Raw genomic sequence first — 56514 nt, 5'->3', positions numbered from 1 at the left:
ATCACCGCACAGGGGAAGGCATGCGGTCTGTCTCGAACATACGTTCGCAGTCGAGTCTAGGGAAGGCGACCCCCGCGAGGCAAGGCGGGATCACCCCGGGCTTGATCCGCGAATACCCGCGAAAGCCCAGGTCAAACCGGCGATGCCGGACACGCCGGGGCGGCCGCGGAATGGGCGCGCGAGGTGCCGGGACGGCTCAGCCGAGCAGCCGGGCGAGCCGGTCGGCGACGGCCGCGACCTCGCCCACGTCGGCGATCCCGCCCCCCGTCCACAGGTAGCTCCAGCCGTCCCCGGCAGGGGTGGCCACGACCATGGCCCGGCGGCGGGTCCGCGGACCCAGCACGGTCAGCACCGACTCCTCGGGGCCGGCCAGCCGCCACAGCAGGCCGCGGGCCTCGACCTCGTACGCGAGCGCCGCGAGGTGATGGCGCCGGACCTCGGCGAACTCCTGTGCACCGACTACAGCCACGATCATCCGCCTCTGGTGTGAAGCCCGGGCCGTCCGGCGACGTGGGGTATCCGGACGGCGACAACCGGCGACCACCTCCAGCATGCCCGAGACGGGAGATCGCCTCGGGTGTTCCGGGAAGGTGGGCGCACCCACTTCCTGCCCTCACTTTCTGTGATCTGCTCGTTACAAAGGGTCATGACATGCTTACGCCCACCCCCACCTGGCGCCCCACCAGGCACTCCGGCCCGCGGGAGGATGCGCCCGCGTGATACACAACCCCCTATGCGGCGCGAGCTGAAGAAGCGGCGGACCAGGACGGCGCTGGTGGACGCGGCTCTCGACCTCTTCCTCGAACGGGGCTACGAGGCCACCACGATCGACGAGATCGTGGCGGCCGTCGAGGTGTCGCAACGCACCTTCTTCCGCTACTTCGCGACGAAGGAGGACGTGGTCACCGGCTTCCTGGCCGGTTACGACAAGCTCATGGCGGACGCGCTGGCCGCCCGTCCGCCCGACGAGCGGCCCCTCATCGCGCTGTACGAGTCGCTGCGCGCGGTGCTGGCGGCCGTCCACGCCGGCGACCCGGCCGCCGCCGTCCGGTTCCGCAAGGTCCACAAGGTGATCGAGGCCAACCCGCCGCTGATGGCGGCGCAGATGGCGCGGCACTCCGCGGCGGAGGGCCAGTTGGTGAAGCTGATCGCGGAACGGCAGGGCGTCGATCCGGACGCCGACATCCGGCCGCGGCTGCTGGTGGCGTTCCACGTCGCCGCGGCCCGGGTGGCGTTCGAGGACTGCGCGCGCCGCGGCCTCCAGGACGCGGCCGAGATCTCCGCCCGGGTGGAGCGGATCGTGGCGATGGCCCGCGAGGACCTGCCGGGCTGGCTCTGAGCTCACCCATACAAGCACGACATACCAGGACTGCCGCTAAGGTTTGTGGACGATGACCACGCATCTGGGCGAGAACTCCGGGGCCCTGGGGCCGGAGGATCCGCGCGAACTCGGTGACTACCGGCTACTGGCCCGGCTCGGCCGCGGCGGCATGGGCACGGTCTTCCTGGCCGACGACACCTCCGGGAACCACGTCGCCGTCAAGGTGATCAACCCCGAGCTGGCCAGCGAGGACGCCTTCCGGCAGCGGTTCCGGCGCGAGGTGACCGCGGCCCGGCTGGTGCGCCGCTTCTGCACCGCCCCGGTACTGGACGCCGAACTCGACCGCGAACCGCTGTACGTCGTCACCGAGTACATCGAGGGCCCGAGCCTGGAGAGCGCGGTGGCCGAGCGCGGCGCGCTGCGCGGCTCCGACCTGGAGGGCCTGGCGGTCGGGGTGGCGACGGCGCTGGCGGCGATCCACGGCGCGGGGATCGTGCACCGCGACCTCAAGCCCGCCAACGTGCTGCTGTCCGCGACCGGCCCGCGGGTGATCGACTTCGGGATCGCGCGGGCGCTGGACGCCTCCGACGGCCCCACCCGCACCGGGCAGTTCGTCGGCACCCCCAACTACCTGCCGCCCGAACTGCTGCGCGGCGAGGCCGTGACGCCCGCCTCGGACGTGTTCTCGTGGGGCTGCGTGGTGGCCTACGCGGGCACCGGCCACGCCCCGTTCACGGGCAGCACCGTCCCAGAGATCTTCTACCGGGTGGCGCACGACCCGCCCAAGCTGGACGGCCTCGATCCCGCGCTGAAGGACGTGGTCGCCGCCGCGCTCGACAAGGACCCGCGCAACCGCCCCTCGGTGCAGGAGCTGCTGGCCCGGCTGGTCGGGCACGCGCAGGCCGACCCGGAGCGGCTGGCCGAGACCGTCCAGTCGAGCTGGCACGGTCCGGCCGCGGACCCGCCGGGCGCCGGGCCCACCCGCGACGACGTGGTGCAGACTCCGTTGTGGCAGCAGCCGCCCGCGCCGCCGGCCGCGCCGGCCGCGCCGCCGCCCTCGTCCCGGCACGGCCTGCACTGGCGCCTCCCGCACAAGCGCCTGACCATCGGCGGGGCGGCGGTCATGGCCGTGGTGGCGGCCGTCGTGCTCCTGGTCACGGTCCTCGGCTCGGACCCGCCGCCCGAGAAGGTGGCCACCGAGTTCGCCGACGAGTTCTCCGACTCCGACTCGGGCTGGGGCGGCGGCTCCACGTTCACCGGCCAGTACGGGTATAAGGACGGCAAGTACCGCCTGGACACCAACAGCGTCGACCAGTCGCGCGTGCGCTTGGTCCCCAGGGAGCGGGCCGACTCGATGCCGCAGCGGATGCTGGTCACCGCCACCGCCACGGTCGTGCAGGGCGGTCCCGACAGCCGGTACGGCCTGCTGTGCCGGGGCAACGAGAACAGCAGCGCCAAGTGGATGTACGCCTTCCTGGTCCGCAAGGACGGCAAGGGCGCGATGCTGCGCAAGCAGGCCGGTGCGCAGGGCACCAAGGAACTCTCCAACGTCGATGAGGTGCCCGGCTTCAAGGAGAAGGGCCCCAACCGGCTGCAGATCGCGTGCGAGCCCGGCAAGGACCACAAGGAGATCAAGCTGCGGTTCTGGGTGAACGGCGAGCTGGTGCTCGACCACACCGACACCGACCGTCCGCTGTCGCACGGCTGGGCCGGGTTGATCATCGAGCGGGGCGGCAACGCGGCCCAGCAGAACGTGACCGACTTCGACGACTTCGACCTGTCGAAGATCCTCGACTGATCAGCCGAGGTAGCCGGTCATCCAGCGGTCGAGCTCGGCGAAGACCCGCTCCCTGACGGGCTCGGCCGACAGCACCAGGTCGTGCAGCCCGCCCTCGATCCGCACCAGCGTCACATGGCCGCCCAGGCGCGGCGCCCAGCGCGCCATGTGCTCCACGTCCAGGACCGCGTCCGCACTGGACAGGTCGGCGACGCCCGGCTTGGGCTTGACGCTGCGCTCCGACGCCATCACCAGCACCGGCACGTCGATGCCGAGCCCGGCGTGCAGGCGCAGCTGCCCGCGCCGCACGGCGGCCAGCCACCCGGCCCGCACCGGGAAGCCCAGCAGCGGCTTCCACTCCAGATCGAACTCCCACTCGCCGTCGTGGTCGCGGTGGATGCTGCGCGGGTAGAGCTCGGACACCCCGGCGGGCAGCTTGACCTTCGGGAACCGCCGCCCCAGTGCCCTGGCCAGGCCCGCGCCCAGCTTCCGCATCACCAGCGGCTCGTTGAGTTCCACGAAGGGGCTGTTGAGGAACACCCCGTCGACCAGCCCGCGCCCCTTCACCCGGTCCGCCCACAGCGCCGCCACAAGGCCGCCTGTGGAATGGCCGTTGAGCAGCAGGACGTCGTGCCCGTCCTCCTCCCGGACGATCCGCACCGCCTCATCGATCTCCGGAAAGTAGTCACTGAGGCTCTGCACGACGTTGGGCGTCTGGTGGGGCCGCAGCGACCGCCCGTACTTGCGCAGGTCAAGGGCGTAGAAGTCGAAGCCCCGCTCGACGTAGAAGTCGGCCAGGTGCTTCTGAAAGAAGTAGTCGACGAAGCCGTGCACGTACAGCACGGCGCGGCGGGAGGGATCGGTGCGGCGGCGCCGCACGAGCGTGGCGACGACGTCTCCCTCGGCGTCCTCGCCGAGCGGCAACTCGATCGCCTCGTACCCCGGCCCGAGCACGTCCGTCGTCACGTCCATGGCCCCTCATCTAACCACCTGCTAACGTGCCGAGATCACATGATCGTCCCGGGACCAGGGAGGTTGATGAATATGGCCGCCGCCGGCCGTCATCGGCATGCCCTTTCCCGGCCCGTGCGAGACTGACGCGGCCCGGGTCGTTCCGGAACGACCAGGAGATCATGTGTCCTCCCAACCCTTGACCACCGCCCGTCTCGTCCTGCGAGCCTGGCCCGCCGAGGACATCACCGCCGTCCTCGAAAACGTCCGGCTGCCGCACTGGGCGACGGACTTCCCCGCCGAAGGCGACCGCGTCATCGCCGGGGTCGTCGCCGAGCACCCCGACGGGCAGCACCAGATCGTCGAACGGGACACCGGCCTGGTGGTCGGCTCCATCGGGCTGTTCTGGCCGCCCCGCGACGGCACCCTGGAGATCGGGTACGGCGTCGTCCCGTCCCGGCGGGGCCTCGGCTACGCCCCCGAGGCCGCCCGCGCCCTGGCCGGGCACGCTCTGACCGTCCCGGGCGTCCACACGGTGTACGCCGATGTGGAACTCGCGAACCCGCCGTCGATCCGGGTCCTGGAGAAGGCGGGATTCGATCGGTTGAACGCAAACGAGGAAACCGCCCGCTACCACCTCAGGTAACGCCGAGGGGGCGGCGGCCCGCCGCCGCCCCCGCACGGTCAGCGCCGGTAGCGCAGCAGCACGACACCGGACCGGAACGGCCGGGCCTCCACCATCCGCAGCTCCGGAATCCCCTCGCCTTCGAACAACCGCGCGCCACGTCCCAGCACCACCGGATGCACAAAGAGCCGGAACTCGTCGACCAGCCCGGCGGCGATCAACGAGTGGACCAGCGTGATGCTGCCGGTCGTGACGATGTCCTTGCCCGGCCGCTCCTTGAGCGCCCGGATCTCCTCCTCCAGCGGCCCGCTCAGCACGGTGGAGTTCTCCCACCCCGGGTCGCCCATCGTGCTGGAGACCACGTACTTGGACACCCTGTTCAGGTAGTCGCTGACGCCCGTGGTGTCGTCGGCCTGCTCGGGCCAGTAGCCCCGCATGTCCTCGAACGTCACCCGCCCGGTCAGGAAGGCATCGGCCCCGTTCGACTGCTCGGCCAGCGCCTCCACGATGTCGGACTGATCGACACCCTCCTCACCGGCGACGCTGAACCAGCCCCCTGCAGCGTCGATGACCCCGTCCAGCGTGATGTTCTCGGTGACCACCAGGTCCCGCATCTCTACCCCTCAGCAACGTTGTACGCGTTCAGCGAAGAGGACCGGGGCAACAACCGAAACTCATCGGTCCCGGTAGAGGAGCGTGCGGGATGTTGCTGATCGCCCACCGACTCGGAAACAGCGGTGGTGCAAACCCCGCCCGGACCTCTTAGCGGGGTGTGACCGCACGAGGGAAGTATGTCAACCAAGGTTGACAGCCCCATGGTGTCAACTTACATTGACACCATGGGGTTCCAGTCACGGACGTTGCTGTTGTGCGGAGCGATCGCCGGCCCGCTGTTCACGCTCATCTATCTCGCCGAAGGCGCCACTCGCGCGGACTACGACCCGCTACGCCATCCGGTGAGCTCGCTGGCCCTGGGAGAACGCGGCTGGCTACAGATCCTCAACTTCCTCCTCGCCGCCGCGCTGACGATGGCGTTCGCCGTCGGCGTGCACCGTTCGTCGCAGCGCTCGGCCTGGGGACCGCTCCTCATCGGCCTGTGGGCGACCGGCCTGCTCGGCGCCGGCATCTTCGTGGCCGATCCGATCGGCGGCTACCCGCTCGGAACCCCCGACCGGCTCCCCCAACCCACTACGCATGGTGTGCTGCACGACTACCTCTCGCTGGCCGGCTTTATCGCACTCACTGCCGCCTGCTTCGTGTCCGCACGCTCGGGCCCGCCTCTTTGGCGGCTCTGCTGCGGTCTCAGCGCCCTTGGCTTCGCGACGGCCATGGTGGTCTCCAGCGTCACCTTCGGTCAGGCGGGAGACCAAGGTGATCTCGCGGGGCTGTTTCAGCGCATCGCCATCACGATCGCTTGGTCCTGGCAGGCCCTCCTCGCATTCCGCTTCCTCCGGCAGGGACAGCATGGCGGAGCGGAACGAGCCGTCCTTCACGCCTAGTCGTCTCTCGCGCGGTGGTCGGCGAGCTGGACGGACGCGGCTGATGAGCAGTCTGTGTCACGCCCTTCAGCCTGGGACGGCAGCGGCGCTGAAGGGGGCTGAGCCCGGTAGCCGAGCCCACGCCTGTGGGGGTGATCTGCCTCACGCATGTCACAAACGATCGGTCATGCGGTGTCTTGTGCCTGAACCCCCTGGAACGGAGTAGACACCATGACCGGGAACACCAAGGTGGTCGTGATCGGCGGCGGGTACGCCGGCGTCATGGCCGCCGATCGCCTGACGCAGCGCGACGACGTGACCGTGACGCTGGTCAACCCGCGCCCGACCTTCGTCGAGCGGGTCCGCCTGCACCAGCTGGTGGGCGGCTCCGACGACGCGGTGGTCGACTACCGAGAGATCCTGGCCGAGGGCGTCCGGCTGGTGGTCGACACCGTGACGCGGATCGACGCGGCCGGGCGCAGCGTCACGCTGGAGACCGGCGACCCCCTCGAATACGACTATCTGATCTACGCGGTGGGCAGTGTCAGTGCTGACCCGGGCGTGCCCGGAGTGGCCGAGTTCGCTTATCCGCTCGCCGGCTTGGAAGAGGCGCGGCGACTGCGGTCCGTCGTCGACGGCGCACCCGCTACCGCCTCGGTGACGGTGGTCGGTGGCGGTCCGCTCGGTATCGAGACCGCTGCCGAGCTCGCGGAGCTGGGCCGCACCGTGACGCTGGTGTGCGGCGAGCAGCTCGGCCCGTACCTGCATCCGCGGGGGCGGCGCTCGGTGGCCAAGGGGTTGTCCGAGCTCGGTGTGACCGTGCTCGACGGCCCCGGCGCGAAGGTGACCACTGTGACACGCGATGCCGTGCGGCTCAGTGACGGCCGCGAGCTGCCGAGCACGGTGACGATCTGGACCGCAGGCTTCGGCGTTCCGGCCCTGGCCGGCCGCAGCGGGCTGAGCACCGACGTTTTGGGGCGCCTGCTCACCGACGAGACGTTGACGAGCGTGGACGATGAGCGGATCGTCGCGACCGGGGATGCGGCGGCCCCATCAGGCCTGCCGTTGCGGATGAGCTGCCAGGCCGCGCTTCCTCTGGGCTCGCACGCCGCCGACACGGTCCTGAGCCGGATAGCGGGGGAGCGACCCGCGGATTTCAGCAAGGGGATCGCCGCCATGTGCGTCAGCCTGGGCCGCCGGGCTGGCATCTTTCAACTCGCCCACAGGAACGACACCGCGACGAGGCTTCACCTGAGCGGCCGACTCGGCGCCAAGCTCAAGGAATCCACTTGCAAGAGCACCATCAAGCAGCTGGCGGACGAGGCACGCAAGCCCGGTTCCCACACCTGGCCGGTCAAGGATGCCAAGCGCCGGCAACTGCTGCAGGGCAAGCGCGGCGAGGCGCCGGCCACCCGCTGAACGGGCCCTAGCCGGTCCCGTCCGGACTGCATGTCGTGCGGCGGCGCCCGCGGCAGGGGCGGCGCCACACGACATCCGGTCATCGGCTCGATCTGTCACAGCCGCGCACCGGGTGGTGTCTCACTCTCGACCGCTCCAATCGGATCGAATGGCTACCAACGAAAGAGGACCCTGCTGTGGATGCGGCGGCTACTGAGGAGAGGGCACGAGATGTGAGCGAGCACGGCACCGACCCGGCGACCGAGACCTTCGTCGCCCACCGCAATCTGCTGTTCACCGTCGCCTACGAGATCCTCGGATCGGCCACCGACGCCGAAGACGTCCTGCAGGAAACCTGGCTGCGGTGGGTCAAGGTCGACCTGGCGCAGGTGCACGACCAGCGCGCCTACTTGGTCCGGATCACGACCCGCCAATCGCTCAACCGGCTGCGCACCCTGAAGCGCCGCAAGGAGGCATATATCGGGCAGTGGCTGCCCGAGCCGCTGCTCACCACGCCGGACGTGGCCGAGGATGTCGAGCTCGCCGAGAGCGTGTCGATGGCGATGATGCTCGTCCTGGAGAGGCTCTCGCCGACCGAGCGGGTGGTGTTCGTGCTGCGCGAGGTGTTCGACGTCGGCTACGGCGAGATCGCCGAGGCCGTCGGCAAGAGCCCCGCGGCCGTCCGCCAGATCGCGCACCGCGCCCGCCGGCACGTCGAGGCCCGCCGCCCTCGCCAGGTGGTCTCCCCAAGCCAGACCCGGGCGGCCGTGGAGGCCTTCCAGCGCGCGTTCGAAACCGGGGACCCGCAGGGCCTGCTCGACGTGCTCGCCCCGGAGGTCGTCCTGATGAGCGATGGCGGCGGCGTCAAGCGGGCCGCGCTGAAGCCGGTCATCGGCGCCGAGAAGGTGGTCCGCTTCTACCTCGGCGGCACCGGCAAGACCGAGGGCACGATCACCTGTGATTCCACCGTGGTCAACGGCAACCCGGCACTCCTGGTCCGCCTGGACGGCGAGCTCGAGGGCGTCCTGGCGATCCGTGTCGAAGGCGCCCGCATCACCGGCCTCTACTTCGTCCGCAACCCCGAGAAGCTGACCCACCTTGAATCCGAGACCCCGCTCACCCTGCGATGAAGCGGCAGCGCATCGATGCGGTCGCCGCCGTCGGCATCTTCAGCCATGCTTCATTGTGCAAGCGCCCGGCTGGATGGTCGACGCGTTTTCGCGCCGCGATCGGCCTCCATGCCCGGTCCAGGAAACCGTCGATGAGTGGGCCGATCTGCGGCAGGCGGGTCTCGAGGGCGAAATGGCCGGTGTCCAACAGGTGGAGTTCGGCGTCCGGGACATCGCGTAGGTGGGCATGGGCGCCGGGCTCCGGGAAGAACGCGATGAGCGCTGCGGCAGCCGCGTCCGCGTCGCGTGCCACTATCAACACCGCAAGCCGGCCTGAGCTAGGGGGGGTGTTTCATAAGCCTGCTGTCCTGCTGCGCGACGGACAAGACTTATGAAACACCCCCTGGCCCGGCGGTTACGTGCCGACGGGTATCACGCTTCGAAGGGTGATCGGGGACGTTCGGGTTTGCGGCGGTCGCCTTCGGGTGTAGGTGAAGGTCTCGCTGAACGGGCCGTCCCCGAAACGCACGGCGAGGATGACGGCTTCATCGCGCTCGGGCGGCCAGGTGCCGTTCCACAGGTGGAAGAAGACGATCGGGTCGTCCGGGTCCTCGGTCAGGTAGGCGAGCACTTTTCCGGCCTACGGCTTAAAATCAAGCGTTTTGGCAGGCCCCGGGATCACATCAGGAGTCGCGAGGACATGACCACGTCGGGCGGACTCGCGTCTGCGACCGAGATACGCGCCCACCTCATCGACGAGATGAACCTCGCTCTGCGGCGTCCTGGAATGTACGGCGGCGAACCGGCCCTGACGCTCAGGGACCAAGGGGTGCCCGCGAAGCCGGGCGGGACGCTGGCCGTCCTGCTGGAGGCCATGCGGGACGGGGCCGGGGACCACCTGAGCGACGGCGTGCGGCGCGCCATCGGCCGCGAGCCCCCGCCCGTTCGCCGACTACGTCGAACGGGCCGCCGCCTCCGGCGCCTGGGACTGAGTCGGACCTCGGTCACCGGCCGAGGGCCCGCCTGATCGCGGTCTCGACCGGCGACCCGCCGCCGTCGAGACGGAGCGGGCCGGACGGGTCCAGCTTCGGTTGGCCCAGGAAGCGCGGATGGCGTCCCAGGTGGGGCTGGCCGGCGTGCACCAGGAACGGGTGGCACAGGTAGACGTCTCCGGCACTGCCCGTGGCGTGCGCCGTCGGACGATGCCTGCTGGCGGCCTCCGCACGCCGGCCGAGTTCTATGGCGTCCAGGCCGTCCTCGCCTTCGGGTTCGAGGGCGCGTGCCACGTCCAGGTGGGAGCCGGTGCGCAGGCGGGTGGGCGCGTCGTCCTGGGCCACGTCCGAGAGCAGGAAGAGCATCAGCAGCGCACGGTCCCTGGACGCGACGTTCGCACGCCAGGTCAGGTAGTTGTACGGATCGGAGGCGGGGCCGGGGAAGCTCACGTCGACATGCCAGTTGTCGACGGCGGCCGGTTCGCCGCCGGGAAAGCGGATCACGAAGCCGCCCAGGCTGGCGGGCGGCGTCCAGCGGTCCTTTCCGACAAGGGTGTCGAACGCGGCGTGCAGGCGCGGGGTGTTGGCCGCGGCCAGGAACGGCGCCTGCGCGTAGCCGGGGCGCGCCGCCACGGGCCGCGGCCAGGTCGCCGGGTCGTCGGGGTCGGCGCTGAGGTCCCGCCAGATGATCTCGCGGCATTCGTCCGCGAGCCGGCGGGGGAACGCGTTCTCGATCCGGATGAAGCCGTCCTCGATGAAGGCGTGCGCCTGCGCGTCGTCGAGCATGGTCACAGGATGCCGGGCGGGGCGGCGGCACCACCAGTCGTTTTCCGGCCGCAACGAACAGGGGCGGCCGGCCAGGAGTTCCGGGAATGGGCCGAGGAGAACGCCGGCACGTTCGCTTGAGCCCTCCTCGCCGGTAAATCGCACCGGAAAGGGGTAATCCGACCGCTGTCACGTCGAGGAGAGGAGCGGGCGATCGTGCCGCACTGGGACTTGAGCAGGACGTACCGCAGCACGTCGGGGACGGTCCGCTGGGACCGTCTCGGAGACCAGGGCGGCGAGCCGGTGGTGCTGCTGCACGGGACGCCGTTCTCCTCCTACATCTGGCGCGGCGTCGCCCGCTCGCTGGCCCCTGGCCACACCGTGTACGTGTGGGACATGCCGGGCTACGGCGCGTCGGAGAAATCCCCGGATCAGGACATCTCCCTGGCCGCCCAGGGCCGGGTGTTCACCGAACTCCTCGATCATTGGGGCCTGTCCGGCCCCTTGGTGGTGGCGCACGACTCCGGCGGCGCCGTCGCGCTGGGGGCGCACCTGCTGCACGGCGTCCCGTACCGGCGGCTCGCGCTGGTCGACGCCGTTTCGCTGGCGCCCTGGGGAAGCCCGTTCTTCTCCCTGGTCGGTGAGCATGCCGAGGTGTTCGACCGGCTCCCGCCCGCGCTGCACGGCGCCCTGGTGCGCGAGTACGTCAACTCGGCCAGCAGCCCCGGCCTGCACCCGTCCACGCTGGAGGCGCTGGTCGCGCCGTGGGTCGCAGGCGGCGGCCAGTCGTCCTTCTACCGGCAGATCACCGCGCGCCTGGACGACCAGCGGTACACCGAGTCGATGCAGGACAAGTACGCGACCATCGGCGTTCCCGTAGTGGTGTGCTGGGGCGAGGACGACAGCTGGATCCCCGTGGACAGGGGCCGTGAACTCGCCTCGCGCATCCCCGGCGCCCGCCTGCGCACCTTCCCGGGGGCAGGCCATCTCATCCAGGAGGACGCCCCCGCCGAACTCACGGCCGCTCTGATCACCTTCCTGCACGAGAGCGAAGTATGAGTGGCAGCCGAGCACTCACAGGAGCCGGGCTGCGGGCGTCGATCTGGTCCGGAAACAGCGCCCCGTCGACCGGCTCGACGTGGAGACGCCGCTGTCGCTGGTCTCGCGACGGTCACCGCGCGGTGGACCGACCGCCTGCCCGAGTAGACGGAGGGGGGTTCGTGCCCTGGTCAGGGGTGGTCCGGAGCATCACTAGAGTGGATCCGGCCGTTTCCGGCTCGCAGAATCAGCCGTAATTCCTGACCAGAAAGACGGACATGCCCGAAACCGAGGTGGCCACCCGCCAGGACGGGCTGCGGGCGGGGCTGCGCCGCCGCCACATGACGATGCTCGCCATCGGCGGCGCGGTGGGCGCCGGGCTGTTCGTCGGCAGCGGCGCGGTGATCAACGCCGCCGGCCCGGCCGCGGTCCTGTCGTACGCCGCGGCCGGGCTGCTGGTGCTGCTCGTGCTGCGAGCCCTCGGCGAGATGGTGGTCGCCCGCCCGGTCGCCGGATCGCTCGCCGAATACGCCCGGATGGCGCTCGGACCGTGGGCGGGCTTCACCATCGGCTGGCTCTACTGGTACCTGTACGTCGTCCTGGTCGGCGCCGAGGCGGTCGCGGGCGCGGCGATCCTGGCCGAGTGGACCGGGCTGCCGCCGTGGCTCCTCGCGGCGGGGCTGCTGATGGTGATGACCGCCGTGAACCTGGTGTCGGTGCGGTCGTTCGGCGAGTTCGAGTTCTGGTTCGCCTCGATCAAGGTCGCCGCGATCGTGGTCTTCCTGGTGCTGGGCGCGCTGGCCGTGCTGGGCCTGTGGCCGGACGCCCGGCGGCCTGGGCACGCTCACCGGCCGGGGCGGGCTCGTCCCCAACGGCGTCACCTCGATCTTCTCCGCGATCGTGGCGGTGATGTTCGCCTTCGGCGGCACCGAGATCGTCACCATCGCCGCCGCCGAGAGCCGCGAGCCGGGCCGCGAGGTGGCCCGCGCCACCGGGAACGTGCTGTGGCGGGTCGCGCTGTTCTACGTCCTGGATGCTGTTCATGCCGGACCAGCGCTCCCAGCTCCTCGCCTCGGCCGCCAGCCTCGCCCTGGCCGCCGCGCTCTACCCGCTGCGCCGCCGCTTCGGGAAGCACCCGCCGGTGACCACCGTGCGGGTGATCGACCGCTCACTCTGACCCCGCCTCCAGGTCTCCTTCGAGCGCCAGGTAGGTCTCCTTCAGGCGGTTCAGAACGTCCGGATCCGGCTCGGCCCAGAGACGGCGCTCGGCGGCCTCCAGAAGGCGTTCGGTGATGCCGCGCAGGGCCCACGGGTTGGACTGCTCCATGAACTCCCGGGTCTCGTCGTCGAAGACGTACTCCTCGGCGAGGGTCTGGTACATCCAGTCGTCCACGACGCCGGCGGTGGCGTCGTAGCCGAACAGGTAGTCGACCGTCGCGGCCAGCTCGAACGCGCCCTTGTAGCCGTGCCGCCGCATCGCCGCTATCCAGCGCGGGTTCACCACCCGCGCGCGGAAGACGCGGTGCGTCTCCTCGGCGAGGGAACGGGTCTTCACCTGCTCGGGAAGCGCCGAGTCGCCCACGTAGGCGGCGGGGCTCTTGCCCGTGAGGGAGCGGACCATGGCCACCATGCCGCCGTGGTACTGGAAGTAGTCGTCGGAGTCGACGATGTCGTGCTCGCGGGTGTCCTGGTTCTTGGCGGCGACCGCGATGCGGCGGAACGAGGACTCCATGTCGGCGCGGGCCTCGCGGCCGTCCAGGCCCCGGCCGTAGGCGTAGCCGCCCCACACCGCGTACACCTCGGCCAGGTCGGCGTCGTCGCGCCAGTTGCGCGCGTCGATCAGCGGCAGCAGCCCGGCCCCGTACGCGCCCGGCTTCGAGCCGAAGATCCGGGACGTGGCGCGCCGCCAGTCGCCGTGCCGGGCGTGGTCCTCGGCCGCGTGCCGGCGCAGATAGTTCGCGTCGGCCGGTTCGTCCAGGTCGGCGACAGCACTGATCGCGTCGTCCAGGAGCGCGATGACGTGCGGGAACGCGTCCCGGAAGAAGCCGGAGATGCGGACGGTGACATCGATCCGCGGCCGGCCCAGCTCCGCCGCCGGGACGATCTCGAACCCGGTGACCCGGCGGGAGGCGTCGTCCCAGACCGGGCGGCAGCCGATCAGCGCCAGCACCTCGGCGATGTCGTCGCCCTGGGTCCGCATCGCCGCGGTCCCCCAGACGGTGAGGCCCACGCTGGACGGGTACTCGCCGGTGTCCGCCAGATGCCGTGCGATCAGCGAGTCGGCGAGGGCGACGCCGACCTCCCACGAGTTGCGCGACGGGATCGCCTTCGGGTCGACCGAATAGAAGTTGCGGCCGGTCGGCAGCACGTTGACCAGGCCCCGGGTGGGCGACCCGGACGGCCCGGCGGGCACGTGCCCGCCGTCCAGCGCGTGCAGCACGGCGCCGATCTCCCCCGAGGTCGCCTCCAGCCGCGGCACCACCTCCGCCGCACCGAACGCCAGCAGCCGCACCACGTCCGGGACCTCGCGGCCGAACACCGCCTCGCAGACGCTCTCGGCGGTGGCGACGTCCCAGCCCGCGCGCTCCATGCCCTCGACGAGCCCGCGGGCGACCCGCTCCAGCAGGTCGATCACGTCCGAGGCGGTGCGGGCCGGGCCGTCCGCCAGCGCCGTCAGCCCGGTCAGGTCCTCCTCGACGCGGTGGCCCGGGTCGGCGAGGAGCCGCTTCTCGTCCAGGCCGAACTCGGCCGCCAGCGCCGACCGCAGCCCCGGCATCGCACCCGCGACACCGCCCCACACCTGGGCGGCGCGCAGCACCGCCAGCACCAGGTTGACGCGCGCCTCGTCCACCGGCTGCCGCCCCAGGACGTGCAGGCCGTCGCGGATCTGCACGTCCTTGATCTCGCACAGGTACCCGTCGACGTGCAGGATGAAGTCGTCGAACTCCGACTCGCCGGGCATCTCGTCCTGGTGCAGGTCGTGGTGCAGCTGGGCGGCCTGCACCAGCGTCCAGATCTGCGCCCGGACGGCCGGGAGCTTGGCCGGGTCCAGGTCGGCGACGGTGGCGTACTCGTCCAGCAACTGCTCCAGCTTGGCCAGGTCGCCGTACGACTCGGCGCGCGCCATCGGCGGCACCAGGTGGTCGACGACCGTGGCGTGGCCGCGCCGCTTCGCCTGCGTGCCCTCGCCCGGGTCGTTCACGATGAACGGGTAGACCAGCGGCAGGTCGCCGAGCACCGCGTCCGGGGCGCAGCCGTCCGACAGCCCGAGGCCCTTGCCGGGCAGCCATTCGAGCGTGCCGTGCTTGCCGAGGTGCACCACCGCGTCCGCGCCGAACTCCCGGTCGAGCCAGCGGTAGGCTGCCAGGTAGTGGTGCGACGGCGGCAGGTCGGGGTCGTGGTAGATCGCGACCGGGTTCTCGCCGAAGCCCCGCGGCGGCTGGATCATCAGGATCACGTTCCCGAAGCGCAGCGAGGCCAGCACGACATCGTCGCCGTCCACGTACAGCTCGCCGGGCGGCTCGCCCCAGTGCCCGCGGACGCCCTCGCGCAGCCCCTCCGGCAGCGCCTCGAACCAGCGCCGGTAGTCGTCCAGGCGGACCCGGGCCGACGCCCGCGCCAGCTGCTCCTCGGTGAGCCACTCCACATCGTGCCCCCCGGCGGCGATCAGCCGGTGGATCAGCGGATCGCCGTCGTCGGGGTCGCGCCACAGCTCGTCGTCGTCCCCCAGGTCGTAACCGGCCGCGCCCATCTCCCGCAGCAGCTGGACGGCCGACACAGGCGTGTCCAGCCCGACCGCGTTGCCGACCCGCGAATGCTTGGTCGGATAAGAGGACAGCACGACCGCGACCCGCTTGTCCCCGTTCGCCTTGTGCCTGAGCCGGGCGTGCCGCACCGCGATGCCCGCGACCCGGTCCGCGCGCTCCGGATCGGCGACGTAGACGGGCACGCCGCCGGGCCCCTCCTCCTTGAACGAGAACGGCACCGAGATCAGCCGGCCGTCGAACTCGGGGATCGCGACCTGCATCGCGGCGTCCATCGGCGTCAGCGCCCCGTCCGACTCCCGCCAAGCGGCCCGGCTCGACGTCAGGCACAGCCCCTGGACGACCGGAACGTCCAGATCCGCCAGCGCGCCCGCGTCCCAGGAGTCCTCGTCACCACCCGCCGACGCGTCCGCGGCCACCGCACCGCCGCCCGCCAGCACCGTCGCGACCAGCGCGTCGACCCGTCCCAGAATTTCCAGCAAACCCTCGTCGGCGCCGCGCAGCGAACCGCAGAAGACCGGCAGCGCGTTGCCGCCCTGCGCCTCGACGCGCTCGCACAGCACGTCCACGAACGCCGTGTTCCCCGACAGCTCGTGCGCCCGGTAGAACACGATCCCCACCGTCGGCCTGCCCGGCTCCACCCGATGATCGCCGTGCACTCCGTACGACGGCATCGAGACCGGCGGCGCGAAGCCCTCACCCGTCAGCAGCACCGTGTCGCTCAGGAAACGGGCCAGCTCCCGCAGGTTGGCGACACCGCCCTCGCGCAGGTAGTCCAACGCCTCCGCCGCCACGCCCGCCGGGACGGTCGACAGCGCCATCAGCTCCGCGTCCGGGTCGGCCTCCCCGCCCAGCAGCACCAGCGGCACCCCCGCCTCCCGCAGCCGGTCGACGCCCTCGGGCCAGGTCTTGCGCCCGCCCAGCAGCCGCACGACGACGACATCGGCGTCCCCGACCAGCCCGTCCAGCTCATCGAGCCCGATCCGGACCGGGTTCGCCGTCGCATACCCGGCGTCGGCCGCGCGCGCGGCGAGCAGTTCGGTGTCGGCGGTGGACAGCAGCAGGGCACGCATCGGCAAGCCTCCCCCGGGGTCTCCGCGCCCCGGCTCGGTGAAGAGGTCACGACGGCGCGGAGTCTCCTGACTCCCGGATCGACGTCGCGCCCTCGGCCTTCCAGCGTCACCGCCGTGGCCGCGAACGAGGGCGTACTCCCCGGTCACAGTTGCGGGACAGCTCCGGATTCACACCGGATTCCTCACCCGCCGTCGCCGCCATCGTAGCCCGCGCCCTCCGGGGTGCAGCGGGCTGCACCCCCGTTCCCGGGAGCGCACCCGTGGTCCGCCCACGCACCGCCCGGCCCAGCGGTACAAATCCGCCCCTGTCCCACGGAAGGGGTGCGTCCCGGGGAACCGTGGGTAGTCCAGCGGTAACGCCACCGAAGACGAGGATGGATCCATGTCCACGCATGCGGGTCCGCCCGCGACCGAGCGTCCGGTCGTCGGGTCCTACGACACCTACGCCGCCGCCCAGCGTGCGGTCGACTTCCTCTCCGACGACAAGTTCCCGGTCGAGCGGACGGCCATCATCGGCTCCGACCTGAAGATGGTCGAGACCGTCCTGGGCCGGCTCACCGTCGGCCGCGCCGCCATGGCCGGCGCCGGCAGCGGCGCCTGGTTCGGCCTGCTGGTCGGCCTCCTCCTCACCCTGTTCACCCGCAACCACAGCGAGGTGTTCCCGCTGCTGCTGGGCGGCGTCGTGTTCGGCGCGGCCTTCGGCGCGATCTTCGGCGCCATCGCCCAGGCCCTCACCGGCGGCCGCCGCGACTTCACCTCCCGCAGCCAGATCGTGGCGAGCCGGTACGACGTCGTCGCCGACGCCGAAGTCGCCGAGGACGCCAAGAACCGCCTGATCAAACTCTCCTGGCGAGAGGACTGATCATCCACCGGCGAGATGATGCGTATCATCCCCACGATGGAGATCAATGAGCGCGTCGTACCGCCGGACGACCAGCTGGCGGACCTGGCGCTGTGGCTGCGCGACTCGTCGACCGGGGACTGGAGCCACGACACTCTGCGCCGGCTGGTGAAAACGCGCGGCTGGGCCACCGGCGACGACGATCCCACGCTCGTGCGCACCGGCCTGCCCACGGGCGACGCACGCCTCCTCCCGGCCGGCCTAGCCGTCCCGGTGGGGCTCGCCGCCCCGTCCCCCCTCGCGCAGGCGGACTGCTTCCGTCACGTGGCCCAGGTGGTCAGGAACGCGCTAGGCCCCGCCTCCGTCGCGGGAAGCTACGGAGAACACCGTCCTTTCAATGCCCACGGACCCGCCTGGGGCAACCCCTACCTTCGCTGGCTCCGCCCCGCCCAAAGCGTCGAGCTGCGCGCCGGCGCTCACGGCCCGGAAGTCGTGCTCACCCAGACCGACCAATGGGCGGAGTGGCTGATTCGCCAGGGGCAGGGCCGACCTATGGACGTCACGGGATTTCTGGGCCGGCTCCAAACGAACGATTCCGCCCACAAACCCAACCCAGCGAATCTGCTGCTGCCCAGCCCGTGGCTGGCGCACGACTGGGACGTCTTCGAACGCGCCTTCGCCGCGTGGCTTTCGACCGTCTCAGCAGAGCAGCACGCGCTCGGCATGCGTCTCGTCCCCGCCATTCACGGAGCCACCGGCCTCCTCCTAGACATCTATCCCCACAAGGATCGGCTGCTGATCGCCGGCGCCGCCCGCTCCGTCGACCTCCCCGCCCTCGGCTGGACCCCAGGGCCCCTTCCTGACGACCCGTGGGACGACTACCCCGAATGGCGCCTCATCGGCGGCGGCATCGGCCGGGTGGACGGGAAGGCCCTCGCCAGGACGGCCGTCGACACCGCCCGCGCCGTCGGCCTTACCTCCCCGACGGAACTCAAGATCATGCACGGCGCCCAAACCGAAACCTCAGAAGGCGACGAGTACAGCCTCACCTTCTACGGCCTCGGCATCCACTCGCGAGGCACCAGATGAACCTTCCGTTCCTGACGCGGAGGGCTGATCAACCGTCAGAGTGACGCTGAAATGCGGGCAACGGTGAACGGCCGGCCCCACGCCCCTCGAGTGCCTATAGCAAGATGCTTCCCAAACGCGCTCAGGGTCGCCGAACACAGGGAGCACCGCCGCGATGACCGCGCCGCACTTTGATCCGCAGTTCGGCGACGAGGAGTTGGGCGCCGCCGAACAGCAGCTGCTGCACGCCGCCGCCTTAGGCTCGCTCGTCGACCTTCGCACCGGCGATGCCCAGCGCGACGAGCCCACCCGCGGAACGGCCTGGGGTGCAGAGCGGACCGTGCGGGCCAGTGTGCTGGCCGATCTGCTCACCGGACGCCGGACACCCGATCGCGGCCGGCCACGGGCGGTGAAATTGCGTGGTGCCCGCATCACCGGCGGGCTCGATCTGGAGGCGGCCGAGCTCGCCTGCCCGCTCCTCCTGGCCGACTGCCATATCGAGCAGCCGGTCAACCTGTGCGGCTGCAGCGCGTCCGCGATTCGCCTCCCCGGCTGCCGTCTGCCCGGGCTGGCCGCCGACCGGCTGTGCACCGTCGGCGATCTCAACCTCGACGGCCTCACCGCGGAGGGGCCGTCACCTTGGGGGGAGCCCGCATCGGCGGGAGTTTGTCGTTGAGGGCGGCCCACCTGGCCAATGCGGGCGGCCACGCGCTGCGCGCCGACGCGCTCACCGTCACCGAGAGCATGTGGTGCCGGGACGGCTTCATCGCCGAAGGCGAGGTGCGCCTGCCCAGCGCCCAGCTGGGGCGACTGTCGTTCGCCGGCGCCCGGTTGTCCAACCCGCAGGGGCACGCTCTGACCGCCGACGGCCTCACCATCAAACACGATCTGGACTGCCGAAACGGATTCACCGTCGACGGAGAGACCCACCTGCGCGGCGCCACGATCGGCGGCACCCTGGACCTGACTCGGGCACGGCTCGACGCACCCGGCGCCGTCGCACTGGGCGCCGCCAGGATCACGGTCGGCCACGACATGTTCTGCCGGTATCTCACCGCTGAAGGCAACGTACGTCTCCCCGGCGCTCGCATCGGCGGCCGGCTCGACCTGAACCACGCGCGCCTGACCAACGCCAGCGCCACCACGCTGAGCGCCGATCGGCTCACCGTCGATGACGGCGTAATGGCCGAGGGGCTCACCGCCCATGGGGAGGTGCGCCTTCCCAACGCCCACATCGGTGCCGTTCTGGTCCTGGCCGGCACTCACCTGATCAACCCCGGCGGGCAGGCGCTCAACGCCGACGGATTGGTCGTGGACGGGGATGTCCACCCCACCGACGGGTTCACCGCCGAGGGAGAGATCCGACTGGCCGGCGCCCGCATCGACGGGGACCTCGATCTGTCCGACTCCACGCTCACCGAACCGGGGCGACACGCTCTGAATCTCAAGGGGGTCAGAGCCGACGCCCTGATCCTGCTGCCTCGCCACCGGCCCGACGGCAGCGTGGACCTCACCAACACCCGCGTCGGGATCTTCGACGACGACCCGACGACCTGGCCCGCCTCAATCCAACTGCGCGGATTCACCTACGACAGCCTCGGCCCCCGCAGCGACAAGGCCGATGTCGCCGCTCGGCTTCGCTGGCTGGCCCGCGATCCTGGCGGCTACGCACCGCAACTCTACGATCAACTTGCCGCCGCCTACCGGCGTGCCGGAGACGAGCAGGCAGCGCGCCAGGTCGCGGTCGCCAAGCAGTGGCGGCGCCGTGCGACGCTCAACCCGGCGGGCAAGGTGGCGAACTGGCTGCTGTATCTGACCGTCGGCTACGGCTACCGCACCTGGCTGGCCGCCATCTGGCTGGCCGGCCTCCTCGCCCTCGGTACCTGGATCTTCACCGGGGCCCACACCCACGACCTGACCCGCGCCGACCCGCGTGGCCCGGGTTTCAACGCACTCGGCTACACCCTCGATGTCCTGTTGCCGATCGCGGACCTCGGCCAGCAGAAGGCCTGGCGAGCCCGCGACACCGCCATGTACTGGTCCTGGGCGTTCATCGTGGCCGGATGGGTGCTCACCACCGCCGTGGTCGCCGGGCTGACCGGCATCCTCAAACGCGATTAGCTCCACCGGCGCCCATTCCTCATCCGTCAGGTCCGAGGGATGACGAGACCGTCGGGGCAGCCCGCCAAGTGGCGTGGCCCACGGGCTGGAGTCGCCCGCCGAGCAGGGCGAACCCCTTCAAGACCTTTCTCAGCGCCAGCGGCTGTCCACCGGTTCCTCAACCCGGATCTGTTCCCGGGACAACCCGGCGGCGCCCGCAGCAGCCAGGACCCGGGTCGGTGCCAGCTCGGCGGCCGCCGAGGTGCGGGTGCCGCCGCCTGATGGGATATGGAGCCGGGACTCAGTTCAGAGCCGGCCAGTGATCTTGACGGGAGTGACGCGGACGACGATGCGTTCCCCATCGTTCTTCGAGGCCGGGTTGAACGTGGTGTAGTCCTGGCCCGTGTACTTGAGGGACAACTCGTTCGGCAGTTCGCGGGCGGGGTCCGGGGTGACCGTTGCGGTGCCGCGGATCTCGGCGTAGGCGTACGGGTCTTCGGGCGGGTTGATCATCACCGTGACGCGCGGGTCGCGGGCGATGTTCTTTCCCTGCAACCTGTCCACGGTGGTGGAGAACATCAGGTCGTCGCCGTCGCGCTTGATCCAGACGACGGTCAGGTGCGGCCGCCCGTCGGGCGACACCGTCGCCACGGTTGCGAAGATCCGGGAGTCGTCGAGGTACTTCTTCAGTTCGTCGGAGAACTGGGCTGCCACGGTCGGAGTCCTTTGTGATGTCAATGGGGCTGCGTTGCTCCTGAGGAGCACGTCGCCTTGCAACCCTGGCGCAGCCACGGAAATTCCTGCGGGACGGTCGAGCGGCTGACGGGGGCGGGGCACGCTGTGGACGCAGTGACGGGGTCGCGTTGATATCGGTGGCCCGGACGGCCTGGCAGGCGGGCGGGTAGGCCCGCGAGGAGGACCGGTACAGGAATTGGCGGTAGAGCCTGTGACCTGCACCGCTACCGCGGCTCAGAACCAACAGTCCGGCCACTCTGTCGGGTCTGGCTGTCGACTGCTTCGCCCTGACCTGCGGTGACGCCGGCTACCGCCAAGACCCGTACCGATCCTCCTTACGCCCCGGCGTCGACGCCGTTGCCCGCCAGGTCGCCGAACGCGACCCCGCCCCACGACGACGTCACCAACCATGACCGCGTCTCCGCAGGTCAGCGAACTCCGTTGGAAATTCCCCAGGACCAGGAGGACCCCTTCAAGCAGCGATGGCACTTGATCCCCACGCGCCCGGTCAGGCCGCGACGACTCCGTCCGACGGAGCACGACCACCGAGGGCCGGATGGCTCGGCAAAGGTCTCGGCCTTGCCGTCTTCACAAGCCGGGGAGGGCGAGGCCGACGGCCTTGCCCAGGCCGGGCTTGCTGCATGCAGTGGTCGTGTAGATCGCGCAGTGTCCGCCGGTCAGGTCGCGTACGAGGGAGAGCCCTCGACCTCCCAGGCTGAGGGCGGCGATGACGGCGTCCAGGTCCTCGTCGGGTTCCAGGTCGACGGACGGCTCGCGCAGCAGTTCGGGCACGCGCCCGAGACAGGGGTCCGCGTCGGCCAGCTCGCACCACACCGGTCGGCGCTCCGTGCCCGCGAACAGCACGCGCAGTTCGTACGGCGGCGCGGCATGGCGAACGCCGTTGGCGGCGAGCTCCGCGGCCACCAGCTCCGAGTCGGCGACCCGCTCCGGAGAGACGCCCGCCCGGCCGAGAAGCTCCCGGATGATCACCCGCGCCCGCTGCTCCGCCCGTCCCGCAGGCAAACGCCACACCCCCACCGACCACGGGCACGCCTCCGCGTAGCCCTCCTGCCGCTCCACTGATACGCGCATCGAATCCTCACCCGTTCGTAACGTTGTGTCCTTGAACTTGGACACACGGTGACCGATCTCTGGAAGGATGACTCAAGATCTCTACCTGCAAAAGCTTGTTCAAGTAGAAATTTGCAACATCGGAGGCGATCATCCATGGCAACGTCGACCCCCACCATCCGCAGCAAGTGGCTCGGCAACGCGCTACTCAAGGCCCGGAAGGAAGCTGGACTCACACTCGACCAAGTCAGCGCCCAGGTGGGATGGCAGGGTTCCAAGATCAGTCGCGTGGAGAACGGACTCGTCCGCGTCCACTGGGGCGACGTTCAAGATCTCCTTGACGCCTACGGCATCGAGGACGAGACACAGCGCAAAACTCTGATCGCCCTCGCCAAGAGCTTGAGGGAGCGTGGTTGGTGGCGTGGGTACGGCGCGACGCTCAGCCATCCGTACGCGGATTTCTTGAGTTTGGAAGGCACCGCGCGCGAACTCAGCGTCTATCAACCACAGGTCATACCTGGTCTGCTACAGACACGCGGCTACGCCATGGCCGTGGTGGGGTCGAGTCATGTCTGGCAAAGCGAGGAGGACGTCGAACGCTTTGTTGAGATCCGCACTGCACGGCGGTCCATCCTTACCCGTACCTCCCCCGTGAGTTTGTGGGCCATAGTCGGCGAGGCCGCACTCCGACAGAGGTTGGGCGGTAGCAATGTGTTGAAGGAGCAGCTCAATCACCTGCTTGAGATGGCCGAACTACCAAGCGTCACCTTGCAGGTCCTGCCGTTCACCGCCGAGGGCACCACCGGGATGTTCGGCCCCTTCACTATCCTGTCCTTCAACGCCTCCGGGCTGATGGACGTCGTATTCCTGGAGAACCTTGCCGGTGGGCTCTACCTGGAGCAAGAAGACGAGATCAACCGCTATCGGTTGGCGTACAACCATCTTCGTGCATCAGCCTTGCCTCCCGGAAGGTCACTCCGGCTGGTCAAGGATGTTTTGAAGGAGATCACGCCGCCATGAGTTCCCCCGACTCGCCCCTTGCACCTCAGATTCGCACGACATCTGGTTTCTGGCGTAAGAGCAGCCGCAGTGGAGACAATAGCGAATGCGTCGAACTCGCACCGCTCGGCCATGACCAGGTTGCTGTACGTGACTCCAAGGCCCCTGGCGGGGCCAAGCTCCTCCTCAGCGGCACCGCCTGGCGATCGTTCAGCCGGCGCATCAAGAACGGCTGTTACGACCTTTGAGTCTCGGGGTAGCGCAGCTCCACGAACCGCCGGCCGGCGGCGAGCCGCGGCGGCCCGCGGGCGCCTGGCTTGACCTGGGCTGGGCGGGGTAGGCGCCTTGAAGGGGACGCCAGCGAAAGGACCCGGGCCGAAGTGATGCGACCAGCCCTCACCGCTAGGGCACCGGGATGCGGGGGAACGATCATGTCCGAGCGTGAGCCTGACGGCCGGAGCCCGCGAGCTCCCGCCGAACCCGTCCGGGACGGGGACCCCGACGTGCTGCTCGACGTCCCCGAACTCAGGGTCGACGAGATCACCCTGGAAGTGGAGAACCTGCGCGCCCGAGTGTCACTGCAGGCCGAGGTGCTGGACCTGCTCAAGCTCAACGTGGGCGCGGACGTCGTCCTGGGGAAGGTCGACCTCACCGTCAAGGGCGTGGCGGCCCAGGCCCTGCTCAAGGTACGGCTCGACAACGTGGCGCGGATCATCGAGCGGGTGCTGGAGACGATCGACGCGAACCCGCAGATCCTCGAGAACGTCACGCGGAGCGTGGGCCTGGCGCTGGAGGACGTCGGCGGCGGCGCCGGCCGGGCCGTGGACGAGATCGGCCATGGCACGGGGCACGCCGTCAGGGACGTGGGCGGCGGCGCCGGCCGGGCCGTCCAGGACATCGGCACCGGCGCGGGACAGGGTGTACGGGACATCGGCGCAGGCGTCAGCGAGGTGGGGCGAGGCGTGGGCGGCCTCGGCGCGGCGGCCGGGCAGGGCATCGGCGACGTGAGCGGGACCGCCGTGGCCCCAGAGGCACCTGACGTCCCGCCCCGGGACAGCGGGCGGGGGGACAACACGCGCCCGCCTCGAGGCGCCGCCGCACTGCGACGCAAGCCGCTGCGCGCTGGGCGGAATGGACTCGGGCAGGCGACCGACGCGGTCGGGGGGCTGCTCAAGCGCTTGACCAGGAGGTGAGGCGCCATGGCCAAGCCGGAACGGCCCGAGCGCCCCGATATCGAGATCAGGGCCACCGTCCAGGCGAGGGAACTGGTCTTCCACCGGCCGCCCACGACTCGCATCGACCACGCGGCCGAACCGGTGGGCGAATCCGCCTCCGGCAGCGACGGCACCAACCTGCCCGAGCGAGTCGAGGCGCACGTCACCTACCGCAACGTCCACATCGACTTCCGGCTGGCCGCCGAACTGGACCCTGAGGCCCCGCAGACTTGGGCGTCATTGCCCTTGCCCCGTCGCCTCCGGCCTTTGCGGGCAGGTCAGCGATGCCGCTGAGGATGGGCGGGAACGGTCAGCCGAGCCGGGCGCCGGGCGGCACGTGCGGGGCGTCGATGGCGAACACCGCCACGTAGTGCTCGGCACTCTCGCAACTCGTGGCGTCGTCGCCGACCGGCTCCGCGGCCAGGCGGTCCTCGCCGATCATCAGGATCGCGGTCTTCTCACGGCAGCCGGAGAGGACGAAGCCGAAGCGACGCCGTCCCTGGCCTGCCTGCAGGGCGGAGCCGTCCCCGCGGACGAGCTCATCGCCGGCGGCGGGAAGCGATCTGAGGAACTGTTCGAGCTGGTCGGGCTGGCTCACCTCGGCTGCCCGCGTGGAGCGGGGCGGCGGCCCCGTGAGCTTCCCGAACGCCAGCAGCTCCCCCGGGCTCACCGGATCGGGCCTGCCCGTACGAGAGCCGCCCAGCATGAGCCCGGACGGCGCCCTGGCCTTCTCGACGGCGAACACGGCCAGGTTGTCGTAGGGCTCCGCGCACTCCTCGTGCTCGGTCACGCCGGTGAGGCGCATGCTGAGACTCCCCGGACCGTCACTGGTCAAGTGCGCGCCCCGGGCGGAGTCGCAATCGCTGGTGTAGGAGAACAGCACCACCACCTCCCGGCCGTAGTCGCGTCCCGCGGCGAGCTTCTCGACATCGTCGGCGTCCGGCGCGCCCCGTCCCGTGTCGGCGAACCAGCCGCGCACCGCCCGGGCGTCGGTGCCGCTGCGCAGCACGGTGGCCACCCTCGGCAGGCCGTGCCCCTGGTGGAAGGTCAGCAGCTCGGCCTTCACCGTCCTGGCCGGGGCGACGCGCAGGTCGGTCCTCGACCACAGGGACGCCACCGCACCGGCCACCGCGAGCACGACGACGACGCCCACAATGAAGAGCCTTTTGCCGCCCACGCCACTTTCGACGATGGGAACCGGTCGCGGGTTCCGCACGGAGGACGCCTTCCAGGGGTCATCCTGGCAGGCAAGATCCGACAGACGAAGGACGCCATGGTCAACTTCTCGGCCCTATAAAGGACCGAGCTTGTTGACTCAGTCCCGATAGGGCTTTGCTTATGCTCCCGGCCGTACTTGGAGAGGACGGTCGCGGGTCACATCCACGGGTCCCGGCTATGCCGGGACCGGTGCGGGCATGTTGACAAATACCCACGCCGTCCGTGCACGGTCTCTGACGTTCACGGCGGCGACGTGGTCGGCCGGGCCAGCGAGCCCGCACCGACGACAGCAGAAAAGGTCCCGCGACCGGCGGCTGTTCCTGGCGGTGTGCCCGCAACGCGGGCAGCGCTGCGAGGTGTAAGCCGGGTCCACCTCTACGAACGGCACGCCCGCGCGGCAGGCCTTGTAGGCGATGAAGGCCCCGAGTTGGTGGAAGGGCCAGGAGGACAGGTGTGCCCGCTGGTCGCGAGGAACCGTGACCCGTTCGCGGATGCCCTGGAGTTGTTCCAGGGCTATGCCGCGTCCGGTGCGTGCCGCGACGGCGACGACCTGTTTGGAGATTTTGTGGTTGAGGTGGGTGGCGTGGCGCTGCTCGCGCCGCGCCCGCTTGCGGAGGAGTTGTTTGGCCGAGCGTGTTCGTCTGGCCTGGAGTTCGGCCCGTATGCGGGCCTGCCTGCGCCGGTACCGGGCGAGCCTGCGGCCCTGGTGGTCGGTGCCGTCGCTGGTGGTGGCGAGGTTGACGACGCCCCGGTCCACCCCGAGGAAGTCCTTCAGTTCGAACGCCTGCGGCTCGGGCACCTCGATCGTGGCGATCAAAAACCACATGCCGTCCCGGTGGAGCAGGTCGGATTCGCCCTTGCGGTGCGCGATCAGTTGCTTGAGCGCGCCCGGGGAGCAAGCGAACCGCAGGTTCTTCATCCGTCCGGCCGTCGTCCAGATGCTCACCGTCTGTGCGTCGTGGTTCCACGACAGGCAGCGGTCATCGAAGGTGTGCGCGGCGTCGGGGCGGAAGGCGATCGGCTTGGAGGTGGCCTTGCGGCGGCGTTTGGAGCGCTCGCCGCCGAGGTTGCCGTTGCGGATGTTGGCCCGCAGCGTGGTGCAGGCGTCCACCACCCGCTTGATCACATGCTGGGCCGCCTGCGCCCCCAGGCCACGGGCCTTGAGTTCGCCGTAGCACAGCTTGCGCAGTGGTGTCTCACGCGCCTTGAGCCCGAAGTGCTCGAACGCCACGGCCGACACCCAACTCGCCGCGTCATTGACCGCGTGCAGGGTCGCCGCCAGCGCCGCCGCCTGCTCGGCAGCGGGTAGCAGTTTCACCTGCACCACCAACTTCACGCCACCGACCATAGCGTCCCGCATCTGTACTATCACTCAAAGTCACCGAATAAGGGGGCGCAGGATGGGTCGGATGTCGGATGGGTGCGGCGCTGCCCGCCGCAATATTGGGGATGCAATTCCTCCCGCCCCCGAAGGGCCAGGGTTCCTCGCAAGAAGACTGCTGAACATCACCGCGGCGGAGACCGCGCGGGCGCTGCCGTTCGAGGTGCTGGTCCCGGCGCTGCGCGAGGGCTTCGCGCGGGGCGCGCACACGCCCGCCCGGCACCACCACACCATCGACGAGGCCGCGAACGCGACGCTGCTGCTCATGCCGTCCTGGACCGACGGCGAGCACCTCGGGGTCAAGCTGGTCAACGTCTTCCCCGCCAACAGCGCCGCCGGACGTCCCGCGCTGTCCTCGGCGTACGTGCTGGCCAGCGCCGCCACCGGGGAGCACCTCGCGGTGATCGACGGCAACGAGCTGACCCGCCGCCGAACCGTGGCGACCTCGGCGCTGGCCGCCTCCCACCTCGCCCGCCGCGACAGCGCGACCCTCCTGATCGTCGGCGCCGGCCACATCGGCGGCCTCGCGGCGGCCGCGTACCGCAGCGTGCTGGACCTGCGAACCGTGCTCGTCTACGACCGGACGCCCGCGCATGCCCGGCGCCTGGTGGACGCCCTGCACGCAGAGGGCGTCGACGCGCGCCCCGTCACCGGTGGCCTGGCGGAGGCCGCGGCGGCGGCCGACATCATCACGTGCGCCACGCTGGCCACCGAGCCGGTCATCCGCGGCGAGTGGCTCGCCCCCGGCACCCATCTCGACCTGATCGGCAGCTTCCGGCCCAGCATGCGCGAGGCGGATGACGCGTGCGTGCGCCGCGGCACCGTCTACATCGACACCCCGGTGGCGCTGGAGGAGTCCGGCGACCTCACCCAGCCGATCGCGGCCGGAGTGCTGGGCCGCGACGACATCGCGGGCACCTTGCCGCAACTGTGCCGCGAGGAGGTCCCCGGCCGCCGCGACGCGGAGCAGATCACCGTGTTCAAGGCCGTCGGCAGCGGCCTCGCCGACCTGACCGCCGCGGCCGTGGTCTACCGCTCCGCGTCGCGCCGTCCTCCCGAATGACGATGGCGTGCCAGCCGCACCGCCCCGTGTTCCACGCGCGTCTCCGGGTGAGAGCGTGATCTCCCTGCCGTCAGCGGGATGACAAGCGGGGTTTCAGGATCGCGATCTCGGAGCCGTACCTGATCACCAGTTCGCCGCCGGTTGTCGCCGCGACCTGTGAGATCGCGTCGGGGAAGGTCAGCTCCGGGCCCAGTTGGTCGCCGGTGGCCAGGTCCCGCACCCGCACGGTGCGGTCCTGGGCGCCGCTGACCACGATGGCGCGGCCGTCCAGGTCCCCGCAGGCGACGGAGACGATCGCCTCCTTCTTCCCGTCGCTGAGCGGCCCGGCGATCCGCGGGCCGCCGATCTCCCGGCCCGTGGCCAGGTCCCACCGGCGGACGGTCCCGTCCTCGCCGCCGGTCACCGCGATCGGACGGCCGTCGAGGCGGGTGCAGGTGAGCGCGCCGATGTACAGCTTGGTACCCAGATTGGGCTTACCGACGGCCTCCCAGCTCCACTTGAGATGCCCGGCCATCGGCTTTCCGATCGGCTCGCCGGAGGCCAGGTCCCACACCCACACCTCGGCGCTCTGCCCGCCGGCCACCGCGACCGGACGGCCGTCCAGCTCCGTGCAGGCCACCGCAAGCATCGGTTCGGCACCCCAGGGCTCGGCCGGCTCGCTGCCGGTCGACAGCGGCTGGATCGGCTCTCCGCTGGACAGATCCCATCGCCGCACGGCCGCACCGGACTCGCCGGTGATCAGGGCGATGGGGCGTCCGTCGAGCATCGTGCACGCCACCGCCTGGATGGAGAGGCTCTCCTGCACCGCGAACGGCCGGCCGATCGCTTCGCCGCTGAGCAGATCCCGCACCGACAGGCCGTCGTCCCAGTTGCCGGTCACCGCCACAGGGCGCCCGTTCAGCTCGGTGATCGCCCACACGTCGATCGCGCCGGTCGAGGGCCGGTCGACCGGAGCACCGTCGGCCACGTCCCAGATCCGCACCGTGCGGTCCATGCAGGCAAGCAGCGCGACCGAGCGACCGTTCGACTCCGCGCACGCCATCGCGTGCACGCGTGTGCCGCGATCCGGTTCGATGCCGGCCGACGGTGTCACGTCCCACAGGCACACCTGGTCGCGGTTGTCCCCGGAGACGGCGAACAGCCGCCCGTCCACCTCACCGATGCCCGTCACCGCGTTGGGAGTCCGATGCCCGGTCAGCGTGCGCCCGATCTGGCGACCACTGGTCAGGTCCCACACACGCACCGTGGAATCCGTCTCGGCACCGGTCACCGCCACCGTGCGTCCAGCCGAAACCATGCATCTCAGGTCGCCGATGTAACCGTCGTGGCCGGAGGACAGTGGCCGGCCGATCGGCTCGCCGGTGGCCAGGTCCCACATCCGCACCTGGTGGTCGAACCTGGAGTCGTCGCCGGGCACGGTGACGCCGGCCCCGGTCACGACGACCGGTCGGCCGCCGAGTTCACTGATCGTCACCGCACTGAGCCAGTCCGGATGGTCGATCGTCACGTCGCAGGTCCAAGCGCCGCCAGCGCGACTCCATACCCGCACTGTGCCGACCATGGCAGTCGCCACCACGGGCCGCCCGTCCACGGTCGCGCACGCAACCGCGACGTTGTTGTCCTCGGGGTCGAACAGGGAGATCCGCTGGCCGATGGCCGGATCCCAGACCGTCACCGGTTCGCTGCGGGTGAAGGTGACCACGACGGGATGTCCATCGCAGACGGTGAGTTCCGCGGCGGCGAGATAGTCCGCCGGACCGGTGAATGGCTCGCAGACCGGCTCACCGCGGGTCAGATCCCATACCTGCAGGCGGCGGGGGTCGTCTTCGTCCTCGAAGATCTCGGTCAGCGCCAGCAGGCGTCCGTCGGTCTCGGTGACGGCCACCACGTCCCGCACGAGCCCGCCCGCGATCGGCTCGCCGCTGGTCATGTCCCACATCCGGACCCCGTCGATGCCGCCGTGCACCGCGACCGGACGTCCGTTCGACTCGATGACCGCCGCCGTCCTGCCCTGCTCGGCACCGGCGAACTGGAACAGCAGAGGCGCATCGGGGCCCGCACCGGTGGCGGACGTGACCTTCCACAGGGGCTCCGGCTCGTCCGCAACCGGTACGGCGGCGAAGCGCTCGGCCAGGTCCGGCGAGCCCCAGCGGACCGCGTCCAGCGACAGCAGCTGGCGGCGCACGCCCGGGCTAGCGCCGCGGTGCTCGTGGAGCGACGTGCGATAGACGGCGGCCGCAAGCCTCGCCTCGGCGCCGGCCGCTTGTGCGAGCAACGGGACGACCAGGCGCGGGTCGGCATGAACCAGGTACTCGCAGTCGGTCAACGAAACGTCCGAGATCGGGGGCATGGGCGAAACCGTAGCGTCCGCGTGCGACCATCCGGCCGGTCTTCTGTACAGCCAGGCGCTCTCCCTGAACGTCGAGCCGCGGAGATCACGACGCACGGCCGCGACCCGGCCGTGTGCGGGCACACTTGATCACGTTGTCGGCGCAACCGTTGTACGGGGGCAGGTCTTGAAGGTCCGTTCCATTGCCGCGTCCACACCGACAGGGTCTGACCTGCCCGTCAGTCCTTGCGGCCGGTGGCGGCGACCGTGACGCCCAGGCCGATCAGCAGGAGGCCGCCGGTGCCGCCCACCGCGGACAGGCGCCGCGGGGAGCGGGCGAACCAGCCGCGGGCGGTGGCGGCGGCCAGTCCCCAGACGCTGTCGCACAGCAGCGCGATCACGCAGAAGATCAGGCCGAACGTCATCATCTGCAGTGCTTCACCGCCCCGGGAGCGGTCGACGAACTGCGGGAGCACGGCGGCGAAGAAGACGATCGTCTTTGGATTGGTCACGCCGACCACGAAGCCCTGCCACAGGTCGCGCGCACCGTTGCCGGGGCCGGTGGCGTCCAGTTCGTCCAGGGCGCCTTCGAGGGAGCGGCGGTGCCGGAACGCCTGGACGCCGAGATAGACGATGTACACGGCGCCGACCAGCTTGAGGGCCGTGAAGACGAGGACGGAGCGCTCGACGAGCGAGCCGATGCCGAGGGCGACCGCGACGGTCAGCGCCAGGGCGCCGAGCTCGTTGCCGATGACGCTGGTCATCGCCGTGCGGCGGCCGTGGGCCAGCGCGCGGCCGACCACGAACAGCACGGTCGGCCCCGGGATCACGATGATGGCCAGTGCCATCGCGGAGAAGCCCAGCAGTTGCCCGGTCGAGATCATGGGTGCACGATAGGCGGGAGCCGTGAGCGGCCGCATCGCATTTTGTCCCGGCTAGGGGTCATTCATGAAGGCAGCGGTCCATACCCGGTACGGCCCTCCCGACGTGGTTCGGATCACCGAGGTGAGCGAGCCCTCGATAGGGGACGGCGACCTTCTCGTCAAAGTGCACGCGACGACGGTGAACCGGACGGACTGCGGCTACAGGGCGGCTCGGCCTTTCTTCATCCGGACGTTCACCGGCCTGGCCCGACCGCGGCGGACGGTCCTGGGTACCGAGTTCGCGGGAGTGGTGGAGGCGGTAGGCGGTGGCGTCACGGCCTTCACCGTGGGCGACAAGGTGTTCGGGTACAACGAGGGCGCGTTCGGGACGCATGCCGAGTACCTGGCGGTTCCGGAAACCGGCGCGATCGCGACCATGCCGGCGGGCGTGGCCTTCGAGGAGGCCGCGCCCGGTACCGAGGGCTCGCACTACGCGCTCGCGTTCATCGAAGCGGCGGGAGTCCAGGCCGGGCAGGACGTCCTGGTCCATGGCGCGACCGGTGCCATCGGCTCGGCGGCGGTGCAGCTGCTCAAGAGCCTGGGCGCCACGGTGACCGCTGTGTGCGACACGGCGAACCTGGAACTGGTGCGGGGCCTGGGCGCGGACCGGGTCGTCGACTACACGGCCCAGGATTTCACCAGGGACGAGCAGACCTACGACGCGGTGTTCGACGCGGTCGGCAAGAGCACGTTCCGCCGCTGCAAGCGGCTGTTGAAACCAGGCGGGGCTTACCTGTCCTCCGAGCTGGGGCGCTGGGCGCAGAACCTGGTCCTGGCGCTCGTCACTCCGTTGCTCGGCGGCAGGAAGGTGAAGTTCCCCTTCCCGGGCAAGGACGAGGAGATGGTGCCGTATTTCCGGGAGCTGATCGAGTCCGGGGAGTTCAGGCCGGTCATCGACCGGCGCTACCCGCTGGACCGGATCGTCGACGCCTACCGGTACGTCGAGACCGGGCGAAAGGTCGGCAACGTCGTCATCAACGTCGTGCCACCGGACTGACGACCGGCTGTGCCTCGGCGGGCGCGGGCGCACGGTCCAGGGCGCCGGAGAGGAGGGCGACGGCCAGCCCGGCGGCGCCCAGGAGGGCGGCCACCCAGAGCGGGGAGGTGAAGCCGAGGCCCGCGCTGATCGCCAGCCCGGCCAGGAAGGGGCCGACGGAGTTGCCGAGGTTGAACGCGGCGACGTTGGCGGCGGAGGCGAGGGCCTGGGCGCCGGTGGCCTTGTCCAGGACGCGGGTCTGCAGCGGCGGGATCGCCGCGGAGGCCACCACGCCGAAGACGGTCAGCGCGACCACGACGGCGATCTTGTGGTGCGCGGCCGCGACCAGCACGGCGGACACGGCGATGATGGCGGCGAGCAGCGCGTACACGCTGGGCATCAGGGCACGGTCGGCGTACCGGCCGCCGAGCGGCCCGCCGGCCAGCATCCCGACGCCGAGCAGGACCATCACGAACGGGACGGCTCCGGCGGAGTAGCCGGTGACCTCGGTGAGCAGCGGCGCCACGTAGGTGACGACGGCGAGCACGGGCGCCCAGCCGACCGCGGTCATGGCGAGCGCGAGCCAGACCTGGCGGCTGCGGAAGGCGGCCAGTTCGTGCCGCAGCCCGGTCCGCGGCCGGTCGCCGCGCGGGACGAGCGCCGCGATGCCGATGAGCGCGACCACGCCGATGCCGGCGACGACCCAGAAGGTGGCGCGCCAGCCGAGGTTCTGGCCGACGAAGGTGCCCAGCGGCACGCCGAGCACGTTCGAGAGGGACAGGCCCATGAACATCAGCGCGATCGCGCCGGCCCGCCGGTCCGGCCGCACCAGGTCGGCGGCGACCACGGCGCCGAGGCCGATGTAGGCGCCGTGCGCGAAGGAGGCGACGATCCGGCCGGTCATGAGCGTCCCGTACGAGGGGGCGAGGGCGGACAGGATGTGCGCGGCGACGAACAGGGCCATGAGGCCGACCAGCATGGTCTTGCGGGGCAACCGGGCGCCGGCCGCGGTGACCAGCGGCGCGCCGACCACCACGCCGAGGGCGTAGCCGGAGACCAGCAGGCCGGCGGCGGGGATCGAGGTGCCGAAGTCGGCGGCTAGTTCGGGCAGCAGACCGGCGATGACGAACTCGGTGGTGCCGATGCCGAAGGCCCCGAGGGCCAGTGCCAGGAGTGCGGGCGGCATGACGTTCTCCTCGCGGGTAGGGTAGTGGGCAGGCGCTGGTAGCAAGCGCAAGCATTAGTTGCATAAGCCTTATACTTGCAAACGCCTGCTATCTCACCACGCAAGTAGCGGTGCGGGCAAACGGGAAGAGGGTGACCCATGTCACGCGATGGCTCGTCCGCCGTCGAGGCGCGCGCCCAGGGCTGGCGTACGCTCGCCGCGTTGCAGGCACGGATCGAGGAGAAGATCGAGCGCGCCCTTCAGGAGCGGCACGACCTGAGCGTCAACGAGTTCTGCGTGCTGCATCACCTGGCGGGGCCGAACGGCCGCCACACGCGCATGCAGCAGTTGGCCACCGTCCTGGTGCTCAGCCAGAGCGCCACCACCCGGCTGGTCGCCCGACTGGAGAAGCGCGGCCTGCTGACCCGGGTGCTGTCGGAGGAGGACCGGCGCGGCATCTACGCCGAGGCCACCGCGGAGGGACGGGCCCTGCTGGAGAAGGCCGCCCCCACCCACAACGAGGCCCTGGACGCGGCACTGGCCGAGGCCGCCGATCTGCCCGAACTGACGCCGCTCGTCGAGGCGCTGGAGAAGCTCAGCTTGAAGGTCTGACGGACGCGATCAGTTGGAGGAGGGCGCGGTCGGTGCCGCGGGCGCCGATGGCGCACAGGCCGACCGGGAGACCGTCCACCGGTGGCATCGGCAGTACGGCGGCGGGCAGTCCGGCGATCGACGACAGGCAGGTCAGCCGCAGCGTCCTGCCACGGTAGGCGTCCATCACCGCCGGGTCCAGGTCCACCGGCGGCGCGGGGGCGGTCGCGGCGGGAAGGAGCAGCGCGGTGCCCTGCTCGATGGCGGCGCGCAGCGTCCCGCGCGCCTCGTCCACGATCCGCTGGGCCGCCGCGCGGTCACCAGACGGCAGGTCGCGGCCGGCGGCGAACCGGGCCATCACACCGGAGCCGAGCGAGCCGGGGTGGGCCTCGATCCACGCCCCGTGCCGCTCCCACGCCTCGGCGGCCTGGACGGCGCGGAACGCGTGGAACCACGCCTCCAGGCGTCCGCCCGTCAGCGACTCGACCCGCCGGACGCGCCGCCCGCCGGCGAGCGCCGAGCACGCCGTCTCGAACGTCGCCCGGGTCGCCGGCTCCGCCAGCGCCAGCACGTCCTCGGCGATCAGGAACGACTCCACGGGCTCCGGCTTCCCGGGTGGGAGCAGCACGTCGCCGGCGCTTTCCAGCAGGCCCGCGTCCCGGGCGAACCAGCCGACGGTGTCGTACGAGGCCGCCAACGCCAGCAGCCCCTCCCGGGCCACCAGGTCGTGCGTGGTCCGCAGCCCGTACAGGCCGCAGTGCGAGGCCGGGACGCGCACCGACCCGGCGGTGTCGGTGCCCAGCCCGAGGTCTGCGACTCCCAGCGCGACCGCCGCGGCCGGGCCGTTGCTGGACCCGCCGGTGAGCCGGCCGGGCGCGGCCGGGTTGGGCGGGGTGCCGTAGTGCTTGTTGGTCCCGTTCAGGCTGAAGGCGAGTTCGTCGGTCTGCGCGATCCCCGTGACGTCCGCGCCCGCGTCCAGGAGCGCCTGCACGGCCCAGGCGTTGCGCTCCTCGACGGGCGCCCCGGCGAGCCAGTCGGGGTTGCCCGCGCCGACCGGGTGCCCGGCGACCGCGTACAGGTCCTTGACCGCGACGCGCGTCCGGGCGAGCGGACCGCCGGCCGCGCCGCGCACCAGCGGTTCGCCGACCTCCCTCCACACAGGACCGGGGACCGCTCGTTCAGCGTCCATGCCGCCCATGCGCCGCCTCCTCATCCGCCTGGTGATCAAGCACGGTACCGGCCCAGAGCGCGCGCGTCTCGTCGTGGGACGCCGCCCCGAGCCGGACCGCGGGCAGGTCCTCGACGATCCGTCCGGCGGCCAGCACGACCACGCGGTCGGCGACCCGCCGCGCGACCCGCAGATCGTGGGTCACGAAGACGACCGAGAGGCCCTCGTCGCGGCGCAGCCGGGCCAGCAGCGCCAGGATCCGCTCCTGGGCCAGGACGTCCAGGCCGGTGGTGGGCTCGTCGGCCAGCAGGATCCGCGGACCGGCGGCCAGCGCGCGGGCCAGCGCCACGCGCTGCCGTTCGCCGCCGGAGAGCGTCGCCGGCCGCCGTCCGGCCAGCTCCGGGTCGAGTCCCACGCGTTCTAGCAGGGCGGCGACGTCGGTCTCCGGATCGGCCTCGGCGATGACGCGCCCGACGGTGTAGCGGGGGTCGAACGAGGCGAGCGCGTCCTGGAAGACCAGCCCGGCCTCGCGCCGCACGGCCCGGCGGTCCCGTTCGCGCGCCGCCCACACGTCCCGGTCGCCGGCCATGACGGTTCCGGCCTCGGGACGGTCCAGCCCCGCCAGCACGCCGACCAGCGTGGACTTCCCCGACCCGCTACGGCCGACGACCGCGACCGACTCGCCCGCGCGGACGTCCAGGTCGACCCCGTCCAGGGCGATGGTGGGGCGGCCACGGCCGTGCAGGACGCGGCGCACGGCCCGCACCGAACGCACCGGCTCCCCCGCCTCCTCGTCCGGGGACGCGAACGGGGCGTCCAGACGCGCCGCGGCCACCAGCTCGCGCGTGAACGGCTCCGCGGGCTCGGCCAGAATCCGCCCGCTCGGCCCCTGCTCGATGACCCGGCCCTCCGACAGGACGGCGATCTCGTCGGCCCACCGTCCGGCGACGGCCAGATCGTGGGTGATCAGCAGCACCGCGCGGCCGTCCGCGCGGGCCTGGGCGCGGATCGTGTCGAGGACCGCGGCCTGCGTGACCGGATCCAACGCGGTGGTGACCTCGTCGGCGACGAGCAGCCCCGGCTCCAGAACGGTGGCCAGCGCGAGCGCGGCCCGCTGCGCCTGCCCGCCCGACAGCTCGAAGGGGCGGGCGTCCCACACCTCGGCGGGATCCAGTCCGCAGCGTTCCAGCGCGGCGGCCCCCGCCTCGCGCGCGTCCCCCGCACCGTGCGCGCGCACCGTCTCGGCGAGGTGCCGGCCGATGGTGATGACCGGATTGAGCGCCGCGGCGGCGTCCTGGAAGGCGTACCCGACCCGGCGGCCCCGGACGGCGCGCAGCTCGCGGCGGCCCAGCCGCATGACGTCCACCCCGCCGAGCAGCACGCTCCCGGTCGCCCGCACGCCCGCCGCCGGGTCGTGCAGCCGGACCACCGACCGCGCCGTGAGGCTCTTGCCGCTGCCGCTAGGCCCGGCCAGCGCGACGACCGCGCCCGCCGGGACGGCCAGGGACAGCCCGTCCACCACCCGCCGCCCGCCCGGCACGGTCACCGCCAGATCGCGGATCTCCAGCGCGTTCACCAGTCGCTCCCGTCGTCGGGCCGGGCGACCGCCGAGGCGATCACGTTGACCGCCAGGATCGTCACGACCACGCAGGCGGCGGGGAACGCCACCGTGTACCACTCGCCGGTCAGCAGGTGGGCCTGCGCCTCGGTGAGCAGGTTGCCCCAGCTGGGCCGGTTCGGCGGGACGCCGAGGCCGAGGAAGCTGAGGGTGGACTCGGTCAGGATCGCGTGCCCCACCTCGAACGCGGCGATCGACGCGATCGGCGGCACCGCGCCGGGCAGCAGGTGCCGGCGCAGCACCTGGCCGCGGGACAGGCCCAGCGCGTACGCGGCCCGCACGTACGGCCGCTCGCGGCGGCTGATCAGCTCGGCCCGGGCCACCAGCGCGACCGGCATCCAGCTGGTCACGGCCACGGCCAGGACGACCGTGCCGAGCGACGGGCCGATGACGGCGGCCAGCGCCAGCACCACCACCAGCATCGGCAGCGACAGCAGCACGTCGGCCGAGCGCGAGATCAGCTCGTCCAGCCGGCGCGGCCCGGCCGCGGCCAGCCCGCCCAGCAGCACCCCGGCGACCACCGTGATGGAGCCGGCGGCCAGGCCGACCAGCAGCGAGGTCCGCGCCCCGAACAGCAGCCGGGCGAGCAGATCGCGGCCCAGGTTGTCGGTGCCGAGCGGGTGGCCGGGCGAGCCGGGCGCCAGGCTGGTCGCGGTGGTGTCGGTCGCGATCGGGTCGTACGGGGTGAGCAGGGGCGCGAGGGCCGCGAGCAGCACCAGCACCGCCAGCACGCCCCCCGCACCCCACAGTCCGGCCGAGCCTCGCACGGGGATCCGCACGGCCAGCAGCCCACCGGGGCGACGCGGCGTGGACGGCGGCTCAGACGGTGGCGGCGTCCCGTCCCCCGAGCACGGGACGCCGCCACCGGGCTCTTCGACGACCGCCCGCCTCACGCCGACCCGCCGCGGGGGGTGGTCAGGCGGACGCGGGGGTCGAGCCAGGCGACGGCCAGGTCGCCCAGCAGGTTGGCCAGGACGACGATGACGCCGGTCACCAGGACCACGGCGGTGAGGACGGGGTAGTCCTGTTCCCGGGCGGCGAGGATCGCCTGGCGTCCCACGCCCGGCCAGGAGAAGATCATCTCGGTGGCGTAGGCGCCCGCGATCAGGCCGCCGACGCCCACGCCGAGCCGGGCGGTGAACGGGACCAGCCCCGGCCGGAGCAGGTGCCGGACGACGACCGTCCGGCGGCGCAGGCCGCGCGCCCGGGCGTTCTCCACGTGCGGGGCGGTGCGCAGCCGGGCCACTCCGGTCTCCACCAGCCGCGCGTAAGTCCCGAAGTGGTGCCCGAACGCCAGCGCCACGGCGGGCAGCACCAGGTGCGGCGCCACCCCGGCGAGCGTGACCGGCTCCCCGGGACGCAGCGGACCGCCCGACGGGAACCAGCGCAGCCAGGCCGCGAAGACCCAGAGCAGCAGCAGCGCGGCCACGAAACCGGGCATGCCGCCGAGCGCGAACAGCGCCGTCTCGATGCCGCGGCGCAGCCAGGCCCGCCGGGTGAGGGCGGCGGCCGTCCCGACCGCGATGGCGCCCGCCACGCTCAGCAGCACCGCGACGGCGGTCAGCAGCGCCGTCCACGGGACGGTGTCCGCGAGGGTCTCGGTGACCCCTCGGCCGGTCGCGTAGGAGTCGCCGAAGTCGCCGCGTACCGCGTCCGCCGCCCAGCGGCCGTACCGGACGGGGAGCGGGTCGTGCAGGCCCATGTCGCGTTCCAGCCGCTTCACGGCGGCGGGGCTGGGCGGGCGGCCGCCCGACCGGGCCTCCAGGATGGAGAACGCCGGGCTGCCGGGCGCGAGGTCCAGGAGCGCGAAGCACAGCGCCGACAGGGCGGCGACGACCGCCAGGGCCGTCGCCGCCCGCCTGAGCAGGAATCTGGTCACCGGGACGCCGTCACCACGACCACTTCTCGGCGTTCCAGAAGAAGCCGTAGCCGTGGTGGCCGAGGGTGCGCCGGGCCGGGCCCTTCAGTGCCGCGGGGACGGCGTTGGCGGTGCGCAGGTAGGAGATCCACACGAACGGGGGGTCCTCGGCGAGCGCCTTCTGGAAGTCGGCGTAGGCCGCCTTCCGCTCGGCCGGATCGGAGGTGTCGCGGGCCCGGTCGAGGGCCTTGTCGACATCGGGGTTGGAGTAGGTGCCGTAGTTGGAACCGCCCTTGTCGAGGGCCTGGGACGAGTGGAACGGTCCGTACACCGAGGTGTCGGGGTCGTACGGCGTGCCCCAGCCGACGACGAAGGCCTCAAGGTCGCCCCAGTGCTTGCGGACCCAGTCGCGGGGCCGCGGGTTCGGCACGACGTCGAAGCCCTTCGCCTTGAGTTGCGTGGCGGCGACGTTCAGGATCGCGACGCGCGAGGAGTCCTCGGCGAAGGTGCTGAGTTCGAACCGGACGGTCTTGCCGTCCTTCGCCCAGAGGTTCTGGGCGTTCTTCGCGTATCCCGCGGTCTTCATCAGCTCGTCGACCTTGGCGGGGTCGTGCGTGAACGGCGCGGCGCCGGGAGCCTTGTACGGGCTCTCGTCCAGCGGACCGGTCGCCGGCGTCCCCTGGCCCAGCAGCACGCTCTTGACGAACGCGTCCCGGTCGACGGCGTGGTTCATCGCCTGCCGGATCCGCCGGTCGGCGAAGACGGGCTTCTTGAAGTTGAACATCAGCGCCCGGTAGTCGGCGGTCGGGTAGGTCTCCACCCGCAGCCGGCCGTCGCCCCTGACCTTGGCGAGCTGCTGCGGCTGCACGTGGGCGCCGTCGACCTCGCCGTTCTTGAGCTGGATCAGCCGCGCGGTGTCGTCCGGCACGTACTTGACCACGATCTTGGGGAGTTTCGGCCGGCCCTCGTAGTAGCCGTCGAACGGCTCGAGCTCCGCGTACTGCCCCGGCTTGTACCCGGTCAGCCGGAACGGGCCGGCGCCGACGGGCCGCTGCCCGAACCCCGCGTCGGTGATCTTCTTGCCCTTGAGCAGGTGCTCGGGCAGCAGGCCGGCCGACACCACGTCCAGCAGCGGCGCGAACGGCTTGCCGAGCTTCAGCGTGACGGTGGTGTCGTCGGGGGTGTCGACCGACGACACGGCGGTGAAGTTGCGCGACAGCGGCGCGTCGGCGCCCGCGCCCTTCATCGCCTCGACGGTGAAGCGCACGTCCCGGGAGGTGATCGGCTTGCCGTCGTGCCAGGTCAGGCCCGGACGCAGGGTGAAGGTGTACTCCTTCTCGTCCTTGGACACCCGCCAGGAGGAGGCCAGCCCCGGCACCACCCGGTTCGCGGCGTCGTGCCGGGTCAGCCCGCGGAAGACCAGCTCGGTCACGGGGTCGGTGTGCTCGTCCTGCAGGGCCGGGTTGAAGGTGTCGGGTTCGTCGCCGAGCGCGTAGGTGAAGGTGCCTCCGGTGCGGCCGCCGGACGAGCCGCCGGTTCCGCAGCCGGTGGCGGCCAGGAGGGTGGTGGCCGCGGCGGCGAGCGCCCCGAGGGCGAGGGCGGGCTTCTGCATAAGACTCCTTGTTGCACATTCTTCGCAACAAGGGACTATAGCCGCCCGCGATCACGGCACAGAAAACCGGCCCCGGGTCAGCCGGCGGCCAGGGGCGTCCAGCCGCCCCCGCGCCAGACCCGCAGCTCACGGGTCAGCAGATGGCCCGACGGCACGTCCCAGGCCGGGTCGGCCTCGCCCTCGGCGGGCTCCTCCGACCACACCCGCTCCACCGCCCAGCGCAGCTTGTCGACGCCGTCGGGGTGCCCGGTGCCGGAGGCCACGAAGACGTCTCGGGCCGGCGTCGCCACCACCAGGTCGCCCTCGACGTCCTGGGCCAGCTTCTCCAGGAAGCCGTCGTCCAGCGCCAGGCCCGCCTCCAGGCCCCCCTCGCCCAGCGACACCGTCACCGCGCGGGCGTCCGGGTACCAGCTCATCCGCAGGTCCGGACGCAGGTTGCGCAGGTTCACGGTGGCCGCGCGGCGCAGCTCCTCGGGGGCGATGCCCAGCTCGGCGCAGTGCCGGCGGGCGATGTGCTCGTACCGGCGCCCGCCCGGCTCCGGGCGCAGCGCCGTCCCGGCCGCCGCCTCCCCGGCCAGCTCCAGCGCGTAGGTGATGTACAGGTCGCCCGCGAACGGGTCGCGGATCGGCTCCTCCTCGGCGGGCAGCGGGAACTCCAGCTGCACTTCGGCCGGCACCCGGGCCTTCATCAGCGGGACGATGAGACTGGTCCGCGACTCGGTCAAGGCACGTTCCTCCTGAGGCGGGTGAGGTTCCGAGCGGCACACTACCGGGATCCGCACCTACCCTGGCCGTACGCCCCGCCAGGGGGCGGCCTGTCCGGAGCCCGTCCGCGGCCCCGGTTCGGAGCCCCGCCCCGGCCGGTGCCGCCGAAGACGAAACAAGCGTTGGATGTCCGCTTTCAAGACGAATGTGAATCGTGATCTATACGTGAGGTGATCGACTCCCCCCGCCGGGTACCGAACAGCCGGAGGGAACGTGAACTTCTGGGAATACTTGAGCAGTCGGCGTGAACTGCTCTTCTTCGAGACCTGGCAGCACGCCAGCATGGTCTTCCAGTGCGTGCTGGCCGCCCTGGTGCTGGGCCTGATCATCGGCCTGGCCGTCTACCGGCGGCCCGGCCTGGCCGGGATGGCCACCGGCACCGCCGGCGTGATCTTCACGATCCCGTCGCTGGCGCTGCTGGGCCTGCTGATCACCCCGCTCGGGCTGGGCGTGGCGCCCAGCGTGGTGGCGCTCACGCTGTACTCGCTGCTGCCGATCGTGCGGAACACGATCGTCGGCCTGAACGGGGTGGACGCCACGCTGGTCGACGCCGCCCGCGGCATCGGGATGAGCCGCCGCGCGATCCTGCTGCGGGTGGAACTGCCGCTGGCGTGGCCGGTGATCCTCACCGGGGTCCGGGTCTCCACCCAGCTGGCCATGGGCATCGGCGCCATCGCCGCCTACGTCTCCGGCCCCGGGCTGGGCGAGCAGATCTTCTCCGGGCTGGGCCGGCTCGGCGGCGCCAACGCCGTCAACATGACGCTGGCCGGAACGCTCCTCATCATCCTCCTGGCCCTGCTCTTCGACGGCTGCTACCTCCTGATCGGCCGCCTGACCACCTCGCGAGGGATCCGTGCGTGACACATCCGATACATCCGACACGTCCGACACCCCCGCGGGCGGCATCGAGCTGATCAACGTCACCAAGCGGTTCCCCGGCCAGCGGACGCCCGCCGTGGACGACATCACGCTGACCGTCCCGGCGGGCGAGATCGTGGTGCTGCTCGGCCCCTCCGGCAGCGGCAAGACCACCACGATGCGGCTGATCAACCGGCTGATCGAGCCCACCTCCGGCAAGATCATCGTGGCCGGGCGGGACGCCATGGGCCTCGACCCCACCGAGCTGCGCCGCCACATCGGCTACGTCATCCAGAACGCCGGGCTGTTCCCGCACATGACCGTCGGCACCAACGTCGGCCTCGTCCCGCAGATGCTCGGCTGGGACAAGAAGCGGATCGCCGAGCGGGTGGACGAGCTGCTGCACTTGGTCGCGCTCGACCCGGCCACCTACCGCGACCGCTACCCCCGCGAGCTGTCGGGCGGGCAGCAGCAGCGGGTCGGCGTCGCCCGCGCGCTGGCCGCCGACCCGCCCGCGATGCTCATGGACGAGCCGTTCGGCGCGCTCGACCCCATCACCCGCGAGCGGCTCCAGGACGAGCTGCTCCAGCTCCAGGAGGAGCTGGGCAAGACGATCGTGTTCGTCACGCACGACGTGGACGAGGCGCTGAAGCTGGGCGACCGGATCGCGATCCTGCGCGAGGGCTCGCACATCGCCCAGTACGGGACGCCGCAGGAGATCCTGCTCAACCCGGCCGGCGAGTACGTGGAGCAGTTCCTCGGCGGCGGCCAGGCGATGAAGCTGCTGAAGTTCGGCCGGGTCGCCGACGTGCCGCTCTACCAGGTGCCCGAGGCGGCCCCGGACGAGGACGCCGACACCGTCCGGGCCCGGATCGAGGCCTGGGAGGACGGGGCGTTCGGCATCGTCCTGGACGAGCACCGCCGCCCGCTGCGCTGGATCACCCTGGAGGACCTGGAGGGGGTGTCCGGTCCGATCGGCGAGCGCGGCGAGCCCACCGCCACGCCGATCCGCGGACGCATCACGCTCCAGCAGGCGCTGGAGGCACTGATCCAGATCGAGCAGGAGTGGGTGCCGGTCGTCGGGGCGCGCGGCGTCTACCGGGGCACCGTCACCCTCGCGACGCTGCAGAACGCCATCAAGGAGATGAAGGACCGCACCCGCAGCCGGCGGTTGGAGGACAAGGCGGCGGGCACATGAGCGAGTCCCCGGGCACGACGGCCACGGCGGCGCCCCCGCCGGAGCGGCACCCGGCCGAGGGCACCCCGGAAGCGGCCGCCTCGGCCCTGCACGCGCCCACCGCGGGACGGTCCTGGCGAGCGCTGCTGGAGCCGCTCGTCATCGTCCTGGTCGGCGCCGGCTGGCTGCTGTACGTGGAGAACTCCGACCTCGACAGCATCGAGTCCCGCAGCCTGGCGCCGGGCTACGTCGCGCAGAAGACCTGGGAGCACATCGAGCTCACCGTCGTGTCGACGCTCCTGGTGCTGGTCATCGCGATCCCGCTGGGGATCCTGCTGAGCCGCCGCTGGGCGCGTCCCGCGACGCCGGCGGTGCTGGTCGTCGCCAACATCGGGCAGTCCGCGCCGTCCATCGGGATGGTGGTGCTGCTGGCGGTCCTGTGGGGCGTCGGGTTCTGGACGGCGATCGTGGCGCTCGTCGCGTACGGGGTGCTGCCCGCCCTGCGCAACACGATGGTCGGGCTGCAGCAGGTCGATCCGACCTTGACCGACGCCGGACGGGGCATCGGCATGTCCCCGCTCGCCGTGCTGGGCCGGGTCGAGCTGCCGCTGGCCGTCCCGGTCATCCTGGCCGGGATCCGCACCACGCTGATCCTGATGGTCGGCACGGCGGCGATCGCCTCGTTCATCAGCGGCGGCGGCCTGGGCGACCTGGTCACCACGGGCGTCACCACGCAGCGCACCCCGGTCCTGCTCACCGGCTGCGTCCTGATGGCCCTGCTCGCGCTGCTCATCGACTGGATCGGCGGCATCGCGACCCGCCTCCTGTCGCCGAAGGGACTTTGAATGGACCCCCGCCTAGTGAGACGCCACCGCGCCGGGCGCACTCCCCGCCGCCGCGGGCGGGCGCTGATCGCCCTGCTGTCCTGCGCGCCGCTCGCGCTGGCGGGCTGCGGGCTGAAACCGGCCTCGGCGTTCGTGCCGTCCATCGAGCCGGGGAGCATCCGGCCGATCCCCTCGCTGCGGGACGCCGAGATCAAGGTGACCTCGAAGGAGTTCACCGAGCAGCTGATCCTGGGCAAGATCGCCGTGCTGGCGCTGACCGCCGCCGGAGCCGACGTCGTGGACCACACCAACGTCCAGGGCAGCGTCACCTCCCGCAAGTCGGTCACCGGCGGGGAGAACGATCTGGCCTGGGAGTACACGGGCACCGGGTGGATCAACTACCTCGGCCAGGAGAACCCGATCCCCGATCCGCGGCGGCAGTTCGAGGCCGTGCGCGATCTGGACATGAAGCGGAACCGGATCGTGTGGCTGGCGCCGCCGGCGCCCGGCAACAACACCTACACGATGGTCGTCACCCCGGCGTCCCAGAAGAAGTACGGCCTCAGGTCGCTGGCCGACATGGCCAAGGTGCCGGTCGGCCAGCGGACGTTCTGCGTCGAGTCGGAGTTCTTCTCCCGCAACGACGGCATGCGCGGGATGTTCCAGCGGTACGGGCTGGCGTACGGGTCGAGCGTCCCGGCGGGCAACGTGCGGCAGATGGCGGCGGGAGTGGTCTACAACGCGACCGTCAGCGGCAGCTGCGTCTTCGGGGAGGCCTACGAGACCGACGGCCGGATCCAGGCGCTCGACTTGCGGCCGCTGACCGACGACCGCAAGTTCTTCCCCAACTACAACCCGGCGGTGGTGGTGCGGGAGCAGGTGCTGCGGCGGCATCCCGAGCTCACCGCGCTGTTCGCCGTGATCAGCCCGAAGCTGACCACGGCGGTGCTGCGCGACCTGAACAGCAAGGTGGACGTCGGCGGCGAGGACCCGGTGTTCGTGGCCCGCGACTGGATGCGCCGGCAGGGCCTCATCCGCTGACGATCAGTGGGCGCGGTCCGGCGGCACCGCACCTGCCGGACAATCCGACATAGCAAACATAAAGGAAATATGAGACGAGCATTCGGTGCACCCTCGAGCACGAAATTAACCAAAGACAGGTGGCCGGATCCGGCCACCCCATCCTCCGAACACATCGCGCATTCCCGGTCCGGCACACCGATCCGGCACCGGTTCCCAGGCAAGACGATCAAGGTAATGGGAGGAAGGCGCCCTTCCCCCCGGTCCCGCGGCCGGCCCGCAACCGGCGCCTGGCCCCCGCCCGCGCGCCCCGGGAACCCGCCGCACACCGCGGGCACAAGGAAATACACCCTGGACATTCCACCTTCCAGAGCGGGAAAATCTCCCTCGCATCGGGCATGATCGGGAGGAACTCACGGGGATGGCGCGCGTTCTGTCGAGGGCCGGAGCCGCGCTCCGGCAGTTCCGGCACCCCCGGGAATTCAGAATCCAGGCGTCCGCATGGCCGGACGACGCACTCACCGCACTCGCCGAACTGGCGCGCACGGAATCGGCGCGCGCGGAACCGGCAAGCACGGAACCGGCAGGCACGGGGGCCGCGGCCGCACCGTCCGGCCCCACCGCGGAGACCGACACCGTCCCCGGGGGCCGTGGGGAGGACACCGTCCCCGCCGAGGGCGCGGGTCCGGCCGCCGACACGGTCACCGACCTCCCGCTCCAGACGGCGGGCGACGCGGCCGGCCCCGACGGCCTCTCCGGCCATTCCCTCGCCGACGTGGCGACCAGCCTGTGGCGGCTGCGCACACGGATGGACCGGATGGACGACCCGCCGCGCGCGATCGTCCGCCACCTGGAGACGGCCTGGGACGCCCTCGCCGACGCCGACGTCGTGATCAAGGACCATCTCGGCGAGCCGTTCGACGTCGGGCTGGCCATGTCGGTGGTCGCCTACGAGCCCACCCCGGGCCTGGGCCGCGAGCAGATCATCGAGACCGTGCGTCCCGGCGTCTACCTGGGTGGACGGTCGATCCAGATGGCCGAGGTGATCGTGGGGACGCCGGAACCGCCGCCCGAGGCGCAGGCAGCCGGAGCGACGGAGGAAACGCGCACGCCATGACCAGGACCACGATCGATTTCGGGATCGACCTCGGCACCACCAACAGCGCGATCGCCAGGCTCAACGGCGTCGAAGCCGAGATCATCAAGAACGACCTCAGCTCCGACACCACGCCCTCGGCGGTGATGGTCGACCGCCGCGGCCGCCTCATCGTGGGGCAGGCCGCCAAGCAGCGCGGGGAGAGCGACCCCGACAACACCTGCCTGGAGTTCAAGTCCCAGATGGGCACCACCGGCCAGCCGAAGGTGTTCGCGGCCGCCGGCCGGTCGATGGAGCCCGAGGAGCTGTCGGCCGAGGTGCTGCGCTCGCTGCGGCACGACGTCGCCAAGCGCACCGGCGAGGAGATCACCTCGGCGGTCATCACCGTGCCCGCGGCGTTCGAGCTGAGCGCCTGCGACGCGACCCGGCGGGCGGCCGAGCTGGCCGGGCTGACCCACGCGCCGCTGCTGCAGGAGCCCACCGCGGCGGCGCTGGCCTACGGCTTCCAGACCGACGACGAGAACGCGTTCTGGCTCGTGTACGACTTCGGCGGCGGCACCTTCGACGCCGCCGTGGTCAACGTGCGGGACGGCGAGTTCACCGTCGTCAACCACCGCGGCGACAACTTCCTGGGCGGCAAGCTGCTGGACTGGGCGATCGTCGAGGAGCTCCTCGTCCCGGCGGTGGCCCGCGAGTTCGGGCTCAGCGACCTGCGCCGCGGCAACCCCGCCTGGCGCGGGGCGATCAACAAGCTGAAGCTGGCCGCCGAGGCGGCCAAGGTCCAGGTCTCCAGCGCCGAGTCCGCGAACCTCTTCGTCGAGCTGAAGGACGACTCCGGGCAGCCGTTCGACTTCGAGTACGACCTGATGCGGGCCGATGTTGAACGCCTCATGGAGCCGTTCATCGTCCGGTCGGTCAACCTGTGCCGCAAGGCCCTGGAGGAGAGCCGGCTCGGCCCCGGCGACATCCAGAAGGCGCTGCTGGTGGGCGGTCCCACGCTGACGCCGTACCTGCGCGAGCGCCTCGCCGACCCGCGCGAAGGGCTCGGCATCCCGCTCGACCACGGCCAGGACCCGATCACCGCGGTCGCCCGCGGCGCCGCGATCTTCGCCGGCACGCAGCGGCTCGACACCGTCGCGGCCGCGCCCGCGCCGACCGCGGGCGAGTACGCGGTCGCGCTGGAGTACCGCCCGGTCGGGCCCGACATCGAGCCGTTCATCGGCGGCAGGGTCACCGGCGGCGACACCGCCGGCTACTCGGTCGAGTTCGTCAACCCCGAGAGCATGCCGCCGTGGCGCAGCGGGCGGATCCCGCTGTCGGCCGAGGGCACCTTCACCGCCACGCTGTGGGCCGAGAAGGGCCGCGCCAACACCTTCCAGATCGAGCTCACCGACCCGACCGGCGCGCTCAAACCGGTCACCCCCGGCACGCTCACCTACACGGTCGGCGTCGTGGAGACCCAGCCCCCGCTCATCCACTCGGTCGGGATCGGCCTCGCCGACAACGAGGTCGACTGGCTGCTCAAGAAGGGCACGCCGCTGCCGGCCCGGCGCCAGATATCGCTGCGCACCACGGTCGGGCTCAGCCGCGGCCAGGGCGAGGGCATGATCCGCATCCCGGTCGTCGAGGGCGAGCACCACCGCGCCGACCGCAACCGGCAGATCGGCCGGCTGGAGGTCAACCCCGAGCAGATCCGGCGGGACGTGCCGGAGGGCAGCCAGGTCGACCTCACGCTCCTCATCGACGAGTCCAGGCTGGTGGTCGCGCGGGCCTACATCCCGCTCCTGGACGAGGAGTTCGAGCACGCGATCAACCTGCAGACCGAGACCGCCCCCGACCCCGGCCGGCTGGCCCGGGACGTCGCCGCCGAGAAGCAGCGGCTGCAGCAGGCGCGGCGGCGGGCGTCGGAGTTCGCCGACCCGCGCGCCGAACAGGTGCTGGCCAGGATCGACAACGAGCGCATCGTGCCCGACCTCGACAAGCTCGTCGACGCCGCCAAGGTCGACCCGGGCGCGGCCATCACGGCCGAGAACCGGCTGCGCGACCTGCGCGCCGCGACCGACGAGGTCGAGGACGAGCTGGAATGGCCGGCGCTGGTGCAGGAGGCCCGCGAACTCATCCCCGCCGTGCGCGAAGTCGTCCGCGACCGCGGCAAGACCGCCCACCAGAGCCTGCTGGAGACCGGCGAGGCGGCGATCCAGGAGGCCATCGCCGCGCACGACGCCGACCTGCTGCGGCAGCGCGTCGCCGAGCTGCGCCAGCTGGCCCTGCGGGTCCTGGACGAGTCCGGCGACCTGGCCTTCCTCGCCTTCGACGAGCTGCGCACCCTCCAGCCGGAGATGCGCGACCAGCGCGAGGCCGAGCAGCTGATGGCCACCGGCCGGCGCGCGGTGGAGACCAACGACGTCGCCACGCTGCGGCAGGTCAACGCCGCCCTCGGCGAGCTGCTGCCCACGCCGCCGCCCCCGCCGGACCCGTTCAGCACCGTCCGGCGGAGCCGGTGAGCGGCGCCCCGCCGGCGCCCATGCCGGCCGCGCTCGCGGTGCGCGAGGTGGCGCTCGCCCAGGCCCGGGAACTGGCCCGGGCCGGCCGCCTCGACGAGGCCGCGGAACTGCTGGACGGCCTGCCCGACGAGGACGCCCGGGACGCCGCCGTCCTCGACCTGAAGGCCCGCGTCCACGCCCAGCGGGGCCGGCTGGACGAGGCCGACCGCTGCTGGGCCGAGGCCGCCGCGCTGTCCCCCGGGCACCGGGCGGCCGCCGAGGGACGGCGCCGCATCGCCGCCGTCCGCGAGCGGGCCGCCTCGGGCGGGATCGCCGGACGCGCCCTGACCGCCCGGTTCGCGCTGCGGGCCGCCGCGGCGCTGGTGACGCTGCTCGCGTTCGTCATGCTGGCCGACCTGTGGCTGGACGACGGCGAGCGGACCGACCCGGCGGCCGCCCCGGCCGCCACCGCGCCCGCGCCGTCGGCCACACCGTCGGCCGACGTCCTGGCCGGGCTCCGACTGGACGGTCCAGGAGTGCGTGTCCAGCGGCGTCCCGGCGAGATCGCGGTCACCTTCGACCGCGGGCTGTTCCGCGACGGCGCGACCCTCTCCACCCAGGGCCGGGCCGTCCTCAACACCCTCGGAACGCGGCTGCGCCCGCACGGCGACCGCCTCACCGTCGCCGTGATCGGCCACACCGACCGCAGCGCGGTACGGCCCGGCGGCGAGTACGCCAGCAACGTCGAGCTCGGCACCGTCCGCGCCACCGTCGTCCGCGAGGTGCTCCGCACGTCCGCGCGGATCCCCACCTCCAGGTTCTCGGTGTCGACCCTGGCGGGCATGCTGCCGCCGTACCCGGACGACGGCTCCGGCGCCGCCCGCAACCGCACGGTCACCCTGCGCATCTCCACGGCGGGTGCGCGATGAGCGCCGCCCGGGCCGCCTTCTTCACCCGCGTCGGGCCCGAGCTGTACCGGGAGAACCCGTTCCGCGTCGCCGGGCTGCCCATCGACGCGAGCGCCCGCGACATCCGGCGCCGCTCCGAGGAACTCCAGATCCAGGCGAAGATCGGAGCCGCGCCAGGCTCCGGCTCGTCCCTGCTGCCGCTCGACCCGCCGCCCGACCTGGAGACCGCCAAGGAGGCGATCCAGCGGCTCCGCGACCCGCTGCGCCGTCTCGAGGACGAGCTGTTCTGGTTCTGGCCCTCGCACAACGCCGCGTCCAAGGGCGTCCGCGACGAGGCGCTGGAGGCCCTGCGCACCGGCGACCTCGACCGAGCCGAGGAACTGTGGACCAGCCCCGGCCCTGGCCGCGCCACCGCCGTCGCCGCGCACAACCTCGCCGTGCTGGCCCACGCCCGCGCGCTGGACGCCGACGGCCTCGACGGGCAAGAACTCTGGGCCAAGGCACTGCACAACTGGCGGGCCGTCCTCGACAACGACGCGTTCTGGGACCTGGTCGCCGCCCGCGCGCGCGACGCCGACGACCCCCGGCTCGGCCCCGGCGCCGCCGCCGAGATGCGCGACCACCTGCCCGCCGCGCTGCTGTCGATCAGCGCCCGGCTGGCGGTACGGGTCTCCCAGGACGGCGGCCACGCCCAGGCGACCGCCCACGTCGACCTGGTGCGCCGTGCCGGCTTCCCCGAGCGGGCCGTCGACACGGCCCTGCGCGACGCCGCCGGCCACGAAACCGGCCGGCTCCGCTCGCTCAGCCAGTCCGCCCTCGACCGCGCCGCCGCCGACCCCACCACCGGCGCCGGCGAGGCGAGACGCCTCCTCGACCAGGCCGAGCCCGTGCTGACCGCGCTGGGAGCGGTACTTCCGCCCGACGACTCGCTGCTCCAGGGCGTCCGCGACGAGATCGCCGCGCACGCCATGCGCTGCGTGGTCATGTACGTCAACAAGACCGACGGCTGGCGCGACGCCTCCGTCCCGCTCGAACGCGCCATGGCCATCGCCGCCACCGAGGCCAGCCGCGCCCAGCTCCAGAAGAACCTCGACACCGTCCAGGACAACCTCGTCTACGCCACCTGCTGGTTCTGCAAGGAACGCGCCCCCGACGAGGGGGCGATCTACGAGCAGCAGATGTACGGCGACGTCAACCGGCAGGTCGTCTCGTACGGCTACAACGCGCGGCAGATCCAGACCACGTGGCGGAAGCTGACCGTCCGCGTGCCGCGCTGCGCGCAGTGCAAACAGGAGCAGAGCAGCCGCACGACCAAGGTGTGGGGCATCGGCTGCACCACCAACGTCGTCGTGCTGGCCCTGGCGATCCTCCTGATGATGTCCGGCGTGGTCGCCCTCGGCATCATCCTGATCATCGCCGACGTCATCGGGTTCTTCGCGGTCGCCGGCATGGCCGGGACCAACGGGCTGCCGAAGCAGCAATTCGTGTCCCTCAGCGAATTCCCCCCGATCAGGGAGCAGCTCCGCTCCGGCTGGCTGTTCGGCGAGAAGCCCCCGAACGCGGGCAATTAACCGCCGGGAGGAAGAACCGGCAATCCCGACGGGGCGCCGTGCTCGATCAGCCGCCAGAGCGCGCCGGTGTCGAGATGCTCCTCCACCAGATCTCCAAGAACGTCCAGCGTGGCCTCGCGCAGGGCCTCGAACGACACGTCCGGCGCGGGCGTGAAATCCCGTCCGGCCCGACGCGCCACATCCGCCAGGAACGCCCGCCGGAAACCGTCGTTCTCCATCGCGCCATGCCAGGTCGTCCCCCAGACCGCACCTACCCGGCACCCGTCCAGGAACGGCTCCCCGCCCTCCACGTCCACGATCCCGTGGTGGATCTCGTACGCACGGACCGGCTCGCCGTACGCCCGCCCCACCGGCCGTCCCAGGATCTTCTCCCCCTGGAAGACCGTGCTCGCCGGCAGCAGGCCCAGCCCGTCGACGCCGCCCGCACCCGACTCGTACTCGTCGTCGATGTGCCGGGCCAGCATCTGGAACCCGCCGCACACACCGAGCACCGGCTGATCCCGCTTCACCCGCCGGACGATCTCGTCGGCGATGCCGCGCTCCCTCATCCACGCCAGATCCGCCACCGTCGCCCGCGTCCCAGGCAGGACCACCAGGTCCGCGTCGACCAGATCGCCCGGACTGGCCGCGTACCGCACCACCACACCCGGCTCGCAGCGCAGCGCGTCCAGATCGGTGAAGTTCGAGATCCGCGGGAACCTGACCACCGCGACGCGCAGCGACTCGTTCCCGTACGGCGCCCGGGCGTCCTGCCGCGGCGCGTCCAGCGCCAGCGTGTCCTCCGAATCGAGATACAGCCCCAGCTTCCAGGGCAGCACGCCGAACGTCGGACGCCCGGTCAGCGCCGCCAGCCGGTCCAGCCCCGGCTCCAGCAGCTCCGCCGCCCCCCGGAACTTGTTGATCACGAACCCGGCGATCAGCGCCTGGTCCGCCGGCTCCAGCAGCGCCACCGTCCCGAACAGCGAGGCGAACACCCCGCCGCGGTCGATGTCCCCGACCACGACCACGGGCAGCCCCGCCGCCCGCGCCAACCCCATGTTGACGATGTCTCCGTCCCGCAGGTTGATCTCCGCCGGGCTCCCCGCCCCCTCGCAGACCACCACGTCGCAACCGGCGCGCAGCTCCGCCAACGACTCGGCGACCACCTCGCGCAGCCGCTCCTTGTGCGCCCCGTACTCCAGCGCGTCCACCTCGGCCACCGGCCGCCCGAGCACCACCACCTGGCTGCGCCGGTCGCTCCCCGGCTTGAGCAGCACCGGATTCATGATCGCCCGAGGCTCGATCCGGGCCGCCTGCGCCTGCATGTACTGCGCCCGGCCGATCTCCGCCCCGTCCATTGTGACCATCGAGTTCAGCGACATGTTCTGCGCCTTGAACGGCGCCACCTTGACACCCTGCCGCGCCAGCCAGCGGCAGATCCCCGCCGCCACCACGCTCTTGCCCGCGTCCGAGGTCGTCCCCGCGACCAGCAGCGCCCCGCTCAACGCCGCACCCCGTACACCAGCAACGCGGCCGCACCCGTCACCACGGCCGACAGCCGGACGGCCCTCCGCACATCTCGCGCCTCCGGCGCACGCCCGTCCCCCATCTCAGGACGCGCCTCGACCCGTCCGCCATAGGCGTTGACCCCGCCCAGACGCACCCCCAGCGCCCCCGCAAAGGCCGCCTCGCACCTCCCGGCGTTAGGGCTGGGGTGTTTGCCCCCGTCTTTCCTGAAAACCCGCCACGCTTTCCCTCCCGAACACGCGACGACCAGGAGCCCGGTCACCCGCGCGGGCACCCAATTGAGCGCATCGTCCAGCCGGGCCGCCGCCCACCCGAACCTCTCGTACCGGGGACTCCGATAACCCACCATGGCGTCCAGCGTGTTGGCCGCCCGGTAGGCCAGCAACCCCGGCACACCCGCGACCAACCCCCACACCAACGGCGCCACGGCCGCGTCCGAGGTGTTCTCCGCAACGGACTCCACCGTCGCCCGCGCCAGTTCGCTCTCGCCCAACCCGGCGGGATCCCGCGCACACAAATGAGAAAGCCTGCCCCTCGCCGCCTCCAGATCGTTCACCTCCAGAGCACGCGCCATCTCGCGCCCCTCACGTCCCAACGAGGTGCCCCCCAATACGGCCCACGTGGCAACCGCGGTGACGCCCATACGCCAAACAGGCCGCTCGCTCACCCTCTCCAGAACCGCACCGACCCCCGCGGCACCCCCGACCAGGACCCCCGTGAAAATCAGCCCGCGCACCTTCGAGTCGCCGTAGACCCTCCGCTCCAAGCGCCTGGCCACCTGGCCGAAAGCGGCCACCGGATGCCCTCGGCGCGGATCCCCCAGGAGAGCGTCCAGAGCGACCCCTAGCAACAGGCCCTCACGCGAGCCGCGCATCAAGCTCATCCCAGTTCCGTTCCAACCAGTCCTGCGCCCTGCGGATCCGATGCCCCGCACCCTTGTGCCAGAGCCGCGCCCAAGCACCCCCCTGCTCCGCCCTGAACCGCATCGCCTCGTACGACCGCTCGAACCGCAACCGCGCCGCAGGCAGCACCTCCCGCCGCCTGTCACGATCCAACCCATAGGCGTCGCAGAACACCCGGAGCCGCTCCCCCACATCGACCGCGCACAACCGCCAGTCCCGATCCGCGGGATCCGCGATGGGCGCCCAATGCCGCAACGTCGTCACCACGTCGTACATCCGGGTCGTCGGCCGCGCCAGATCGAAATCGATCAGCCCCACCGGCCTCCCACCTCGGAACACCACGTTCTCCGGCGTCACATCGCAGTGCCCCACCAACTCAGGCGGCCCGTCCAAACGCGACGCTTGATCGTCCCACCGCGCGTCCTCCGGCACCTCATAGGAAGCCACCGCCTCGTGGTAGCGCCGCAACAACAACGCCACCCCCACCAGTGCCTCCCGCGTCACCGCATACCGCGGCAGAGGCCGCCCAGGAGCCTCCCCCGCGACCCAGCTGAGCACTTCCCGCCCTTTGCCGTCCACGCCAAGCACCCGAGGCGCCCCATCGAACCCGACCCGCTCCAGATGCCGCAACAACCCGTGCACCGCAGAACTATGCGCCCCACAGGGCCGGCGCACCGTATCCCCGACCCGAACGACGCCCTCCGTCACATCCCCACCGGAGAGCGGCACCTCCACCTCGACCACCACACCCCAGAAGATAAGCCGTCCCAGCCACCGCACAGACCGGTTTCCGCACCACTGCCAGGCACACCACACCATTACCCTCGTGCGAAGACCACGGATCGCGCTCTACACTCAGGGCGCAACAGGCGCCCATAGCTCAGCCGGATAGAGCATCGGTCTTCTAAACCGACGGTCGGGGGTTCGAATCCCTCTGGGCGCGCCACCCCTGACCTGCAAAAACATCAATGACCACCTGGTCATTCGCCGCCCGGTACGCCCCGATCTGCCCCGTGTTGCTCGATGTTCGCTCGCGGGCACCGACCGAGACACACCCAGCCCAAGACGTCAGGCTGTCATCGCATCCCGACCCGCCTTCCAATCCGCCCCCAACAGCGCCGCCGTCCCCTTGCCTCGTCAGTGGGACGCGACGGCGGGACGTGTGAATCGTGGAACGCAGGCCAGTGAGGCGGGACCTCCGAGGCCGTCCCGGGTATCACTGGCGCGGGTACCGTAGCTGCCCTCAGACAACGCCAGTTCCCGAAGAGCTCCTACTGCCCAGCACTATTGCGGCACTGCCGTCGACTTCTCATGCCGAGTTGAGTGCGCCCGTGTTCTGCGCGGACAAGACATGGAAGCTCCACGCTTTGGTTCGCGCAGGTCTCATGTCAGTAGTCCAGCAGGTAGCGCAGCTTTTCCGCGGGCGCTTCCTCCGGCGGGAAGTGGCCAGCCTGGATCAAACCGCCGCGCACGTCGGCGGCCTAGATCTTTCAGACGTCGAATGGGTCGTACCACTACCCGACCGGGCCGGTGGCGTTCCACAGAACCAGCGTGGGACACGTGATGCGCCAGCGGCCGCAGTCGGCCTGGTCGTCGGCCGCGTCCAGGGCGGTGGCCCCGCGGTACTGCTCGCAGATGGCATGCACGGTGTCGAACTATTGAAACTGATCCGCGCCATTCATGAGGAGTTTAGGTCCAGTTACGGATCGCCGCGGGTGCATGCCGAGCTGACGCTGGGGCTGGGCGAACCGGTCAACCGCAAGCGGGTCGAGGCTGATGCGCCAGGCCGGCATCCAGGGGATCCACCGGCGAGCCGCCGCAACCAGGCGCACCAGGCCACCGAGGAAGACCTGGTCGGACGCGACTTCACCGTGGACGCACCGCACCAACTGTGGGTCACCGACGTCACCGAGCACCCGACCAAGGACGGGAAACTGTACTGCGCCGCGGTGCTGGACTGCTTCTCCAGCCGGATCATCGGCCATTCCATCGATATCCGCCAGACCAGCACCCTGGTCATCGACGCGATGGCCGCTGCTGTGGCCCGCCGCAATCTGACCACCGATGCGACGATTCTGCATTCCGATCACGGCTTTCAATATACGTCTTGGGCATTCGGTCGGCGGCTGCGCGAGGCGGAGCTGCTGGGCTCGATGGTCACGGTCGGTGATTGTTTCGACAATGCCATGATGGAATCTTTCTGGGGAACGATGCAGACCGAGTTGCTTGACGTCAAGAAATGACAATCGCGCGCCGAGTTGGCAGCCGCGATGTTTGAATGGATCGAGTGCTGGTACAACCCGTTCAGAAGGCATTCCAGCATCGGAATGCTCAGCCCGGTCACCTTTGCGGAACAGCACAAAGCCTCACAGACCGGACGCTGACCCATCTCACCACAGGTGGCCGTGCTACGGGGGGAAGCTCACATCCACCATCTCGTGATGTCCGGTTACGACGATTTCCGCAAGTACGTTGTAAACTCTGCGGTCCGCAGCTTCAAGCTCGACCGGAATTTCACCGCCGACCATTTCGGCGCAATCTTGTTCGAGCAAGCGCTTGGACTCGGATGGACTCCAGAACGCTTCGGTGACATGGATCGCTACCTTCCGGGCCCGCACTCCCCGGACGGCGAGAAGCGCGAAGGATACGCGCAGAAGTACATCTGGGTGGCGTTCAAACAGCTCGTCGGACGAATGACCGACCGGTACGACCTCGACCCGAAGCATCGCGACGACCAGCACATCCAGTACGAAACGCCGCTGGACGTCTACGGACACGACATCGATCCGACGGTGTTGCAACGTCGAACCGAGAATCGGGTCTATGCCGATTCCCCCGTCACCTGGTATGCCCCGGTCGGGGCCCGAATCCGGGAGCCCGACCGGCCTGCTTCTCGCCGATCACCCCTACAAGGCCGACTGGCCCAACCTGGACGGTCACGACGGCAGCCGCTGGGGGCACAACACCCTGCCAGGCTCACTGGCCGTCACCACCACCCGCTACGGCGGCGTCACCGACTGGGACCAATCCGATAGCAAGCACCGCTACACGTTCCTCCCCTCCACGACGTTCTGCTCGGCGTTGAACCTTAAGCGGGCTGGCGAATTCCAATGGGGAACTGGACCGCCCCGGCAATGTTGGAGGCCGGATCGCTTGCATCTCAGCCGGTCTGGGGTGCAGGCC

At 71.3% G+C, this 56514-nt stretch carries 52 protein-coding genes, 1 tRNA gene, 3 pseudogenes and 1 riboswitch; of the genes and pseudogenes, 32 read left to right on the top strand and 24 right to left on the bottom strand.

The genetic code is table 11. The features are described from left to right. Positions 1-196: 196 nt before the first annotated feature. Positions 197-469 (bottom strand): hypothetical protein, encoded by a 273-nt coding sequence (locus ABD340_RS30970; protein WP_344593749.1) that lies wholly within the window; start codon positions 467-469, stop codon positions 197-199. Between the two features lie 264 nt (positions 470-733). Between ABD340_RS30970 and ABD340_RS30965 the strand changes: the two genes are divergently transcribed. Then, complete coding sequence (locus ABD340_RS30965; RefSeq protein WP_344593747.1) at positions 734-1339, top strand: TetR family transcriptional regulator; 606 nt, start codon at positions 734-736, stop codon at positions 1337-1339. 52 nt (positions 1340-1391) lie between these two features. After that, on the top strand, positions 1392-3119 hold the full coding sequence (locus tag ABD340_RS30960) for a serine/threonine-protein kinase (protein ID WP_344593746.1): 1728 nt from the start codon (positions 1392-1394) through the stop codon (positions 3117-3119). Here ABD340_RS30960 and ABD340_RS30955 read toward each other — a convergent pair whose 3' ends face one another. After that, on the bottom strand, positions 3120-4070 hold the full coding sequence (locus ABD340_RS30955; protein ID WP_344593744.1) for an alpha/beta hydrolase: 951 nt from the start codon (positions 4068-4070) through the stop codon (positions 3120-3122). It lies immediately after the preceding gene. Positions 4071-4233: 163 nt separating this feature from the next. On the opposite strand from ABD340_RS30955, the gene ABD340_RS30950 reads away from it, so the two are divergent. After that, entirely contained in the window at positions 4234-4695 is a 462-nt protein-coding gene (locus tag ABD340_RS30950; RefSeq protein WP_344593742.1) for a GNAT family N-acetyltransferase, read from the top strand. Between the two features lie 38 nt (positions 4696-4733). Here the strand turns inward: ABD340_RS30950 and ABD340_RS30945 are convergent, their stop codons facing one another. Beyond that, the gene (locus ABD340_RS30945; RefSeq protein ID WP_344593740.1) at positions 4734-5288 is read right to left on the bottom strand and encodes a dihydrofolate reductase family protein; all 555 of its coding nucleotides are present in this window, start codon (positions 5286-5288) and stop codon (positions 4734-4736) included. Between the two features lie 225 nt (positions 5289-5513). Between ABD340_RS30945 and ABD340_RS30940 the strand changes: the two genes are divergently transcribed. The 3 genes from ABD340_RS30940 to ABD340_RS30930 all read left to right on the top strand — a co-directional run bounded on the left by ABD340_RS30940 (position 5514) and on the right by ABD340_RS30930 (position 8680). Then, positions 5514-6173, top strand: coding sequence for a DUF998 domain-containing protein (locus tag ABD340_RS30940; RefSeq protein ID WP_344593738.1), 660 nt, complete (start codon positions 5514-5516; stop codon positions 6171-6173). A gap of 210 nt (positions 6174-6383) precedes the next feature. Beyond that, positions 6384-7571, top strand: coding sequence for an NAD(P)/FAD-dependent oxidoreductase (locus ABD340_RS30935; RefSeq protein ID WP_344593736.1), 1188 nt, complete (start codon positions 6384-6386; stop codon positions 7569-7571). A 212-nt stretch (positions 7572-7783) separates the two neighbouring features. Next, the gene (locus tag ABD340_RS30930) at positions 7784-8680 is read left to right on the top strand and encodes an RNA polymerase sigma-70 factor (protein WP_344593735.1); all 897 of its coding nucleotides are present in this window, start codon (positions 7784-7786) and stop codon (positions 8678-8680) included. Here ABD340_RS30930 and ABD340_RS30925 read toward each other — a convergent pair. Beyond that, positions 8667-8972, bottom strand: coding sequence for a hypothetical protein (locus ABD340_RS30925; protein ID WP_344593733.1), 306 nt, complete (start codon positions 8970-8972; stop codon positions 8667-8669). The genes ABD340_RS30930 and ABD340_RS30925 overlap by 14 nt on opposite strands. 102 nt (positions 8973-9074) lie before the next feature. Next, the gene (locus tag ABD340_RS30920) at positions 9075-9290 is read right to left on the bottom strand and encodes a hypothetical protein (RefSeq protein WP_344593731.1); all 216 of its coding nucleotides are present in this window, start codon (positions 9288-9290) and stop codon (positions 9075-9077) included. Positions 9291-9359: 69 nt separating this feature from the next. Between ABD340_RS30920 and ABD340_RS30915 the strand changes: the two genes are divergently transcribed. Continuing rightward, positions 9360-9686, top strand: a complete 327-nt coding sequence (locus ABD340_RS30915) for a hypothetical protein (RefSeq protein ID WP_344593730.1) — start codon at positions 9360-9362, stop codon at positions 9684-9686. On the opposite strand, the gene ABD340_RS30910 is transcribed toward ABD340_RS30915, so the two are convergent. Continuing rightward, a complete protein-coding gene (locus ABD340_RS30910) occupies positions 9664-10437 on the bottom strand; it encodes a phytanoyl-CoA dioxygenase family protein (protein ID WP_344593728.1) in 774 nt (257 codons plus the stop codon). The two genes, ABD340_RS30915 and ABD340_RS30910, sit on opposite strands and share 23 nt — an antisense overlap. A gap of 195 nt (positions 10438-10632) precedes the next feature. On the opposite strand from ABD340_RS30910, the gene ABD340_RS30905 reads away from it, so the two are divergent. From ABD340_RS30905 to ABD340_RS48305, 3 genes and pseudogenes are all read left to right on the top strand, one after another. Further along, a complete protein-coding gene (locus tag ABD340_RS30905; RefSeq protein WP_425547480.1) occupies positions 10633-11475 on the top strand; it encodes an alpha/beta fold hydrolase in 843 nt (280 codons plus the stop codon). A gap of 257 nt (positions 11476-11732) precedes the next feature. Further along, positions 11733-12206: pseudogene (locus ABD340_RS30900) on the top strand (amino acid permease); the annotation flags it as partial. A gap of 148 nt (positions 12207-12354) precedes the next feature. After that, a pseudogene (locus ABD340_RS48305) lies at positions 12355-12444 on the top strand (hypothetical protein); the annotation flags it as partial. Between the two features lie 178 nt (positions 12445-12622). Here ABD340_RS48305 and cobN read toward each other — a convergent pair. Continuing rightward, positions 12623-16291: a cobaltochelatase subunit CobN gene (cobN, locus tag ABD340_RS30890; RefSeq protein WP_344593727.1), complete on the bottom strand. Its 3669-nt coding sequence runs from the start codon at positions 16289-16291 to the stop codon at positions 12623-12625. 59 nt (positions 16292-16350) lie between these two features. Continuing rightward, positions 16351-16475, bottom strand: a riboswitch (cobalamin riboswitch). Positions 16476-16673: 198 nt separating this feature from the next. Between cobN and ABD340_RS30885 the strand changes: the two genes are divergently transcribed. From ABD340_RS30885 to ABD340_RS30870, 4 genes are all read left to right on the top strand, one after another. Further along, positions 16674-17153 carry a general stress protein gene (locus ABD340_RS30885; RefSeq protein WP_344593725.1) on the top strand — a complete coding sequence of 160 codons (480 nt, stop codon included), beginning with the start codon at positions 16674-16676 and terminating at the stop codon, positions 17151-17153. A gap of 36 nt (positions 17154-17189) precedes the next feature. Next, complete coding sequence (locus ABD340_RS30880) at positions 17190-18221, top strand: hypothetical protein (protein WP_344593724.1); 1032 nt, start codon at positions 17190-17192, stop codon at positions 18219-18221. Between the two features lie 154 nt (positions 18222-18375). Then, complete coding sequence (locus tag ABD340_RS30875) at positions 18376-18876, top strand: hypothetical protein (protein ID WP_344593722.1); 501 nt, start codon at positions 18376-18378, stop codon at positions 18874-18876. After that, entirely contained in the window at positions 18873-20321 is a 1449-nt protein-coding gene (locus ABD340_RS30870) for a hypothetical protein (protein ID WP_344593721.1), read from the top strand. The genes ABD340_RS30875 and ABD340_RS30870 overlap by 4 nt, the downstream gene beginning before the upstream one ends. 285 nt (positions 20322-20606) lie before the next feature. Here the strand turns inward: ABD340_RS30870 and ABD340_RS30865 are convergent, their stop codons facing one another. Both ABD340_RS30865 and ABD340_RS30860 read right to left on the bottom strand, forming a co-directional pair. After that, positions 20607-21014 (bottom strand): PPOX class F420-dependent oxidoreductase, encoded by a 408-nt coding sequence (locus ABD340_RS30865; protein WP_344593720.1) that lies wholly within the window; start codon positions 21012-21014, stop codon positions 20607-20609. 609 nt (positions 21015-21623) lie between these two features. After that, entirely contained in the window at positions 21624-22127 is a 504-nt protein-coding gene (locus ABD340_RS30860; RefSeq protein ID WP_344593719.1) for an ATP-binding protein, read from the bottom strand. A gap of 135 nt (positions 22128-22262) precedes the next feature. Between ABD340_RS30860 and ABD340_RS30855 the strand changes: the two genes are divergently transcribed. The 4 genes from ABD340_RS30855 (at position 22263) to ABD340_RS30840 (ending at position 24613) form a co-directional block, all read left to right on the top strand. Next, positions 22263-23126, top strand: coding sequence for a helix-turn-helix domain-containing protein (locus tag ABD340_RS30855; RefSeq protein WP_344593718.1), 864 nt, complete (start codon positions 22263-22265; stop codon positions 23124-23126). Beyond that, positions 23123-23353 (top strand): DUF397 domain-containing protein, encoded by a 231-nt coding sequence (locus ABD340_RS30850; RefSeq protein WP_344593717.1) that lies wholly within the window; start codon positions 23123-23125, stop codon positions 23351-23353. The genes ABD340_RS30855 and ABD340_RS30850 overlap by 4 nt, the downstream gene beginning before the upstream one ends. A 183-nt stretch (positions 23354-23536) precedes the next feature. After that, a complete protein-coding gene (locus tag ABD340_RS30845) occupies positions 23537-24298 on the top strand; it encodes a thioesterase (RefSeq protein ID WP_344593715.1) in 762 nt (253 codons plus the stop codon). 6 nt (positions 24299-24304) lie between these two features. Next, positions 24305-24613: a hypothetical protein gene (locus tag ABD340_RS30840; RefSeq protein ID WP_344593713.1), complete on the top strand. Its 309-nt coding sequence runs from the start codon at positions 24305-24307 to the stop codon at positions 24611-24613. Between the two features lie 16 nt (positions 24614-24629). Here the strand turns inward: ABD340_RS30840 and ABD340_RS30835 are convergent, their stop codons facing one another. Both ABD340_RS30835 and ABD340_RS30830 read right to left on the bottom strand, forming a co-directional pair. Then, positions 24630-25496 (bottom strand): hypothetical protein, encoded by an 867-nt coding sequence (locus ABD340_RS30835; RefSeq protein WP_344593712.1) that lies wholly within the window; start codon positions 25494-25496, stop codon positions 24630-24632. A gap of 216 nt (positions 25497-25712) precedes the next feature. Continuing rightward, positions 25713-26873: an RNA-guided endonuclease InsQ/TnpB family protein gene (locus ABD340_RS30830; protein ID WP_344593710.1), complete on the bottom strand. Its 1161-nt coding sequence runs from the start codon at positions 26871-26873 to the stop codon at positions 25713-25715. Positions 26874-26946: 73 nt separating this feature from the next. Between ABD340_RS30830 and lhpI the strand changes: the two genes are divergently transcribed. Next, positions 26947-27981, top strand: coding sequence for a bifunctional Delta(1)-pyrroline-2-carboxylate/Delta(1)-piperideine-2-carboxylate reductase (gene lhpI / locus ABD340_RS30825; RefSeq protein WP_344593709.1), 1035 nt, complete (start codon positions 26947-26949; stop codon positions 27979-27981). A 70-nt stretch (positions 27982-28051) separates the two neighbouring features. Here lhpI and ABD340_RS30820 read toward each other — a convergent pair whose 3' ends face one another. Continuing rightward, positions 28052-30331, bottom strand: coding sequence for a WD40 repeat domain-containing protein (locus tag ABD340_RS30820; RefSeq protein WP_344593707.1), 2280 nt, complete (start codon positions 30329-30331; stop codon positions 28052-28054). A gap of 218 nt (positions 30332-30549) precedes the next feature. Continuing rightward, positions 30550-31194, bottom strand: a complete 645-nt coding sequence (locus ABD340_RS30815) for a LysE family translocator (RefSeq protein ID WP_344593705.1) — start codon at positions 31192-31194, stop codon at positions 30550-30552. Positions 31195-31258: 64 nt separating this feature from the next. Between ABD340_RS30815 and ABD340_RS30810 the strand changes: the two genes are divergently transcribed. Next, entirely contained in the window at positions 31259-32230 is a 972-nt protein-coding gene (locus tag ABD340_RS30810; RefSeq protein ID WP_344593704.1) for an NAD(P)-dependent alcohol dehydrogenase, read from the top strand. Here the strand turns inward: ABD340_RS30810 and ABD340_RS30805 are convergent. Beyond that, on the bottom strand, positions 32208-33395 hold the full coding sequence (locus ABD340_RS30805) for an MFS transporter (protein ID WP_344593702.1): 1188 nt from the start codon (positions 33393-33395) through the stop codon (positions 32208-32210). The two genes, ABD340_RS30810 and ABD340_RS30805, sit on opposite strands and share 23 nt — an antisense overlap. A 138-nt stretch (positions 33396-33533) precedes the next feature. Between ABD340_RS30805 and ABD340_RS30800 the strand changes: the two genes are divergently transcribed. Continuing rightward, positions 33534-33986 carry a MarR family winged helix-turn-helix transcriptional regulator gene (locus ABD340_RS30800; protein ID WP_344593701.1) on the top strand — a complete coding sequence of 151 codons (453 nt, stop codon included), beginning with the start codon at positions 33534-33536 and terminating at the stop codon, positions 33984-33986. On the opposite strand, the gene ABD340_RS30795 is transcribed toward ABD340_RS30800, so the two are convergent. The 6 genes from ABD340_RS30795 to ABD340_RS30770 form a co-directional block, all read right to left on the bottom strand. Beyond that, positions 33970-35154: an amidase gene (locus ABD340_RS30795; RefSeq protein WP_344593699.1), complete on the bottom strand. Its 1185-nt coding sequence runs from the start codon at positions 35152-35154 to the stop codon at positions 33970-33972. The two genes, ABD340_RS30800 and ABD340_RS30795, sit on opposite strands and share 17 nt — an antisense overlap. Further along, the gene (locus ABD340_RS30790; RefSeq protein WP_344593698.1) at positions 35144-36709 is read right to left on the bottom strand and encodes an ABC transporter ATP-binding protein; all 1566 of its coding nucleotides are present in this window, start codon (positions 36707-36709) and stop codon (positions 35144-35146) included. The genes ABD340_RS30795 and ABD340_RS30790 overlap by 11 nt, the downstream gene beginning before the upstream one ends. Next, on the bottom strand, positions 36706-37530 hold the full coding sequence (locus ABD340_RS30785) for an ABC transporter permease (protein ID WP_344593697.1): 825 nt from the start codon (positions 37528-37530) through the stop codon (positions 36706-36708). The genes ABD340_RS30790 and ABD340_RS30785 overlap by 4 nt, the downstream gene beginning before the upstream one ends. A 110-nt stretch (positions 37531-37640) precedes the next feature. Beyond that, positions 37641-38630: an ABC transporter permease gene (locus ABD340_RS30780; RefSeq protein ID WP_344593695.1), complete on the bottom strand. Its 990-nt coding sequence runs from the start codon at positions 38628-38630 to the stop codon at positions 37641-37643. 10 nt (positions 38631-38640) lie between these two features. After that, the gene (locus ABD340_RS30775; protein ID WP_344593694.1) at positions 38641-40221 is read right to left on the bottom strand and encodes an ABC transporter substrate-binding protein; all 1581 of its coding nucleotides are present in this window, start codon (positions 40219-40221) and stop codon (positions 38641-38643) included. Between the two features lie 77 nt (positions 40222-40298). After that, a complete protein-coding gene (locus tag ABD340_RS30770) occupies positions 40299-40946 on the bottom strand; it encodes a DUF1444 family protein (protein ID WP_344593692.1) in 648 nt (215 codons plus the stop codon). Positions 40947-41199: 253 nt separating this feature from the next. Here ABD340_RS30770 and ABD340_RS30765 point away from each other — a divergent pair, with 253 nt between their 5' ends. The 8 genes from ABD340_RS30765 to ABD340_RS30730 all read left to right on the top strand — a co-directional run bounded on the left by ABD340_RS30765 (position 41200) and on the right by ABD340_RS30730 (position 50923). Further along, positions 41200-41847 carry an ABC transporter permease gene (locus tag ABD340_RS30765; protein ID WP_344593690.1) on the top strand — a complete coding sequence of 216 codons (648 nt, stop codon included), beginning with the start codon at positions 41200-41202 and terminating at the stop codon, positions 41845-41847. After that, positions 41840-43042: an ABC transporter ATP-binding protein gene (locus ABD340_RS30760; protein ID WP_344593688.1), complete on the top strand. Its 1203-nt coding sequence runs from the start codon at positions 41840-41842 to the stop codon at positions 43040-43042. The genes ABD340_RS30765 and ABD340_RS30760 overlap by 8 nt, the downstream gene beginning before the upstream one ends. After that, positions 43039-43866, top strand: a complete 828-nt coding sequence (locus ABD340_RS30755) for an ABC transporter permease (RefSeq protein WP_344593686.1) — start codon at positions 43039-43041, stop codon at positions 43864-43866. Before ABD340_RS30760 ends, ABD340_RS30755 begins: the two co-directional genes overlap by 4 nt. Beyond that, positions 43867-44886, top strand: a complete 1020-nt coding sequence (locus ABD340_RS30750; protein WP_344593684.1) for a glycine betaine ABC transporter substrate-binding protein — start codon at positions 43867-43869, stop codon at positions 44884-44886. A gap of 400 nt (positions 44887-45286) precedes the next feature. After that, the gene (locus tag ABD340_RS30745; RefSeq protein ID WP_344593682.1) at positions 45287-45982 is read left to right on the top strand and encodes a hypothetical protein; all 696 of its coding nucleotides are present in this window, start codon (positions 45287-45289) and stop codon (positions 45980-45982) included. Beyond that, the gene (locus ABD340_RS30740) at positions 45979-48465 is read left to right on the top strand and encodes an Hsp70 family protein (protein ID WP_344593681.1); all 2487 of its coding nucleotides are present in this window, start codon (positions 45979-45981) and stop codon (positions 48463-48465) included. Before ABD340_RS30745 ends, ABD340_RS30740 begins: the two co-directional genes overlap by 4 nt. Next, positions 48462-49373, top strand: coding sequence for a hypothetical protein (locus ABD340_RS30735; RefSeq protein ID WP_344593679.1), 912 nt, complete (start codon positions 48462-48464; stop codon positions 49371-49373). Before ABD340_RS30740 ends, ABD340_RS30735 begins: the two co-directional genes overlap by 4 nt. Then, the gene (locus ABD340_RS30730; protein WP_344593677.1) at positions 49370-50923 is read left to right on the top strand and encodes a hypothetical protein; all 1554 of its coding nucleotides are present in this window, start codon (positions 49370-49372) and stop codon (positions 50921-50923) included. Before ABD340_RS30735 ends, ABD340_RS30730 begins: the two co-directional genes overlap by 4 nt. Here the strand turns inward: ABD340_RS30730 and ABD340_RS30725 are convergent. Genes ABD340_RS30725 through ABD340_RS30715 form a run of 3 tightly spaced genes read right to left on the bottom strand, consistent with a single transcriptional unit; the run spans position 50920 to position 54078 of the window. Further along, positions 50920-52407 (bottom strand): cobyric acid synthase, encoded by a 1488-nt coding sequence (locus tag ABD340_RS30725; RefSeq protein WP_344593675.1) that lies wholly within the window; start codon positions 52405-52407, stop codon positions 50920-50922. The genes ABD340_RS30730 and ABD340_RS30725 overlap by 4 nt on opposite strands. After that, positions 52404-53303, bottom strand: a complete 900-nt coding sequence (locus ABD340_RS30720; protein WP_344593878.1) for a cobalamin biosynthesis protein — start codon at positions 53301-53303, stop codon at positions 52404-52406. Before ABD340_RS30720 ends, ABD340_RS30725 begins: the two co-directional genes overlap by 4 nt. Further along, positions 53287-54078, bottom strand: a complete 792-nt coding sequence (locus ABD340_RS30715; protein WP_344593674.1) for a phosphotransferase — start codon at positions 54076-54078, stop codon at positions 53287-53289. Before ABD340_RS30715 ends, ABD340_RS30720 begins: the two co-directional genes overlap by 17 nt. A 122-nt stretch (positions 54079-54200) precedes the next feature. Here ABD340_RS30715 and ABD340_RS30710 point away from each other — a divergent pair. The 3 genes and pseudogenes from ABD340_RS30710 to ABD340_RS48155 form a co-directional block, all read left to right on the top strand. Beyond that, a tRNA-Arg gene (locus tag ABD340_RS30710) sits at positions 54201-54277 on the top strand. Positions 54278-54650: 373 nt separating this feature from the next. Further along, complete coding sequence (locus ABD340_RS30705; protein ID WP_344593672.1) at positions 54651-55574, top strand: IS3 family transposase; 924 nt, start codon at positions 54651-54653, stop codon at positions 55572-55574. Between the two features lie 12 nt (positions 55575-55586). Then, a pseudogene (locus ABD340_RS48155) lies at positions 55587-55715 on the top strand (IS3 family transposase); the annotation flags it as partial. Positions 55716-55739: 24 nt separating this feature from the next. On the opposite strand, the gene ABD340_RS30700 reads toward ABD340_RS48155, so the two are convergent. Next, on the bottom strand, positions 55740-56108 hold the full coding sequence (locus ABD340_RS30700; RefSeq protein WP_344593670.1) for a hypothetical protein: 369 nt from the start codon (positions 56106-56108) through the stop codon (positions 55740-55742). Positions 56109-56514: the final 406 nt, after the last annotated feature.

The sequence above is a fragment of the Actinomadura vinacea genome (genome assembly GCF_039532545.1).
In the GTDB taxonomy this organism is placed as follows: Bacteria; Actinomycetota; Actinomycetes; order Streptosporangiales; family Streptosporangiaceae; genus Spirillospora; species Spirillospora vinacea.
The sequence above is the reverse complement of the archived record's forward strand: the minus strand, read 5'-3'. Positions and strand labels throughout refer to the sequence as shown.

Bases quoted from the DNA above. Each gene is read 5' to 3' on its own strand.
- ABD340_RS30965 (WP_344593747.1), top strand. From the start codon at position 734: ATGCGGCGCGAGCTGAAGAAGCGGCGGACCAGGACGGCGCTGGTGGAC.
- ABD340_RS30960 (WP_344593746.1), top strand. From the start codon at position 1,392: ATGACCACGCATCTGGGCGAGAACTCCGGGGCCCTGGGGCCGGAGGAT.
- ABD340_RS30955 (WP_344593744.1), bottom strand. From the start codon at position 4,070: ATGGACGTGACGACGGACGTGCTCGGGCCGGGGTACGAGGCGATCGAG.
- ABD340_RS30945 (WP_344593740.1), bottom strand. From the start codon at position 5,288: ATGCGGGACCTGGTGGTCACCGAGAACATCACGCTGGACGGGGTCATC.
- ABD340_RS30940 (WP_344593738.1), top strand. From the start codon at position 5,514: ATGGGGTTCCAGTCACGGACGTTGCTGTTGTGCGGAGCGATCGCCGGC.
- ABD340_RS30935 (WP_344593736.1), top strand. From the start codon at position 6,384: ATGACCGGGAACACCAAGGTGGTCGTGATCGGCGGCGGGTACGCCGGC.
- ABD340_RS30915 (WP_344593730.1), top strand. From the start codon at position 9,360: ATGACCACGTCGGGCGGACTCGCGTCTGCGACCGAGATACGCGCCCAC.
- ABD340_RS30910 (WP_344593728.1), bottom strand. From the start codon at position 10,437: ATGCTCGACGACGCGCAGGCGCACGCCTTCATCGAGGACGGCTTCATC.
- cobN (WP_344593727.1), bottom strand. From the start codon at position 16,291: ATGCGTGCCCTGCTGCTGTCCACCGCCGACACCGAACTGCTCGCCGCG.
- ABD340_RS30885 (WP_344593725.1), top strand. From the start codon at position 16,674: ATGTCCACGCATGCGGGTCCGCCCGCGACCGAGCGTCCGGTCGTCGGG.
- ABD340_RS30880 (WP_344593724.1), top strand. From the start codon at position 17,190: ATGGAGATCAATGAGCGCGTCGTACCGCCGGACGACCAGCTGGCGGAC.
- ABD340_RS30875 (WP_344593722.1), top strand. From the start codon at position 18,376: ATGACCGCGCCGCACTTTGATCCGCAGTTCGGCGACGAGGAGTTGGGC.
- ABD340_RS30860 (WP_344593719.1), bottom strand. From the start codon at position 22,127: ATGCGCGTATCAGTGGAGCGGCAGGAGGGCTACGCGGAGGCGTGCCCG.
- ABD340_RS30855 (WP_344593718.1), top strand. From the start codon at position 22,263: ATGGCAACGTCGACCCCCACCATCCGCAGCAAGTGGCTCGGCAACGCG.
- ABD340_RS30850 (WP_344593717.1), top strand. From the start codon at position 23,123: ATGAGTTCCCCCGACTCGCCCCTTGCACCTCAGATTCGCACGACATCT.
- ABD340_RS30845 (WP_344593715.1), top strand. From the start codon at position 23,537: ATGTCCGAGCGTGAGCCTGACGGCCGGAGCCCGCGAGCTCCCGCCGAA.
- ABD340_RS30840 (WP_344593713.1), top strand. From the start codon at position 24,305: ATGGCCAAGCCGGAACGGCCCGAGCGCCCCGATATCGAGATCAGGGCC.
- lhpI (WP_344593709.1), top strand. From the start codon at position 26,947: ATGTCGGATGGGTGCGGCGCTGCCCGCCGCAATATTGGGGATGCAATT.
- ABD340_RS30820 (WP_344593707.1), bottom strand. From the start codon at position 30,331: ATGCCCCCGATCTCGGACGTTTCGTTGACCGACTGCGAGTACCTGGTT.
- ABD340_RS30815 (WP_344593705.1), bottom strand. From the start codon at position 31,194: ATGATCTCGACCGGGCAACTGCTGGGCTTCTCCGCGATGGCACTGGCC.
- ABD340_RS30810 (WP_344593704.1), top strand. From the start codon at position 31,259: ATGAAGGCAGCGGTCCATACCCGGTACGGCCCTCCCGACGTGGTTCGG.
- ABD340_RS30805 (WP_344593702.1), bottom strand. From the start codon at position 33,395: ATGCCGCCCGCACTCCTGGCACTGGCCCTCGGGGCCTTCGGCATCGGC.
- ABD340_RS30800 (WP_344593701.1), top strand. From the start codon at position 33,534: ATGTCACGCGATGGCTCGTCCGCCGTCGAGGCGCGCGCCCAGGGCTGG.
- ABD340_RS30795 (WP_344593699.1), bottom strand. From the start codon at position 35,154: ATGGACGCTGAACGAGCGGTCCCCGGTCCTGTGTGGAGGGAGGTCGGC.
- ABD340_RS30775 (WP_344593694.1), bottom strand. From the start codon at position 40,221: ATGCAGAAGCCCGCCCTCGCCCTCGGGGCGCTCGCCGCCGCGGCCACC.
- ABD340_RS30755 (WP_344593686.1), top strand. From the start codon at position 43,039: ATGAGCGAGTCCCCGGGCACGACGGCCACGGCGGCGCCCCCGCCGGAG.
- ABD340_RS30750 (WP_344593684.1), top strand. From the start codon at position 43,867: ATGGACCCCCGCCTAGTGAGACGCCACCGCGCCGGGCGCACTCCCCGC.
- ABD340_RS30745 (WP_344593682.1), top strand. From the start codon at position 45,287: ATGGCGCGCGTTCTGTCGAGGGCCGGAGCCGCGCTCCGGCAGTTCCGG.
- ABD340_RS30740 (WP_344593681.1), top strand. From the start codon at position 45,979: ATGACCAGGACCACGATCGATTTCGGGATCGACCTCGGCACCACCAAC.
- ABD340_RS30730 (WP_344593677.1), top strand. From the start codon at position 49,370: ATGAGCGCCGCCCGGGCCGCCTTCTTCACCCGCGTCGGGCCCGAGCTG.
- ABD340_RS30720 (WP_344593878.1), bottom strand. From the start codon at position 53,303: ATGCGCGGCTCGCGTGAGGGCCTGTTGCTAGGGGTCGCTCTGGACGCT.